Source organism: Halobacillus sp. B29, assembly GCF_052246755.1.
GTDB lineage: Bacteria > Bacillota > Bacilli > Bacillales > Halobacillaceae > Halobacillus > Halobacillus halophilus.
In genome coordinates this window covers 57672-115342 of sequence record NZ_JBQQCM010000015.1, presented here as the reverse complement: position 1 = coordinate 115342, position 57671 = coordinate 57672, and the positions used below count along the sequence as shown (strand labels likewise).

At 42.8% G+C, this 57671-nt stretch carries 44 protein-coding genes and 1 pseudogene (2 of these 45 cut by a window edge); 29 read left to right on the top strand and 16 right to left on the bottom strand.

Annotation, left to right across the window (positions count from 1 at the left end):
* From ACTWP7_RS17690 to ACTWP7_RS17660, 7 genes are all read left to right on the top strand, one after another.
* On the top strand, nucleotides 1-551 hold the final stretch of the coding sequence (locus tag ACTWP7_RS17690; protein ID WP_443124351.1) for a multicopper oxidase family protein. The gene continues 976 nt to the left of window position 1, outside the view; the window shows 551 of its 1527 coding nt (coding positions 977-1527); its start codon lies beyond the left edge, outside the window; it ends in the stop codon at nucleotides 549-551.
* 254 nt (nucleotides 552-805) lie between these two features.
* Entirely contained in the window at nucleotides 806-1009 is a 204-nt protein-coding gene (copZ, locus tag ACTWP7_RS17685) for a copper chaperone CopZ (RefSeq protein ID WP_443124350.1), read from the top strand.
* A 629-nt stretch (nucleotides 1010-1638) separates the two neighbouring features.
* Nucleotides 1639-2583 (top strand): F510_1955 family glycosylhydrolase, encoded by a 945-nt coding sequence (locus ACTWP7_RS17680; protein WP_443124349.1) that lies wholly within the window; start codon nucleotides 1639-1641, stop codon nucleotides 2581-2583.
* A 39-nt stretch (nucleotides 2584-2622) separates the two neighbouring features.
* Nucleotides 2623-3177 (top strand): thiol-disulfide oxidoreductase ResA, encoded by a 555-nt coding sequence (resA, locus tag ACTWP7_RS17675; protein WP_443124348.1) that lies wholly within the window; start codon nucleotides 2623-2625, stop codon nucleotides 3175-3177.
* Nucleotides 3170-3880 carry a cytochrome c biogenesis CcdA family protein gene (locus ACTWP7_RS17670; protein WP_443124347.1) on the top strand — a complete coding sequence of 237 codons (711 nt, stop codon included), beginning with the start codon at nucleotides 3170-3172 and terminating at the stop codon, nucleotides 3878-3880. Before resA ends, ACTWP7_RS17670 begins: the two co-directional genes overlap by 8 nt.
* 9 nt (nucleotides 3881-3889) lie before the next feature.
* Nucleotides 3890-5296: a sensor histidine kinase gene (locus ACTWP7_RS17665; protein ID WP_443124346.1), complete on the top strand. Its 1407-nt coding sequence runs from the start codon at nucleotides 3890-3892 to the stop codon at nucleotides 5294-5296.
* The gene (locus ACTWP7_RS17660; RefSeq protein ID WP_443124345.1) at nucleotides 5293-5961 is read left to right on the top strand and encodes a response regulator transcription factor; all 669 of its coding nucleotides are present in this window, start codon (nucleotides 5293-5295) and stop codon (nucleotides 5959-5961) included. Before ACTWP7_RS17665 ends, ACTWP7_RS17660 begins: the two co-directional genes overlap by 4 nt.
* Nucleotides 5962-6024: 63 nt before the next feature.
* Here ACTWP7_RS17660 and ACTWP7_RS17655 read toward each other — a convergent pair whose 3' ends face one another.
* A complete protein-coding gene (locus ACTWP7_RS17655) occupies nucleotides 6025-6585 on the bottom strand; it encodes a hypothetical protein (protein ID WP_443124344.1) in 561 nt (186 codons plus the stop codon).
* 268 nt (nucleotides 6586-6853) lie between these two features.
* On the opposite strand from ACTWP7_RS17655, the gene ACTWP7_RS17650 reads away from it, so the two are divergent.
* Nucleotides 6854-7291, top strand: coding sequence for a DUF6376 family protein (locus ACTWP7_RS17650; protein WP_443124359.1), 438 nt, complete (start codon nucleotides 6854-6856; stop codon nucleotides 7289-7291).
* A gap of 57 nt (nucleotides 7292-7348) precedes the next feature.
* On the top strand, nucleotides 7349-7642 hold the full coding sequence (locus ACTWP7_RS17645) for a hypothetical protein (protein WP_443124343.1): 294 nt from the start codon (nucleotides 7349-7351) through the stop codon (nucleotides 7640-7642).
* A 270-nt stretch (nucleotides 7643-7912) separates the two neighbouring features.
* On the opposite strand, the gene ACTWP7_RS17640 is transcribed toward ACTWP7_RS17645, so the two are convergent.
* The 3 genes from ACTWP7_RS17640 to ACTWP7_RS17630 form a co-directional block, all read right to left on the bottom strand.
* Nucleotides 7913-8521: a hypothetical protein gene (locus tag ACTWP7_RS17640; RefSeq protein WP_443124342.1), complete on the bottom strand. Its 609-nt coding sequence runs from the start codon at nucleotides 8519-8521 to the stop codon at nucleotides 7913-7915.
* A gap of 75 nt (nucleotides 8522-8596) precedes the next feature.
* The gene (locus tag ACTWP7_RS17635) at nucleotides 8597-9106 is read right to left on the bottom strand and encodes a DoxX family protein (RefSeq protein WP_443124341.1); all 510 of its coding nucleotides are present in this window, start codon (nucleotides 9104-9106) and stop codon (nucleotides 8597-8599) included.
* A 964-nt stretch (nucleotides 9107-10070) separates the two neighbouring features.
* Nucleotides 10071-11444, bottom strand: a complete 1374-nt coding sequence (locus ACTWP7_RS17630; RefSeq protein WP_443124340.1) for an LVIVD repeat-containing protein — start codon at nucleotides 11442-11444, stop codon at nucleotides 10071-10073.
* Between the two features lie 172 nt (nucleotides 11445-11616).
* On the opposite strand from ACTWP7_RS17630, the gene ACTWP7_RS17625 reads away from it, so the two are divergent.
* The 3 genes from ACTWP7_RS17625 (at nucleotide 11617) to ACTWP7_RS17615 (ending at nucleotide 14459) form a co-directional block, all read left to right on the top strand.
* Nucleotides 11617-11832 carry a hypothetical protein gene (locus ACTWP7_RS17625; protein WP_443124339.1) on the top strand — a complete coding sequence of 72 codons (216 nt, stop codon included), beginning with the start codon at nucleotides 11617-11619 and terminating at the stop codon, nucleotides 11830-11832.
* Nucleotides 11833-12197: 365 nt separating this feature from the next.
* Entirely contained in the window at nucleotides 12198-13496 is a 1299-nt protein-coding gene (locus ACTWP7_RS17620; RefSeq protein ID WP_443124338.1) for an APC family permease, read from the top strand.
* A gap of 351 nt (nucleotides 13497-13847) precedes the next feature.
* The gene (locus tag ACTWP7_RS17615) at nucleotides 13848-14459 is read left to right on the top strand and encodes a YdhK family protein (RefSeq protein WP_443124337.1); all 612 of its coding nucleotides are present in this window, start codon (nucleotides 13848-13850) and stop codon (nucleotides 14457-14459) included.
* 282 nt (nucleotides 14460-14741) lie between these two features.
* On the opposite strand, the gene ACTWP7_RS17610 is transcribed toward ACTWP7_RS17615, so the two are convergent.
* Nucleotides 14742-14981 carry a hypothetical protein gene (locus ACTWP7_RS17610; protein WP_443124336.1) on the bottom strand — a complete coding sequence of 80 codons (240 nt, stop codon included), beginning with the start codon at nucleotides 14979-14981 and terminating at the stop codon, nucleotides 14742-14744.
* Between the two features lie 192 nt (nucleotides 14982-15173).
* Between ACTWP7_RS17610 and ACTWP7_RS17605 the strand changes: the two genes are divergently transcribed.
* Nucleotides 15174-17015 (top strand): methyl-accepting chemotaxis protein, encoded by a 1842-nt coding sequence (locus tag ACTWP7_RS17605; RefSeq protein ID WP_443124335.1) that lies wholly within the window; start codon nucleotides 15174-15176, stop codon nucleotides 17013-17015.
* A 172-nt stretch (nucleotides 17016-17187) separates the two neighbouring features.
* Here ACTWP7_RS17605 and ACTWP7_RS17600 read toward each other — a convergent pair whose 3' ends face one another.
* The 6 genes from ACTWP7_RS17600 to ACTWP7_RS17575 all read right to left on the bottom strand — a co-directional run bounded on the left by ACTWP7_RS17600 (nucleotide 17188) and on the right by ACTWP7_RS17575 (nucleotide 25239).
* Nucleotides 17188-17331, bottom strand: a complete 144-nt coding sequence (locus tag ACTWP7_RS17600) for a hypothetical protein (protein ID WP_443124334.1) — start codon at nucleotides 17329-17331, stop codon at nucleotides 17188-17190.
* 320 nt (nucleotides 17332-17651) lie between these two features.
* Nucleotides 17652-18707, bottom strand: a complete 1056-nt coding sequence (csaB, locus tag ACTWP7_RS17595; RefSeq protein ID WP_443124333.1) for a polysaccharide pyruvyl transferase CsaB — start codon at nucleotides 18705-18707, stop codon at nucleotides 17652-17654.
* A 633-nt stretch (nucleotides 18708-19340) separates the two neighbouring features.
* Entirely contained in the window at nucleotides 19341-20921 is a 1581-nt protein-coding gene (locus ACTWP7_RS17590) for a DUF5693 family protein (protein ID WP_443124332.1), read from the bottom strand.
* Between the two features lie 16 nt (nucleotides 20922-20937).
* A complete protein-coding gene (locus ACTWP7_RS17585) occupies nucleotides 20938-22497 on the bottom strand; it encodes a putative polysaccharide biosynthesis protein (RefSeq protein ID WP_443124331.1) in 1560 nt (519 codons plus the stop codon).
* A complete protein-coding gene (locus ACTWP7_RS17580; protein WP_443124330.1) occupies nucleotides 22494-23255 on the bottom strand; it encodes a WecB/TagA/CpsF family glycosyltransferase in 762 nt (253 codons plus the stop codon). Before ACTWP7_RS17580 ends, ACTWP7_RS17585 begins: the two co-directional genes overlap by 4 nt.
* Before the next feature lie 70 nt (nucleotides 23256-23325).
* Nucleotides 23326-25239 (bottom strand): S-layer homology domain-containing protein, encoded by a 1914-nt coding sequence (locus ACTWP7_RS17575; RefSeq protein ID WP_443124329.1) that lies wholly within the window; start codon nucleotides 25237-25239, stop codon nucleotides 23326-23328.
* A 384-nt stretch (nucleotides 25240-25623) separates the two neighbouring features.
* Between ACTWP7_RS17575 and ACTWP7_RS17570 the strand changes: the two genes are divergently transcribed.
* From ACTWP7_RS17570 to ACTWP7_RS17560, 3 genes are all read left to right on the top strand, one after another.
* Nucleotides 25624-27423, top strand: coding sequence for an N-acetylmuramoyl-L-alanine amidase (locus ACTWP7_RS17570; RefSeq protein WP_443124328.1), 1800 nt, complete (start codon nucleotides 25624-25626; stop codon nucleotides 27421-27423).
* Between the two features lie 78 nt (nucleotides 27424-27501).
* Nucleotides 27502-29160, top strand: coding sequence for a S8 family peptidase (locus ACTWP7_RS17565; protein WP_443124327.1), 1659 nt, complete (start codon nucleotides 27502-27504; stop codon nucleotides 29158-29160).
* A gap of 901 nt (nucleotides 29161-30061) precedes the next feature.
* Complete coding sequence (locus ACTWP7_RS17560; protein ID WP_443124326.1) at nucleotides 30062-32272, top strand: 5'-nucleotidase C-terminal domain-containing protein; 2211 nt, start codon at nucleotides 30062-30064, stop codon at nucleotides 32270-32272.
* Between the two features lie 155 nt (nucleotides 32273-32427).
* Here the strand turns inward: ACTWP7_RS17560 and ACTWP7_RS17555 are convergent, their stop codons facing one another.
* On the bottom strand, nucleotides 32428-32673 hold the full coding sequence (locus ACTWP7_RS17555) for a DUF3006 domain-containing protein (RefSeq protein WP_443124325.1): 246 nt from the start codon (nucleotides 32671-32673) through the stop codon (nucleotides 32428-32430).
* Nucleotides 32674-32685: 12 nt separating this feature from the next.
* Nucleotides 32686-34302 (bottom strand): S-layer homology domain-containing protein, encoded by a 1617-nt coding sequence (locus ACTWP7_RS17550; RefSeq protein ID WP_443124324.1) that lies wholly within the window; start codon nucleotides 34300-34302, stop codon nucleotides 32686-32688.
* A 248-nt stretch (nucleotides 34303-34550) separates the two neighbouring features.
* Here ACTWP7_RS17550 and ACTWP7_RS17545 point away from each other — a divergent pair, with 248 nt between their 5' ends.
* On the top strand, nucleotides 34551-37169 hold the full coding sequence (locus ACTWP7_RS17545; protein WP_443124323.1) for a S8 family serine peptidase: 2619 nt from the start codon (nucleotides 34551-34553) through the stop codon (nucleotides 37167-37169).
* 154 nt (nucleotides 37170-37323) lie between these two features.
* Here ACTWP7_RS17545 and ACTWP7_RS17540 read toward each other — a convergent pair whose 3' ends face one another.
* Together ACTWP7_RS17540 and secA2 are read right to left on the bottom strand one after the other, a co-directional pair.
* Nucleotides 37324-38220 (bottom strand): accessory Sec system S-layer assembly protein, encoded by an 897-nt coding sequence (locus ACTWP7_RS17540; RefSeq protein ID WP_443124322.1) that lies wholly within the window; start codon nucleotides 38218-38220, stop codon nucleotides 37324-37326.
* Nucleotides 38213-40582, bottom strand: a complete 2370-nt coding sequence (gene secA2 / locus ACTWP7_RS17535) for an accessory Sec system translocase SecA2 (protein ID WP_443124321.1) — start codon at nucleotides 40580-40582, stop codon at nucleotides 38213-38215. The genes ACTWP7_RS17540 and secA2 overlap by 8 nt, the downstream gene beginning before the upstream one ends.
* 293 nt (nucleotides 40583-40875) lie before the next feature.
* Here secA2 and ACTWP7_RS17530 point away from each other — a divergent pair, with 293 nt between their 5' ends.
* Together ACTWP7_RS17530 and ACTWP7_RS17525 are read left to right on the top strand one after the other, a co-directional pair.
* The gene (locus ACTWP7_RS17530; protein WP_443124358.1) at nucleotides 40876-45231 is read left to right on the top strand and encodes a S8 family serine peptidase; all 4356 of its coding nucleotides are present in this window, start codon (nucleotides 40876-40878) and stop codon (nucleotides 45229-45231) included.
* A 950-nt stretch (nucleotides 45232-46181) separates the two neighbouring features.
* Nucleotides 46182-46409, top strand: a complete 228-nt coding sequence (locus tag ACTWP7_RS17525; RefSeq protein WP_443124320.1) for a hypothetical protein — start codon at nucleotides 46182-46184, stop codon at nucleotides 46407-46409.
* A gap of 179 nt (nucleotides 46410-46588) precedes the next feature.
* Here the strand turns inward: ACTWP7_RS17525 and ACTWP7_RS17520 are convergent, their stop codons facing one another.
* Entirely contained in the window at nucleotides 46589-47566 is a 978-nt protein-coding gene (locus tag ACTWP7_RS17520; RefSeq protein WP_443124319.1) for a C40 family peptidase, read from the bottom strand.
* A gap of 740 nt (nucleotides 47567-48306) precedes the next feature.
* Here ACTWP7_RS17520 and ACTWP7_RS17515 point away from each other — a divergent pair.
* From ACTWP7_RS17515 to ACTWP7_RS17470, 10 genes and pseudogenes are all read left to right on the top strand, one after another.
* Nucleotides 48307-49065, top strand: coding sequence for a YveK family protein (locus tag ACTWP7_RS17515; RefSeq protein ID WP_443124318.1), 759 nt, complete (start codon nucleotides 48307-48309; stop codon nucleotides 49063-49065).
* Nucleotides 49055-49753, top strand: coding sequence for a CpsD/CapB family tyrosine-protein kinase (locus ACTWP7_RS17510; RefSeq protein ID WP_443124317.1), 699 nt, complete (start codon nucleotides 49055-49057; stop codon nucleotides 49751-49753). The genes ACTWP7_RS17515 and ACTWP7_RS17510 overlap by 11 nt, the downstream gene beginning before the upstream one ends.
* Nucleotides 49754-49944: 191 nt before the next feature.
* Nucleotides 49945-50712, top strand: a complete 768-nt coding sequence (locus ACTWP7_RS17505) for a tyrosine-protein phosphatase (protein ID WP_443124316.1) — start codon at nucleotides 49945-49947, stop codon at nucleotides 50710-50712.
* Between the two features lie 323 nt (nucleotides 50713-51035).
* A complete protein-coding gene (locus ACTWP7_RS17500) occupies nucleotides 51036-52901 on the top strand; it encodes a polysaccharide biosynthesis protein (protein ID WP_443124315.1) in 1866 nt (621 codons plus the stop codon).
* 26 nt (nucleotides 52902-52927) lie between these two features.
* Nucleotides 52928-53672 (top strand): annotated as a pseudogene (locus tag ACTWP7_RS17495) (UTP--glucose-1-phosphate uridylyltransferase).
* A 145-nt stretch (nucleotides 53673-53817) separates the two neighbouring features.
* The gene (locus ACTWP7_RS17490) at nucleotides 53818-54408 is read left to right on the top strand and encodes a sugar transferase (RefSeq protein WP_443124314.1); all 591 of its coding nucleotides are present in this window, start codon (nucleotides 53818-53820) and stop codon (nucleotides 54406-54408) included.
* 30 nt (nucleotides 54409-54438) lie between these two features.
* Nucleotides 54439-55296, top strand: coding sequence for an NAD-dependent epimerase/dehydratase family protein (locus ACTWP7_RS17485; protein WP_443124313.1), 858 nt, complete (start codon nucleotides 54439-54441; stop codon nucleotides 55294-55296).
* Complete coding sequence (locus ACTWP7_RS17480) at nucleotides 55293-56057, top strand: glycosyltransferase family 2 protein (protein WP_443124312.1); 765 nt, start codon at nucleotides 55293-55295, stop codon at nucleotides 56055-56057. The genes ACTWP7_RS17485 and ACTWP7_RS17480 overlap by 4 nt, the downstream gene beginning before the upstream one ends.
* Nucleotides 56058-56120: 63 nt before the next feature.
* Nucleotides 56121-57029: a glycosyltransferase family 2 protein gene (locus ACTWP7_RS17475; RefSeq protein ID WP_443124311.1), complete on the top strand. Its 909-nt coding sequence runs from the start codon at nucleotides 56121-56123 to the stop codon at nucleotides 57027-57029.
* A gap of 26 nt (nucleotides 57030-57055) precedes the next feature.
* Nucleotides 57056-57671: the 5' portion of a glycosyltransferase family 4 protein gene (locus tag ACTWP7_RS17470; RefSeq protein WP_443124310.1), read on the top strand. It continues 404 nt past the right edge of the window; the window shows 616 of its 1020 coding nt (coding positions 1-616); its start codon is at nucleotides 57056-57058; the stop codon falls past the right edge of the window.

Here is a 57671-nt window from a genome sequence, read left to right as displayed (position 1 = left end):
AAATACCAGTGGTTTCAGAGGAAAAAGCGGATAGCTTCTCTTACGATCAATTATCGGTTTCTTCCGCTTCATCACAGGAAACTGGAACCTCAAATGGAAGTGAAGAGCTTCTATTTAAGCAGACCCCTGAAAGCGATGTTACCTATCATATGGATCTGAGTATGGGGATGGACATGGGAGAAGGAATGTCTTTCCAGATTAATAATAAAGTCTTTCCTGATACCCCTCTTATACCCGTAAGCGAAGGGGATGTGGTGAAGGTGAGAATTACGAATTCGGGAAGATTAAACCACCCCATGCATTTACATGGACACAGGTTTCAGGTAGCTTCGAAAGACGGTCAGGCCTATGAAAATCCTATTGTAAAAGATCTGATTCATGTAAAACCCGGTGAAGAATATACGGTATATTTTAAAGCCGATAATAAAGGCGAGTGGCTGTTCCATTGTCACGATAATAATCATGCAGATCGTGGAATGGTAACGATCGTAGATTATCAGGGCGTGTATTCCCCTTTTAAACTAGACGGGGAACACAACAATCAGCCGTAAATAGAAGCACTAGTCTGCTAAGCTTGCAGAGAAACTCCGGTTTTTTCTGCAAGCTATTTTTATGTCTTGCGGAGAGAATGAAGGCGTCGTTTTCCCGTGGTAACTGCACATAGAGGTCATTAATAAACGCCAATGGTTGACTGTTAATACCTTAGGTGGGTATATTAAGAGGTGAGAGGGCAATATCCCTACTACAAAAACTGTACCAATCAGCCGGATGGAAAATAAAAAACTCTATGAAAGGATGGATCATAATGCAAACTACGATTAAAGTAGAGGGCATGACCTGTGAACATTGTGAGAAAGCCGTAACAGGAGCTTTGAAGGAGCTGGATGGCGTTCAGGATGTTCAAGTCGATTTGAATACGGGAAAAGTTGACGTTTCTACGGATAAAGAAGTAAGTAAAGAAGCGATGGCAGATGCTATTGAAGACCAGGGATATGATGTTGTTTCATAAAGGATAGAAGGTAAAAGCCTAAAGATGAGTATCTTTAGGCTTTTTTACAAGCTTCTATTCCATAATAGGGTCGGATTGTTGAAGACTCAGTTTCGAGGTAAATCGGGGTCCGTTAATTAATAGGTATAGGGCTGGTGGGGAAATAACTCGCTTTCCTATGGGGGAACGGTGAGCTTCCTCGCTCGTTTCACTCCCTGTGGGATCTCACCTAGTTCCTTCTCCCATGGGAGTCTCGTCATTTCCCCACCGGCCCAACTTTATTAGGGCGAACGAACCCTTCAGAAAGGGATTATACTATGCTCCTTAACCCGCCTGAAATGGTTATACAACGGGCTATCCCGCATAGTCCCAGCCTGAAAAAAGGATATATGCCCATAGGGTTATTTCTTCTCAAGCGGGTGAAAGTTGAACGCATTTCGAGTCTCTGATTTGGTCAGGGCCGGAAAGCGAAATCGTCCCCCGGAGGACCTTTCCTCTCTTCAAATGTCTCAAAACTGAGTCTTCTAGTATCGGTAGCTTATGGGGAAATCAATACGGAAATTAACAGTACTTAAAAAAACATATTTCTTCACAATTTCTCGATATATTTTTGCTAGAGTAAGAGGAGACTTTATTAAGGAGTGTATTCAATGAAGAAACAAATAGGAATGATTTTGTTTATCTCAATGCTTGTCCTGGCTGCATGCAGCAGCGAATCGAATGAGGGTGAAGGCTCTGGAGAAGGTTCAACTCAGGAAGAATCTCTTCAAGAGAGTACGGAATCCTTCGATGGAAGTTTAGAGCACGTTCATGGGATCGGCTATATGGATGAGGATACCCTCGCGTACGCCGCTCATTCTGGAATCAAATTACATAAAGGCGGGGAGTGGCTCGAATCCATTCATCACAAAAATGATTATATGGGCTTTAATGTAGTCGATGATGGATTTTATACCTCTGGTCACCCGGGAGAAGGAAGTGATCTTCCGAATCCAATTGGTCTTCAGAAAGGTAAAGTGACGGAAAAAGGTTTATCGTCTCTAGCATTTGAAGGCGAAAGTGATTTCCATGTGATGGGGGTAGGAGCCAGAAATCATGCCGTGTATGTATTGAATGAACATGCGAACTCAGAAATGGAGCAGGGGCTGTATAGAAGCCTTGATGATGGAGAGAGCTGGGAGAAGATAGCTGCCGAGAATTCAGGCGAGAAGATCTTTCAAATTGCCGTTCATCCTGATGATGAGAACATCGTAGCGCTGGCCACTGCTTCCGGTATTTATTTAAGCGAAGATGGAGGGGAAAGCTTCAACGTGATTTCAGAGGAAGGACAGGGCAGCGGCATGCACTTTACCAAGGATCGCTTATATTACGGTCTTTATACCGGCACACCTTCTTTGTCCGTCTATAAATGGGACGATCAATCCAAAGAGGAAATAGGACTCCCTGAAATGAATGAGGATGCCGTCATGTATCTCGCTAAAAACCCTGAAAAGAAAGACACATTTGCTATTTTTACGATTAAAGGAAACAGTTATACGACTTTTGACAATGGGGAATCCTGGGAGCAGATTATTGACCAGGGACAAACGAAATAATGTATTCGGCAGGTCGAAGATAAAGAAAGGTAGGGTACTTTGAATCCTAAAAAAAAGAAACGGCTCATCATGAGAACAGTGGTACTCAGCTTTTTTCTCTTTCTCGTCGCCTTTGTTATTTATCAGAGCTTTACCCGGGAGTCGGACGTCATTAATGCAGGAGACCAGGCACCGGACTTTACGCTGCAGACATTAGAGGGAGAAACGGTCCAGCTGAGCGATTACAGGGGACAGGGTGTGTTTCTCAATTTCTGGGCGACTTATTGCAAGCCCTGTGAAGAAGAAATGCCCTATATTGAAAGTCAGTATCAAAAATTTAAAGAGCAGGGCGTGAAGGTTCTGGCGGTGGATGTGGGAGAAAATGATGTGACCGTCGAATCATTTGTAGAACGGAAAGATATGACGTTTCCTGTCCTGATGGACAGGGGAGAGCAGTTGATTGATGCTTATGGTATCGGTCCGATTCCTGTAACCTTCTTAGTAGATGAAAATGGAAAGGTTGTCGACCGGATTACGGCGGGGATGACGGAGGCTCAGGTGCGAGAGTACATGAAACGAATCCAGCCGGAGAAATGGAGGAAGTCGAATGGCTGATGTGAATATTTTCTTAGCCTTTGGAGCAGGTTTCCTGTCGTTTATATCTCCTTGTTGTCTGCCTTTATATCCAGCATTTTTGTCGTACATTACCGGGATGACGGTCGAAGATCTACAGACAAAGAAAAAGTTAATTCAGAAACAGCCGATGCTTCACACGATTTTTTTCCTGCTTGGGTTTTCGATTATATTTATTGCGATCGGCTTTTCAACCTCCTGGATCGGAGGGTGGTTCATCCGGTATGATGATTTGATCCGGCAACTGGGGGCAATTCTTATTATATTCCTCGGATTTGTCGTCATCGGATTCTACAAGCCCCAATTTTTTATGAAGGAATATAAAGTGTCGTTAAAGAACCGGCCTCCAGGATATCTGGGTTCCAGTGCCGTCGGGATGGCTTTTGCTGCCGGATGGACGCCATGTACAGGACCTATACTTGCAGCGGTGATCGCTTTAGGCGTGTCTTCACCCGATGAAGCTGTTACGTATATGATCAGTTATGTACTCGGTTTTTCCATTCCCTTTTTCTTAATGGCCATGTTTATTGGCCGTATGAAATGGATCAAGAAGAATAACCGCAAGATTGTGAAGTTCGGAGGCTACACCATGATTGTGATGGGTGTATTTCTATTCTTCGGATGGATGACTCAGTTGACCTCGTTTATTACGAATCAATTCTTCGGGGGCTGGACAGGTTTTTAGGAAATTCGATTGAATGAACGAAAAAACAGAGGAGCCATTATGAGAAGACGAATATCGTTAAAGTTAGGAATGCTATTTTTTATACTCATGATCCTAATCGAGCTTTCTTTATTCTTTGTGTTATATACGAATATATCGAACCATCAGATCGATGAAGTGCTGGATGGACTGTTAGCACGCGGGGGAAGTCATAGGAATGTGCTGGAAAAGAATTTTGATGAGGGGACTTTAAACCACGTAGTTTTAATGGAATCAGAAGCTGAGACCGATGTGGTCATTACAGATGAGAAGGGCCAGATTCTATCCAGTTCTTCCATTCTTGAGGATCATCAAAGAGAATTGATTGAATCCCAGGAGAAAGTCCAGCCTGATCAAGGGCGGATTATTGAGAGTAAATGGAAGACAGAACCGTACGTGGCGACGTTATCCCCTATCGAGAGGAACGGGAAGATCGAAGGGTACGTCTATATGTTCTCCCCCTCTACGATTATTCGCAATCTTACGTCCCATTTGTCTCAGCAATTTATCTTTGTGATGATTCTTACGCTTCTGATTACGTTAATTGTCGTCTTCACCCTTTCTAAGCTGATTACGAAGCCTTTGATCCGGATGAAAGAGGAAACGGAGAAGTTGAGCAGAGGGGAAACCACTGTCGAGTTAGATGACCATTATAAGGATGAACTCGGAATACTGGCACGATCGATTAATCGACTGGCAGAAGATCTAGAAAGAATGAAGCAGGAGCGGAATGACTTTTTATCTTCGATTGCTCATGAACTTCGTACCCCTTTAACGTATTTAAAAGGGTATGCGGATATTGCCTCCAGAGAACAGACGAACGAGTCGGACCGTCAGCATTATTTAAAGATTATTAAAGAAGAGTCGGAAAACCTGACCACGATGATCAAGCAGCTTTTTCATTTAGCCCAGATGGACGAAAATACGTTTGCGATTCATCCGGAACGATGTGAATTGAAACCATTGCTTGCGCAGGCCGAAGAGAGCATCTACCCCTTCGTAAACAAGTCCGAGGCGGAAATATCGATTAACTGCCCTTCTAACTTGTATGTTTACGCCGATCCGGTCCGCTTTAAACAGGTTATCGTAAACATTTTGGACAATGCGATAAGGTATAGTGCGGAATGTCCAGTTATTTCGATCGAAGTGATTGATAAGCCGGATGCGTGTGAAATCAGGTTGAAGGATCAGGGTCCTGGGGTGCCTGAGGAGGCACTGCCTTATCTGTTTGAACGTCTATACCGGACAGATAAATCAAGGTCCAGAGACTATGGAGGTACGGGTTTAGGTCTTGCCATTGTAAAAGAAATCGTGGATATGCACCACGGTAAAGTAGAAGCAAGAAATGAACAAGGTTTGCTGATTGTAGTGAACTGGCCAAAGGAAGGACGCATATGAATAGAGTTTTACTTGTAGATGATGAACAGCGTATGCTGGATCTGCTCGAATTGTATTTGGAGCCTCATGGCTTTCCTTGTGACCAGGCAAGAAGCGGATTAGAGGCGTTGAATAAGCTTGACCATACATCCTATGACTTAATTCTTTTAGATGTCATGATGAAAGAAATGGACGGGTTTGAGACGTGCCGGCATATAAGAGAAAAGTCCAATGTTCCCATCATGATGATCACAGCCAAAGATCAAAAGCATGACATTCTAAAGGGACTGAACCTAGGCGCGGACGATTATATAACCAAGCCATTCGACGAAGATATTTTAATCGCACGCATTAAAGTCCTTTTGCGTCGTGGACCTGAACAGAATAAAATTGTCATGAACGATCTGGTATGGAATGAGGAAGCCCACCAGCTTCATTACGATCATAAAGAAATCCACCTCACGCCTAAAGAGTTCAAGCTGCTGGGGTTGCTGTTAAACCGTCCCAACCAGGTTTACGATCGCAATTATCTGTTGGAACGGGTATGGGGATTTGATTCCAATACCGAAGGAAGAACCATTGATTCTCATGTGCGAAATGTGCGGGAGAAGATTCGGAAGCATGGATACCCCATCGACCGCCACTTAAAAACCATATGGGGCGTAGGGTATAAATGGGAAAATTAATAGAAGAAAAGCTGGTAAATCTCATGGGAAACCCATGCACAAAATTAGATGTGCATGGGTTTTTTAGTGAGCTTGATGAATGGGAGGCTCACTTGCAGGAGCTGAATCTAATAAGCTTCCTCCAAGTAGAATAAACAGGGCCGCTAAGAAAACAAGGAAAGGCTTGATCAGCCACCTTTTTGTTGGAATCGAATTTTCCCGAAAAGATGCATGAAAGAATGCCGGGTATAACAGCAGGGAGCTGATGGAAAGGGTAATCAAAAGCTGAAGAAAAATAACGGCTTCCGTATAGGAAACCATTTCTCCTAACATAGCGCCCATCATTCCTCCCATCATTCCAGCGGTGAGACCTTCCATCATGGAGACGGTCCCTAATTTCCCGGCACTTAAAGCTGCCAAAGCAGCACCGCCAAAAAATCCTAAGAGATTAGAGGAATAGAAACTGCCTGGAAAAATAGAGCTTGCCATTAACCCAACCGTGAGACCAATTGTGGTCCCTGAGAACATGGATACGACCATGCGCTGACTGTGAGATAGAAAATCGCACCATTTTCTCGTTAATAGGAATGAACTGGTAACGGTTAACAGTAAGGCGCCTAGAACAAACAGGTGAAAGTCACTCATTTATATTCTCCTCTTCCCTATGTCTTGTCCCTATCTAATGTATGAATGAATGGACATAATTATTTAGGTTCCATGGCGTTCATGGTGTAAGGAGTTATGATCAAGAAGCGGGGATTGCTTTCATCCTCAATGTTCTTAAGCTTTGGATAATTTATTTACATATGGTTCCCGTTTATTGAAACCCGGAGACGTATCTGCTCGTATAGTTTAGCAATTGTATATCTATTTTGGGCATACAATGGAACGAGGAGGGGTCAAGTTGAAAAAAGTGTATGGATATTTTTTCATTGTGGTGATGTTGTTTCTGAGCGGGTGTTCGTTCCTTGAAGGAGTGAATAACTCCTTGAATTATGTGAATGAAGCTACTGAGTACGCGAATGAAGTCAGCACGTTTACCAGCGAAGTTCCTGCACTTGCGGAGCAAGCGGTGACCGATCAGCAGGCGGCAGACGAATTGGAAACGCGTATGGAAGAGATGAAAGCAAATATTGAAGAATTTAATGAGCTTGACGCCCCGCAGGCAGGAGCGGATTTGCACCAGCAAGTGGTGGAACGAAACAATCAGGCGCTCGAGGGTATTCAAATGTATCTAGACAATATAGAAAATGGTAAGCTGGACGCCTCGGTAATTGAGAATACGGAAGTTTTCCAGTCATTGAGAGAAATTACAGAAGTTATTGATCAGATTAAGCAATTGGGAGAATAACCAGGCAGGAAACCCGTCTTCTTTTGTTGAATAGTGGGGGAGAGGGGGACACTCTGGATGAAAAATGTGATAGTGAAAAAGGTATTCTATAATGAAGATCACAATGAAGTGGCGTTTTCTAAAGGTTTATTACTGATTGATGATGTTGGACCACTTATGAACTGGACCGTCAGTTTAAACAAAGTACAGGATGTCAGTTTTTTTGCGGATCTCCAAAAAGAAGGAAAACATCTTCAGATTAGCATTGTCGGGCCAGAAGGAAAGGCGTATAAAGGAACCGCGGCTGTTGATTTGATTCCAGATGAGCGCACGGTGCTCATGGTTGCAAGAGGCGAGTTGACGCAAGGGTGATGATCATAATATATCGTGGGAAACGCTAATCTGAGCGTTTCTCTTTTTATTTTTGACTCTGTTAATCATTGTAAGCTTCTTATGGGGCATTCCATGTTGCAAAAAACATATATTTCTTTCCATTCATTAGATCACCTGATCCGTCTTTTTCTCCTCGAACAAAAAAGACGCCCGTTTTATTATTGGGACAATATTATTTGAACCTTTACAGGGAGTTACGCAAATTAAGACTGCCAAAGAAAGTAATAGAATATATAACATCGTCACCTCTTATACTTTCTTTTCACGTGAAAAAATACGTATTGACAATTTAGTTTCTAGTAAATAAATAAATTTCCCCAACATAAAGATGATTTTGGTTGACCCTCTGATAGCGACCTCCTTGCACAAAGCTTTTCCACCAACCGTTAAACCGGCCACAATACTCGTAAATATAATGGCTATAATTGAATAATAAATGGAGTCATCGTTTTGACCAGCCATTAAGGACAATTGTAATACGACTGCTGCGGACGCTGACCCACTGACAATCCCGCATATATCTCCAACCACATCATTGAAAAAACTTGAAAATACTTCCGCGTTTTTACAAATTTGAACAGATTCCTTTGCTCCGTTAATTCTTTTTGAGGCCATTGCATGGAATGGATATTCCTTTGCGGCAGCCGCAGACAATCCAATGGTATCGGAAATTACTCCAATTGAGATAAAGAAGAAAACAGTAATTATTCCTAGCACTATAGAAGTGTTAGATAATATAAAAGTTGAAATAGATGAAAATATAGAAGCAAGAAGTATAGTGAATACAGTAATTCTCGTACTCCATCCTAATGACCTAGCAAAAAAACCTTTCATTAAATCACCACCTTGTACTTTCATTAACTTTATAACACCTTTATGCAACTAATCTTTCACTCTCTAATAAGCGAAAGATTAGTAATATTAGATATCTTTTTAAGTTTGGCTTGCATTTTGTGTTTTTCTTATATTGTTAGTCCTTTTTTCAAGGAAAGGCTGTAGATAAAAATCTACCCCAAAACGACCAGCATTCGTTCCACTAGCGATAATGATAAATTCCATTATGATGAGATTAGGATTAACACTAATCGTACCGGCGAATAAGAAGCTGAAATTTAGAAATGCACCCACCAAGCTAGAAAATCTTGTGAATAACCCAATGATCAATCCAATTCCAACGAGAACTTCTCCTAGAGGTACTAGAAAGTTGAAAAGTTCAACATTTGGTATGGCGAAACTTTCTAGAAAGTTTGCGTACCACTGTTGTACTGAAGGGTGTTCTCCACTTGATTTACTAACAGCTTCTTTTAAGAAACCAGTAGCATCAAAAGGTACTGGTCCGAACATTTTCCCCCATCCTGCTGATAGAAATTTCCATCCGACATACACACGTATTACAGTTAATAAAGTAGCTGCTATTTTACTTGATCGAACCCATGAAGACATATCATCATCCTTTTCATTCAGATTGTTTATTAATACTTGTTTTCACCACACAACAAAAAGTTTACCTGAGGAAACTTTTTGTTGTGTGGTCAATTCTATGATGAAACGGGAGACATGTCAAATTAAATGATACTTATCTAAGAAACCCAAGATATATCTCGAACTCAAGTCTTCAAGGAACGGGGGGCTTTAGTTAAATAAGTAATATAAAGAAGCAGCCGTTGTTGCTTGTTCTTTATATTTTTAAATGCGTCAAAGATCAATTAATGAAATGGTTAATTATGTTAAACTCACTATTTGCGGTGAAAGTGGTAGAAAAGTGTTTCCATGAAAGTGTGTGGTGTTAAAGGTCCACAAGGCTAATCCTCCTCCAGTCCTTCGAGTAAGGGTCACTTCATAAATACCTGAGGGGAGTACATTTCATGTTGCCCTGGCTGTTCTCCGTACACGTGAAGAATACATGGACATGTTTTTACTAGAAGAAGAAGATTTGAAAGGGAAAAAGTATTAGGATGCCAGTCTGAGGCATGTTCTTTTACGGCAGTAGGTCAATTAAGAGGCTTAAATATTACCGCATCTGATATTGCTTACCACCAATCTGTAGAGCAGCTAAAAGCCAAAGGTAAAGAAGATAAGGCTAAAAGTAATTATGTATGGGATTATTTTGAGGATATAATTCGGTTAAAAAAATCGTGAGAAAGCTTTACTTGATTGCACTCAAGATATGGAAAAAATAGTGGGCGAGAATTTTTAAACAAGAGGTTTCCGTTGAAACGGCTGAATACATAGAAGCCAGAACATGAAAAAGATTGCCCTTCACCTAGCGAGCACCAGATAGGTGAAGGGGAGTGTTTTTCATAAAAAAACTTATAAATTATCCTCAAAAACATATAAGGAAAATAAGCACAATAAAAGTCTCCTGTTATAAACAGAAGACTTTTATTGTGCTTATTTTTCTTAATAGTTATTTACTGCTATTGTTCTTCTGTAGGACTTTCAATCCTTGGTTCATATCGGAGCCAAGAATATAGTTTCGATCTACGAATGTCCCCCAGAAATAACCGCCTTCAGGATTGTAATTTCCAATTTGGACAGGATTACTAGGATCGGTAATATCTACAGCACGAATTCCACCGGCATAGTGAGATAAGTAGAGTGTATTGCCATGAACTTTTGGATCATGGACAGTATTAGCGAATGTTACGCCATCTTCCACATTATCTACAAGCTCTGTTTTGAATGTGCTTAGCAGTTTGGGATTCTTTTTATCTTTAATATCAAAAATTCTTGTGTAGCCATATGATTCTTCGTATCCAGGTCTCGTAGGGTTGTAAACCTCTCGTGTTTCTATAAGAACATTGCCACCTTTTGCAAGTGCAGCCGAGTGAGCAGACCCTTGTACATCCGGTGCATAATCTGTCCGTCCTTCAAATTTCACGTTATATGGATCTGATATATCGAGAATAATTGTACCTAGGTCCCAGAAGGATAGAAGAGCGGTGTCTCCATTATTGTCGGTCATCGTACTATGATTAAAAACAGGCCGTGTTTTGCCATCTGGGGCGTTCCAGTGGTAACCATTGAAGTCTTCATCTACTTCAGCTAATACACGTGGATCAAACTCATAAATCGTTTCAGGAGAAGTCGGGTCACTTACATCAACGAGGGCGAAGTCTTTTTCTTCTCCATGGGTGTAGTAATCTGCATAAGGGTTCGCTGCTAAAACAAATGGTTTCCCTTCTTTGACCGTCAAATAAAGCTCATGCGTACCTGGGACACGTTTGTCCACTTCCCAAAATCCAAGTTTTTCCGGAGACTCTGGATTAGTAACATCATATAAAAGAAATCCGCCTTTAGAGTCAGGGTTGTTGCGGTTTAATTGTTGCACACTGACAACTGCCAATTCCCCTTTGAATTCATTTGTGTTCACTTTTTTAACGATGACTTTTTCTTGCCATGTGCCTGGAATATCATCGGCAAACTTGGCCACTTCGACAGGATCGGATGGATCTTTCATATCAAAGACACGAACCCCACCTTCCCCGCCATTGCTAGTATGTGTACCTACATAGGCGTATCCTTTATGTGCATAAACGTCAGCCGTATTGTTTTGTACTCCGTCGTATTTTTTCAATTGTACAGATCCAACTTCTCTCCAGTTTCCAACATTCTTGGAACCTTCAAGGACTGGAATCTGATTCAGTGACTGAGAGCCTTCTTGTCCTTTTTCAACCAAAGCATCGTCAAGCATATCGTGGGCAAAAGTAGTTGGGGTTACAGAAAAGACCATCAAACCAGCTACTGCGGAGCTTAGCAATAAGTGTTTTTTATTCAACATAATTCCCCCTCTAAATTAATACATCTACCAAAATATAACATATAAAGAAAAATATTTCACTAATATTCCGAATAATGAATCAAAGGAACAACTTGTTTACGTTCTACGGTAAAATGTTGACTACCCCTAAAACGTTCGGATTTACCAGCAGAAGAAAGTAAAGAGTTAAAGGTTGAAAGGACAAAATTATGGTCAGTTCTTTTCTTTAAATATTAATAAAGGAATGTCAGATACTCGAATGAAATTCTTCAGCCGTGAATTACAGGTCTATGATGTAACTAGAAAGTTAGGGTTTATATCACCCCCTACTTTAACCATATGTGGTAGGCACGATGTCCAGTGTCCACTGGCTTACTCAATTGAAATGAATGAAGGTATTCGTAATTAGTCATTAGTCATCTTTGAGAAAAGTAACCATTATCCATTCTTAGAGGAAGCAAAGCGTTTTAATGAAGTGGTTGACTTATTCTTAAAGGAAAATCAAACCTTTATTAAATAATGGGGGCGCTCTTAATGTCTCGATTTCGAGTCTTCACTTACCGGGAGCTTTAGTTGAAGAAGCTTAATTTAAAAAAGAGGAACTTCCATAAATTTGGGAGTTCCTCTTTTGTTTGTAATATCAACACTAAACTTTAACAGAACCTTAAATTTAAAAAATATTGGAATTATTAATATTAGAAATGGAAAATGCATAGATTCTGCAGATGATATGGGTAGACACGGTAAGTAAACTGTGTAAAAGGAGTGAGATCTATGGGAGGTTATAAAAAAAATAGTCTTTCGCTCATAGGGGCGATAGGTCTTGGAACAGGCGTCATGATAAGTGCAGGAATTTTTGCATTGCTCGGTCAGATTGCAGAATTAGCAGGCACATGGTTTCCACTCATGTTTATTGTAGGTGGGATAGTAACAGGCTTTAGTGCTTACTCTTACGTCAAAATGAGTAATGAATATCCTTCTGCTGGTGGAATAGGAATGTTCCTGGTAAAAGCTTATGGAAAGGGTACATTGACTGCATCAGCTGCTATGCTGATGGCCGTCTCGATGGTCATCAATCAAAGTTTAGTGGCCCGTACTTTTGGTACTTATACATTGCAAATATTTAATATTGGTGAAGGAAGCTTCCTTGTTCCTGTTCTTGGTGTAGGATTGCTTTTTTTCGCCTTTCTAGTGAATATTTCGGGCAATAACTTTATCCAAACGTTTACGTCTATTGTTTCCCTCCTGAAAATTATAGGTTTAGTCGTTTTTGCTATGGGAGGATTATGGATGGTCGGCTTTTCTGTTGTTCCTGCTGGGGAAGGAAGTGGCCCGCCTGATTCCACGTTGGCTAGTATGATTGCTGCTGTAGCCTTAACCATTCTTTCATTTAAAGGCTTCACAACAATTACGAATAGTGGCTCAGAGATTGTGAAGCCAAAGAAAAATGTGGGAAGAGCCATTATAGCAACCATCTTAATTAGCCTGATTGTTTATTTACTTGTAGCATGGGCTGTTTCAAGCAATCTACCACTTACCAAGATTATTGAGGCAAAGAACTATTCACTTGCTGAAGCAGCTAGACCTGCCTTTGGGGACTTCGGGGTTTGGTTTACTGTTGCTATTGCTATCATAGCAACAATCTCTGGTATTATTGCAAGTGTATTTGCTGTTTCACGTATGTTGGCTATGCTTACGGATATGAAGTTAATTCCTCACAAGCATTTTGGAATGCCCGGACGAATTCAAAAACACACACTTGTATACACAGTCGTGTTGGCGATGTTTCTAGCGGTTGTCTTTGATTTAACTCGGATTGCATCTGTAGGGGCTATCCTGTATCTTGTAATGGATATGATTGTCCACTGGGGTGTTTTCAAACATTTACGCAAGAAAGTTAATGCTAATTCCGGAATTGTATTAACCGCATTAGTTTTAGACGCCATTGTATTATTAGCTTTCACATGGGTGAAATTGAACACCGACTGGTTGATCGTAGCTGTCTCTATAATATTTATTGCATCAATCTTTATTAGTGAACATTTGTTTTTAAAAAATAGATCAGCGGAGTAAGTCAATCCATTAATAAAACAGAGCACAACTGGAAACACCATTCTTAAAATATAGAATGGTGTTTCTCAATGATGGAGGTCACAAAATAGATCTTTTAAAGGGTTCGTGGTATAGGTATAAAAGGTAAAGGAGATATTGCTTGTGAATGGGGATATTGGTTATATGAAAGATAAAGGGTATTCTTATGACGCAGATCTCTTTCATGAATGATCGCACGAAAATCAGGCGACTTTTGTTTTAATAGATACCTAGGCTTCAGAAATCTATCCTTCTGCAAAGAAAATGCAAAATTGATATGTAAAATCCAATAGAACGCAGTTAAGGTAAAATTTAGAATAGGAGGAAATAAAAATGAAAAAGACCAAGTATTATCTGAGCACATTGTTCTTCATTTTACTACTGGCTTTAGCGGCTTGCTCTGGAGGTAATGAAGAAGGAGAAAATGGAGAGTCTAATCAAAACGAAAACCAAAGTAAAGAAACAACTTCTGAAGAAAACAACGGGATGGAATCGGACAGTCATGAGGGTATGGATCATTCCGGCTCAAGTGAAGTTCCGAAAGGTTTAAAAGAAGCAGAAAACCCGACTTATGAAGTAGGCAGCCAAGCCATAATCAAGGCGGAACATATGAGTGGAATGGAAGGGGCTGAAGCTACCATTGTAGGAGCCTATGATACTGTAGCCTACGTCGTTTCCTACGATCCAACAAATGGCGGTGAGAGAGTAGAAAATCATAAATGGGTGATTCATGAAGAAATTGAAGAAGCTGGTGAAGAACCTTTCAAACCAAGAGCAGAAGTGACACTAATTGCTTCCCACATGAAAGGGATGGAAGGAGCTTCAGCTATTATTGAATCCGCTGAAGAAACGACAGTTTATATGGTTGACTACACTCCAACAGATGGAGGAGGAGAAGTTACGAATCATAAGTGGATCACAGAGAGTGAGCTCACAGCTGATTAGGGAAACGACGTGATTTTTCAAAAAAGTGCTTCTGAAACATTGTTAGGTTAAGAGTAAATGCCCCCAGTATTTCTGGGGGTATTTTTTAAAGGCATTTTTAATTGTTTAGTTTCCTGATGGGAGGGGCCGGTAAGAGATATGAAATACGAACGCCCAAACGTATTCCTTAATTTATCTTGCATTTCAAGTCTTTCGTCATGGGGGATTGTTCAATAAGAGCAATATTCAACATGAACCTTTAACATAGGTGCTCAAAAAAAGTCCTCAGACTCTCCTTTTGAATTATTTCCTGTTCGCGTGCACCCTTAGTTCCCAGACAAATAAACTGATACCGGCCAACAAAGCCGCGCTCCCTCCTATGAGAAGGCCGCTCGGGGTATAGACAAACATATACCTGAGAAATTCCTCTCTGCCCCATGTATCTGCCCCGATTCCGCCGATCGCTGCGCAAATAAACAGAGTGGCAAATAAGAAGGCCGCTAAAAATAGAAACGAAATACCAGTGTAAATTCGATTGATCACGTTCTTTTTCTCCCTTATTTTGAAAAGTATTATTTATTATCATTAAATTCTTCGTCACCCTACTATTTTCCTTTTTTTAGAAAACCATTCATTCAATTACATAAGAGGTATAATCTGCTGATGAATGATAAAAGGTCTAGTCAAAAAAGCCGATATATAGAAAAGAGGAAACGTACATAGGGGGAAAATGAGATGAAGAAATTTAAGTACAAAATGCTGTTGGCCTTTGGAGTTGTCCTGTTCCTGGCTTTTGCAGGGATGGGATCTTACAATCTGTACACTAACTACCAGCATAATCAGCAACAGGTGGAGAGTTACCGGACGAATCAATTAGAAGCTTTTGATTTACGGATTAAAAATGAAGTGGATACGGCTATATCTTTGCTCCAATCCGCCTATAGCCAGTATAAACTGGGAGAAATGTCAGAGCCGGAAGCCAAGGAATTAGGCAGGAAGCTCGTGAAGGAGCTTCGCTACGGGAGTGATGGCTATTTCTGGATTGACGGTATTGATGGAGAGCTGATCGCGCACCCGATGTTACCGGAGAAGGAAGGCAGCAACCGTATCGACATTAAGGATCCGGAAGGCACCTATTTGGTTCAGAATATTGTTTCGGCTGCTACAGAGGGCGAGAGTGGCGGCTATTCAGAGTACATGTGGGAGAAGCCGGGAGAAGAGGATCTGGTGGCTAAGCGTGCCTATTCTGAGTTATTTGAGCCATGGGACTATATTGTCAGTACCGGCAATTATACAGATGAGATTGATGCCCTGACCGCTCAAAAAGCAGACGAGTATAATCAGAAAATGGTGCGTGACATGCTGGTCGGCGGGGGCATTGTGGCTGTCCTGCTTCTCCTTTCCGCGATACTTGCCCTTCTGTTCAGCAATCGCATCTCGAGAAAGTTAACGGAAATGACGGCGCATGTGAATCAGGTAGCTAATAAAAATCTTGAAGTAGAGGATTTATCGACTCGCAGTCGGGATGAATTTGGCGAGCTCAGCCACGCCATTAATCAAATGACGATGAACCTGCGCCTTATGATCGGTAATGTCTCAGATGCTTCCAAACACTTGTCCCAGCAGAGCGAAGAGCTTACGCATTCGACTGATGAAGTACAGCAGGGCAGCAACCAGATTGTGCAAACCATGGAGGAATTATCGACAGGCGTGGAGTCCCAGGCTGATTACTCGACGAGTCTGGCTGAATCAACGGATAAATTAGTACAGCGTATTCAGCAGGCCCAGGAAATGGGAGACTCCGTCTATACTCATTCCACACAGGCGATGCAAATGTCGCAGGAAGGACGGACAATGATGAAGCAATCCGTCGAGCAGATGAACGCGATTGATGAGATTGTGAAAAGCTCGGTTACGAAGGTAAAAGGACTGGATGCCCAAACGAAGGAAATCACTAAAATAGGCAGCGTGATTAAAGATATTGCTGACCAGACCAATCTGTTGTCCTTGAATGCGGCCATTGAAGCAGCAAGAGCAGGAGAAAGCGGAAGAGGATTTGCTGTAGTGGCCGAAGAAGTAAGGAAGCTCGCGGACCAGGTAGCAAATTCAGTCGTCGACATTAACCAGATCGTCGCGAACATTCGAGAAGAATCTACGTACGTATCCGACTCTTTAACAACGGGCTATGAAGAAGTGAATAAAGGTACACAGCAGATTAATGCAACGGAGGAGAGGTTTGAAAGTATTCATACGTCGGTATCCGGAATGGTGGACCAGATTCAGCAGATCTCTGCCAATCTTACCGAAATTACAGAGGAAAGCAGCGAAATGAATCAGTCCATCGCCGGCATCGCCGCTTTATCGGAAGAATCAGCTGCCGGGGTGCAGCAGGTTACAGCCTCCGCTCAGCAGTCCAACAGTGCGATGGAGGAAATAACGTCAAGCACGAAGAAGCTTTCGCAGCTCTCCGAAGATTTGAACAGTCAGGTGAATGAATTCCAATGGAAGGAAGACGCCGAGCCAGAACCAGAGGAAGAGACCACCGATGAGCATCCTCCGATTGATAAGGCTGGGTAAAAATTGAAGGGTATAACATCAGCAAGACTTTAAAAAACTACAAAATGAAACCGCAGGCAGGTTCGAGTTTTTGATAAAGTGACTCGAGCTGCCTGCGGTTTTTGAATCACGAAAGCTCAACCAAAAAAATCACCCCGTCTACTAACGTAGGGAGTGGAGTTCAAAACTATATCTAGTCTGCCTGATTCTTAAGTTCTTCCGCCTGTTTTTCAGCTATCCAGTATAGGAGCTCTTGTTCCTCAGGCTTTAGCTGTCGATTGAGTTTTTGTTCAAATTCTTGAAGAAGCTGGGTGTAAATCTGTTGATGCTGACTCATTTGCTAAAACTCCCCTCGAACTTGTTGTATCTGGCTGGTGCAGAAAGTAAATTTAATATTTTTGTAATATAATTCGACTGTTTGCGTTGAATATATCATAGTCTGCAATCCGGCTCAATCCATTTAGTGACAAATTATGACTTTTTTTAATAGCTGGACTGGAAGATCACCCGGTTTAGTACAATTGTGGAAATCCAGCTTCTACTAAAAGTACTGCCAATGCGGGATAAGGAAAATGAAACGAACAGGTGAATAAAATAAAGTTTATCGTAAAAAAAGCGGTTCAGAAGAAGATGATTGCTTCTCCTGAATCGCTTGTATTATTTTTGCAGAACCTGCAGGGCCTGTTTCGTCGTGGAAAGAGCCTCCTCGTGAAATCTTGCTGTAGTGGCAGCAATCTTCTTTCCAATTCTTCTCCTTTGATCCAGCAATCGCTTCGCTTCCTTAAACAAAAGATGTCCGTCCCAATTTTCCGATTCGACATGCCATCCGTTATCCAGCTCATACATCGCGGAGAAGGAATCAATTTTTGGATCATACGAGAGCGGGAGGAACGGCGTATGACTTACGGCTGCAAATATGAGCGCATGCAGACGCATTCCGATCAGAAGCTCTGATTCTGCGATCCGCTCGAGCTTGTTCTCTATCGAGTCATCCCCCGGGGCGACGACGGCCGGTTCGGTCATTTGCAGTTCTACGAGTTTTGCGAAGCGTTCATCCTCCTGCCCGTGCATCGGGACAAATAGAATGGAGAAACCTTGCTGGGCCATCTGGTCACACGCAAAAGCAAGCTTTGGAATATAGGATTCGGAACCATCCCATGATCGAACACTGACGGCGATCTGATGCTTTTTCTGTATAGACGGGGCTTCATAGCCAAAGACCGCATCGGGTACGACGGAGCATTCCTGCTTCACTCCAAGCGATTCAAGCCGCTGTTTAGAGTCCTGGTCGCGGACAGTAAGTCCGTCGACACGATTCAGGGTGTACCTGGTTAGTTGTTTTCCAACCAGCTGGTCAAACGGCCCCATTCCCTGGGCATAGATGAATACGGGTTTGCCGAGCCATTTTGCCATGTTGATAATCGTAGTATAATAGACGATCGACTTCGGGCCGGTAGCATCCTGCAGCAGACTGCCGCCACCTGATATCAGCCCATCACTTGCTTGCAGTACGCGACGAATGTCACGGAAATTCCAGCGGCTGACGGTTTCTACTCCATAGGTGGTAGTGGTATGGATCAGATCATCCGAAAGAACCGTAATGCGAATATCAGGTTGGAGGGTGCGAAGCTGTTTAATCATGGAGGAGAGAATAGCTTCATCTCCTGTATTGTGAAAGCCGTAATAGCCGGATAACACGACGTGCATCATCATCACTTCCTTTTCTTTTTTATGAAAAATTTCTATATTGATAGTAAAGATAAGCTCCCGTTTGTTGAAGACTCCGTTTCGGGATAGTTGGGGTCCGTTACAATATGTGGAGAAGGGCTGGTTGGGAAATAACTCGCTTTCCTATGGGGGAACGGTGAGCTTCCTCGCTCGTTTCACTCCCTGCGGGATCTAACCTAGTCCCTTCTCCCATGGGAGTCTCGCCATTTCCCCACCACCCCATCGATATACTTCGAACGGACCCTTCTATAGGAGACAGGAGACAAGATGAAGCTGCCACAAATGCTTCAATAACAGGGTTCCTACATGTAAGCAAACATTAAAACTCAAGGTGGATTATAGATGATCCTTGTTCATTGTAAAGTGTTTATTCAGAGATTTTCGATCGCTCCATGATCGCAAAGGGGCGGAAGGGAACGGCGAAGACTCCTGCGGGATGAACATGATCGGTGAGATCCCGCAGGGCTGTTAAGCCCGAGGAAGCTCAGCACATGCCCGCGGAAAGCGAGCCGTTCCCTGGAGCCCCTTTCTCCGCCCCATATCTCGAAACCGTGTCCTACAGTAACCGGATCTATAGCTTAGTAATCTATCAATGAAAATACCCCGCATTGTTTTCAGCTACTTTTTAAAAATCAGCTTATAAATTCCAATCGCGAGCAGACCGATCAGATAGCCGAACACGATGCTGTAGCTTGTCCGGAGCAGGGAAATGTGAAGCGGGATGTGCAGATGGGAGAACGTATTAACGATTGACATAAACCCGATCACACCAGGGACAAGCATTATTTTCCCTATGCGCTTAAACCGGGGGATAACGGCCAGAGCTAACAGGTAAGCCGGAAAGCCCAGGAGAAACTCCTTCGATCGCGGTCGCGCGTAAAGCCACTCTTCAAGCTTCGTCCGGAACCACAACTCAACCTCACTCACAGCCTGGCTATTCCCACTTCGCAGCACATAATACACCGCCGCAGCCCCAGCGAGTGCAATAAGGATGACGTGCCAGCCCTTCAGAGACTGCTTCACTTCTTTAAAAGTCAGCCCCCACAGAGCATAAACCCCAAAGAAAAGCAGAGGAACGACGTAAAGCAATTTGACTCCCCGGAACAGGGCAATTCCTGTTAAGAACACCGTCCCGTTAAGCAAAGCGATAATGATCACGATTCCGGCCAGGCTGATCCCCAGCGCTTTCATATAGGAAAAGGTTATATCCTTAATGCGGGTGCTGCCACGAGAAGTTGCTTGGACCGCATAAATCGGAGTGACCAGTCCCACTCCCAGGGCGAATCCCTGCAGGAATAGAAGAGAATCCGTTATCAGGTACGCGATCATAAGCCCAACTGATGCGAAGGCGGCAAGCCATCCGAATAAGCGGTACTGGAAAATGGAGACGAGCGCCTGATAGATAAATAGAATCCCGGCTAGAAACGCTGCGATCTTCGCCCATAGCGGGGGCGAGAAGTCTTTCCACCCGTCTGCTTCCTTCAATTCAAACGCAGACGGCATGGCCTCTGTTATTTCTTCTAAGTAGGTAACCGTATGATTCAGTGGATCGGCTTCCATAGAAGACAGCAGGATCGAGCGCTGGTTGCGTTCTTTTACGGCCCGCAGCGTGCGGTCCACTTTTTCTTCTACGGTCTGGTGACCGTGCAATAGATCCAGATCATGCATCCGAATCACGTTGTAGTTCAGATCATCGGTAAATTCCTTGAATCCTTCAAGCCGTTGAAACTCTGTAAAATAAACGCCTTCTGCTCCTTCTGAAAGAATGCCGGCTAATTCGTCCATAGCGGCTGCATCAGGGTAGCCGGGAGCCTTATCCCCGCTGATATGTACATAATCCGATTCATCCTCATAGTAGTGAACCGCCGCCTTCAACTGACGCTTCCAATCCTCCGGGCTGTCAGCTGCCACAGAAGTAATCACGTCCAGATTAGCATCTGTAATTTCAGAAACGGCTTCTTCCGGGAGGGAGGCTTCCTTCATATCTACGAGAACCGATGTGAGACCGGCTGCCTGAAGCTGCCGAAGCACAGAGGGAAGAGAGGCATCCGGTTCTGCCATTTCTTTTATATGTTTATAAGGAAGGACGAGCTCGTAGTCATCCTGTGCCCTTTCGATAGAGGAGCGGTCATATAAACTGGGAATCGTTGCGGTGAGTAAAAGAATAAGGATGATCCAAAGGACACGCGATTTGTTCATGGGTCTGCCTCCTTTATTAACTGAAATATTTTCCGAACATCGGCATGCGCTTCATGGTCTCACGATCGATGGCTTTCAGAACATACAGGCACCCGATATACGCGATACCGCCGCCCACAATGGCAAGAATGGAGTAAGTAAAGGCTTCCCATCTTCCCCAGTCTGCTATGGAGTAATACAGAGCCGGCAAGCCGACCAGGATCCCCATCACAAGCGCCGATCCGATGATTTTCAAGTCGCTTTTGGACACGATCGTAAAGGAAATGTACCGGACGATGAAAAAGCTGTTCACGATGACGAGAAGCACGTAGACAATCAAGGTAGAGAGGCCGGCGCCTTCAAGACCCAGCGACTCAACCAGCCACAGGTTGAGAAAGACTTTACTGATCACTCCGGCGATAATAATGATCGCCGCTTTTCGAGCAAAATCAAGACCCTGCAGAATACCGGTGCCCACAATCGTAAGCGAAGTGAAGACAGAGCTTACGCCGAGAATCGCGATGACGAGGCTGCCTTCCGCATTTGTGAACAGGGCGACGTTTAACGGAATGGCGAGAGCGGCAAGTCCTATTGCTGCCGGCCACGAAATCAAGTTCGTAAGCCGGTGGGTCACTTCAATGGTGGAACGCATATCGGTTTGGTCGCCTTCCTTTTTCTTCGCCGTCAGTAACGGTACGAGCGGAAGGATAATAGATGTCGCAAATACAGTGGCAATCTGGACGAGAGACAGGCCGCGCCCATAAATTCCGTACAGGTACGTAATAGAAGGGGAGGCTTCTCCGTGATGACGGTCCAGACTGAACGGGATCGTAAACGAATCGACAAAATTAAGCAAAGCCATCGTCACGGTACCAATGGCGATGGGAATAGAGATCCGGAGAATGGTGCGGCTCCACGTTTTAAAATCGCGAAACGAATAGGAGGTGCTTTTTTGAACCCGTTGCGGTGATCTGACATAGGTGAAGCGTAAGTAGATAAACGACGCGATCACCCCGAACAGGGAGCCCGCCATGATGCCTCCTGCAATCCATTCATTGGAGAAGGACAGGCGAGTCAATACGTAGGCGATAAGCAATACAAGCGCTGCACGGAAAAACTGTTCGAGCACCTGGGAAATAGCGGTCGGATTCATATGATCGAAGCCTTGGAAATAGCCGCGGTACACAGCCATGTACGGAGCGATTAACAGTCCTGTCGCTACAAGCAGCAGGGCTGGTTCGGTTTCCGGGCCCCCAAGTAATTGACTGATCGGGGAAGAGAATACAGCGATCAAGGTAAAACTGACCAAACCAAATAAAAGACCGAGAATACTTGCGGTCACGTAAATGCGTCGAATATGTAAATGGTTTTCTTCCGTACGGGCTTCTGCGATCAATTTGGAGATGGCAAGGGGAATCCCGGCGACGGATAAAATGAGCGTGACCATATAAACGGGATAGACCAGGGTGAAGATTCCAAGCACTTCGTCCCCGGCAATATTTTGGAGTGGAATACGGAATAAGCTGCCCAGTATTTTAGAGAACAGGGCAGCCAGAGTTAAGATGAAGGTGCTTTTTAAAAAGGTTGAGTGACTCATAAGGAACGCTTCACTTTTTGACGAATGACGTGGTATGAAAACTGGGGAAGAGCAAGCATTCTTTTCCAGCGTGTCGGCTGCTGCAGAAGTCGGTAAAACCATTCGAGGTTTTTGTTCTGCCAGCTGAGCGGTGCTCGTTTCACTTTACCAGCGATGACGTCAAAGCTGCCGCCAACACATAGAAAGACACCTTTATTGAACTGGTCAATATGCTCTGCGATCCAGTTCTCCTGCTTAGGAGCCCCTAGAGCAACAAAGACGAGATCTGGTGAAGATTGCATTATTTCCTCGGAAATAGTGTTATGCTGCCAGTCGAAATATCCATCATGAGAGCCTACGACTTGTATGTGAGGATAGAACTGCTGGATATGTTTCTTCACTTCCTCCAGGGTATCCCTTTGGGCTCCCAGCAGATAAATCCGGTAATGGTTCAAGTCGGCTAACTTGAGCATCTCGATCATCACATCATACCCCGTCACTCGTTCAGGGAGGGTCTGACCTAATAGACGGGAGGCTTTCACAATACCAATACCATCTGCGGTTATGTATGTAGCACGGTGAAGACTGTTCATATAAGCTTCTTCTTGGTTCGCGCGCATGACAATTTCGGGATTCGCGGTTATGACGAAAGATTTTTCGTGTTTTTGTATATGCTGATTCAGCTGTTCGACAAGTGTCGAATGGTTCGTTATTGAGAATGGAACACCCAAAATGTTAACGTGCTTCATGGTATGATGAGACTCCTTTAATTTACACATTCCTACCCCCTTAATATAACATAAAAAAGGAGCAACCATATAGCGGTTGCCCCTTTGTAATAGGAATGAATTATTCACTAAGCGGTAATTTTCTGAGACTATTTCCGTAGGCGGAGTAGCCGTGACTGTAAACAAAAGCATTCTCATAGGTATTGGATTCGATAGGTTTCGGCGAAATTTGATACCACGTACCCAGACCATTTGTTTCGTTTAAAATTTGTACCGTCTCGGCTGCTTTTGGAAGTGTGTAAAGTTTTTCAGCTCCCGCATCAGCTTCGGCACGAACATTCACGTAAGTGGTGACGGTTTCAGCAAGGTCATAAGCTGCGTTTTCTTTAGGCGTCCCGTACTTACTGCTTAAATACGTATCTGCACGGTACATATGGCCGGCAATTTTCTGGCCCCAGTACACATCCGAAGCATAATACACGTTCATCCCTGAGCTCTTATTCCCGAGATGAGCGCCTCTTGCTTTCCACGAACTGGAGTCAAAGTAGCCAGGGACGATGAATTCAGAAGCTGCATCCAGGATTCCTTTTTCATAACTATCATACGTCCACGCGTCTTGGTAAGGGTTGCCGTCATTGGCTCCAATTCCGAAGAGGTTATTCTTATCGCGGGCGATTTTACTTTTGCCCCAGTTACTTTCGTGAATCGCATGGGCCAGCAGGTAAAGAGCATTCGTTCCATGCAGTTCTTCTGCTTTTTTGAAAGCATCTCCTGTGCCAATCAGAGGACTGTCCGGCACTTCAGAAGCGATAAATTCATCGAGCTGCTCTCCTGTATACGAGGTGTTGGTATAGAGAGGCATGCGGTTGAAGTATTGATGAGCTTCGCCTGCTTGGCTGCCATCTTCAGAATAGAAGGTGCTGCCATTAAAGCTGTAATACTTTTCGCCTGTCTTCATGAAGGACGGAGCTGCCCCGTATTTGTAAGCAGCCGAACCTTCCGTAAGAGAGTTATAGATTCGGTGATACAAATCTCCATTTTTCTCGTAGTAATAGGAACGGTCTTTCACCATATGCTGCGGCGTCAGGTTAATCTTACCGGCCTTCACATAGGCTGTTGTATCCGCAAGCTTAATCTTCAAGGTATCTTCATTAATCTCCAGTAATTCCACTTCAACACCTGAAGTCATATATGTAAGCGAACGACTTAAATCACTAGAATCATAGAGAACGGTGTACGCATTGGATACCGCGCTTCCTTCATTCATCCACACAATATTATTTCCTTTCAGAACCACTTGATCATCATCAGCTTGGCTGACGGCTTCTTCATAGGTTTCATAATCATCCTGAACGACCGGATCCTGATTGAGAGACAAGCTGACGACTTTATAATCCAGCTCTTTCGGAGGGTCCAATACGTTCATTAACCGGTTAATAACAGCTGCCGTTTCTCCACGTGACGTTTCGTCTTTTGGAGCAAAGAACAGGGAGCCGTCTGCATGCTGTTTTCCACTGATAATTTCCAGGTACGTTAATCTTTCCACTGATTCGACCGCGTAATTTGAAATCTCTTCATTATCGGCAAAAGCTAAAGGTTTCCGTTCTGATACGACGTTTTTCGCCTTGGCCGCATTAATCATCATCATCGCCATGTCCTGTCTCGTGATGACCTTGTTCGGTTGGAAGTCTCCACCCGGATAACCATTAACCAGCCCGTTATTATAGGCGATCATGATCGACTCAAAATACCAGTCATCAGGTTCCACATCTGTGAAATATTCCTCCGGTAATTCTCCATCACCCATCTGTAGGTCCAATGCCCCGTTAAGGAACACCGTGAACTCTGCTCGCGTGACTGAGTCACTAGGTCTATAGGTACCGTCGTCATATCCACTCATGATCCCGGCGTCAATCAGAGCACGCAGGTCATCTTCGAATGGTGTTCCTGTAATATCATCTTCCGCAAAAGCTGTCGAGACTACTGAGGTTAAAGTTAAAAATACGACAAAAATCGACATGATTACCTTCTTCATTGATCACCCTCCTAAATTCATTCTTTATAAATCTATCAGAATAAATTGGAAATGAATAGGTTTAAAAGAAAGTTTTAGAAGTTTTGGAAAGGTTGAAAAGGCTTAGAATCAGGGTTTCCTACCCCATGTAAATTTATATTAAACTTTTTTTAAGATACTTTTTAGATAAATGAGACTAATTTACTATAAACTATTATCTGACAGGTTTCGATATTAATAAAGACGTGCCAGTAACAATCAATCCAATTTTTGACATAGCAATCACTCAACCAGTTCGAACATCGAAAAAGGAGGAAATGCAATAACCGATAGATTCTAGCAATCGTCTCTCTGTCCCTATCTGACAATGGTTTAATAAATTATTTAAGAAGGAGCATGTTGAATATGTTGAGAAAAGTCTGCAGTCTGCTGTTTGCCCTGATCGTGATGACATTCGCTACCATTCAATCCACAGATAAGGTGTACGCTGCCTTAACGGATATCCCGGCCAAATATGCCAGTGAGATCAATTACTTAATCGAGCAGGAAATTATTTTTGGTTACCCCGATGATACATTTAAACCGAAAAATGCGGTTACCCGTCAGGAAGCCGCTACGATGATTGGAAGATCTCTGGATTTAGAGAACAATCGCCAAAACACTAAATTTCCAGATGTGACAGAGGAACATTATGCTTCCGGATACATAGCGTCAGCTGCTGAGAAAGGGATTATCAGCGGATATGCTGACGGAACATTTCATCCCAATGAAAAAGTAACACGCGCTCAAATGGCCACGTTGCTTGCCCGTGCATTTGATTTAAACGAAACAAGCAGCCACTCGTTCACAGACGTAGCAAAGAGCGCCTGGTATTACACACCGATTAATAAAGTAGCCACAGCAGAGATTACCGTTGGTTATCCAGATGGTACGTTCAAGCCAAGTAAGGATATTACAAGAGAAGAATTTTCTGTCTTAATGGCGCGTGCCATGGACGGTAATGTTGACTCGGTAAGCCAGGATCCAAAGCCAGAGCCAGAGCCGGACCTTACGGAAACAGTTATCGGAGAGCAAATGGTAACGACGGATGGCTTAAATGTACGTAAAGGACCGGGGACCAGCTATGATGTAGTTGGAAACTTCTCAGATGGTCAGGAAGTAAAAGTACATGAAGAAGATGGAAGCTGGAGATACGTTTCCGGCAATGGCGTCGAAGGGTATGTACACAGTGCTTACTTAGCCGATATTCCGAAACCAGTTATTGCTGAAAAAATTGTTACGACGGATAACTTAAATGTAAGAAAAGGACCAGGAATCAGCTACGATGTCGTCGGAAAGTACTCCGATAATCAGGAAGTTGACGTTCATGAAGTGGATGGAGACTGGAGACTGGTTTCAGGAAATGGCGTAGAAGGATATGTACACAGTGCTTACTTAGCCGACATTCCAAAGCCTGTAATTGCTGAAAAAATTGTAACGACCGATACCTTAAATGTACGTAAAGGGCCAGGAACCAGCTACGACGTGGTTGGTCAGTTTACTACCGGAGAAGCGGTTGATGTTCATAAAGAAGAAGGAAGCTGGAGACTGGTTTCCTCAGGCAGTGTGGAAGGTTACGTGCACGAAGCTTATTTAACGGACAAACCAAATGTGAATCGTACCGTGGCAATTGATCCGGGGCACGGCGGAAAAGATCCAGGTGCTGTAGCTAACGGATTGGTAGAGAAAGAAGTCGTTTTAGATGTTTCTCTTAAAGTTCGTGAGTATTTAAGAGACTCAGGAATCAACGTAGTCATGACCCGCTCAAGCGACTGGTATCCAACACTGGATGGCCGAGTAAACATCGCGAATCAAAACAATGCGGATTCTTTCGTCAGTGTTCACGCGAATGCCTTCTTAAGTAGTGCAAATGGAGTAGAAACGTTCTATTATGCTAAGGGAATGACCGACCGCGAGTATAAAAGCTATAAACTTGCCGGTTATATTAATGAGCGTCTCCACAAATCCATGGACATGACCGACCGCGGAGTTAAAAATGCCGGGTATCGAGTCATCAAAGCTACTAATCTTCCAGCTGTGCTCACAGAAATTGGCTTTTTAACAAATGATGAGGATGCTGCTAAATTAAAAACGCAAAAATATCGTGATGAGGCAGCTAAAGCTATTGCAATGGGGATCATAGACTATTACAATTGGAGAGAATAATAATGTAAGAGCGACCATTTTTTGGTTCGCTCTTTCAATTATTTGTCAGCAGTGAGCACTTTGGAGGAGGAAGATCTATTGAAAAAGTTAATGGTTGTCATGGTGTTACTGGTTTCAGGGGCTTTGGGTACGCCTTCTGCTTCTCTGGCAGCTTCTGATCAAGGTTCAGAAGGGGAGAAAACGGAGCGTGTGGTGATTCAGTATAAGGAAGAAATTAATTTAAATATACTGAAGGATATCCCGCACACCATTCATTATCGCTATGAATCTCTTGATTCTGTAGCGGTAACGATACCAGGCAATAAGATTTCTGAGTTGAAGGGTGAAACTGCAGTCAAATCAATTGAAGAAGATGGCCAAGTTCAAGTAAGTGTCCAGGAATCTTCCTGGGGCACCGATTCAGTAGAAATGAACAAATCAAGATCCATGGGGCTGTCGGGCGAGGGAGTTAAAATTGCTATCCTGGATACCGGGATTGCAAGCGAACACCCCGATTTGAATGTAACTAAAGGGATCAGCTTTGTGCAAGGTACCGATGGTTATGAAGATGATAATGGTCACGGAACACACGTTGCAGGAATCATAGCCGCCCAGGATAACGAAATTGGCACCATAGGCATTGCTCCAGATGCCCAGATTTATGCGGTGAAAGTGCTCGACGAAAAAGGAAACGGATTGAATTCAGAAGTGGTGGCCGGTATTGATTGGGCCATTGAGCAAGATGTAGACATTATTAATCTAAGTCTCACATCCTGTAAACCTTCTGATCTCACAAAAAATGCAATCAAAAAAGCTAGAAATGCTGGAGTCCAAGTGGTAGCCGCCGCAGGCAATAAAGATGTATGTGTATCTGAAAATATCGATGACATTCTTTATCCAGCCCGCTTTCCAGAAGTAGTTAGTGTAGGCGCTGTTACGCAGAAGCTGAATGGTTCAGATTACACGTATAGTGGACCATCCCTCGACTTCACAGCACCTGGCGCAAGAATTGAAAGCACTTATATTACAAACGATGATTTCCCAACCGGCTATGCAACCATGAGTGGATCTTCAATGGCTGCGCCGCATGTAACAGGAATCCTTGCTTTATATGAGCAGCTGTTTCCTGAAATGTCAGACTCTGAACGAAAAGAGCTGCTGATCTCCAACTCACTGGATAAAGGTGACGGAGGCAAAGATAATACTTACGGATACGGGGTTGCGCAAGCGCCAACCACACCTTTTAAAGATTTTAACAGAAGCTACTGGTACAGCAGTGCCGTTGAAAATCTTTCCCAAGGAAACTTAATCAGTGGTTATGACGATGGTATGTTTAAAGCGAAACGATCCATTACGCGAGAAGAAGCGGCCGCCATGGTAGGTCGTGCTTTGCAACTGAACGGAGAAGAAAGAGCAACGGATTTCTCTGATGTAAGTCCGAGTTCATTTGGTTCCGGTTACATTTCGGCAGGAACTTCTTCTGGTTTCATTTCTGGTTATACAGATGGAACCTTCCGTCCGAATCAGGCGATCAACCGTGCGGATGTAGCGATGATTATTGATCGTGCGTTTAAGATTGAAGGATCTTCTTCTGAAAGATTCAGTGATGTGAATGAAGATGCTTACTATTATGAAAGTGTTCATGATTTGAAGGCTGCTGGATTCATTTCAGGATATCCAGATGGAACATTCCTTCCTTCAAATGAGATTACACGAGCTGAGTTTTCTCTGATTCTTTCGAATGTATTGAATCAATAGTTTGCTAGATTAATAGTAATAAAGTTAAAAACCCTGAAACCTTCCTATAGGTTTCAGGGTTTTTTGCTGTGTTAAAGATAAGCTCCCTTTTCTGTAAAACTCAGTTTCGAGGTAACTCTGGCCCCTTGCCAAAAAACGGTGAGGGCGGCTACGGAAACAACTCGCTTTCCTACGGGGGAACTGGCAAGCCTCCTCAGTCGTTTTCACTCCTTGTGGGGTCTCGCCTAGCTCCTTCTCCCGTGGGAGTCTCGTCGTTTCCTCCGCCATCCCAACGATATCTAGTGAACGGATCCTTCCAGAAGAGGAAAGTTCTTCTCCTTAATCTGCATTAAATGCTTTTATAACAGGCTATCGTGCATCGTTACATCCTGAAAACAGGTGTAAAACCATACGTCTTAATTCCACATCAAGCAGGTATGTTTGATGTGATTTCGAGCATCTGATTTGGCCAGGTCCGGAGGGGGATGATGAAGACTCCTGCGGGATGAACATGATCGGTGAGACCCCGGAGAGCTTTAGCTCGAGGAGGCTCAGCACATGCCCGCGGAAAGCGAATCATCCCCCGCAGGACCTTTAAACTAATCCAATATCTCGAAACTGAGTCTTCAACAATCTGGCCCTATTGCGTAATAAGCCTATTATGAAAAATTCGCAGCTCCACTTCCCTAATAATCTTGGAGAGATAATATTTATAATCTTAAAAAATAACAATCTTTCTTGAGTTCCGGTAAAAAAATTGTAAAATTTTAAGATTTTAGAGGAATTTTATGGACAATCGTGTAAGATTTATAGTGTAGGCTTTTTATAAGATGGAGGAGGAAAGTAGAGTACATACATCCTATTTGCCACGGTCGTAAAATAGAAAGCCAGATTCATAAATTGAAGGAGGAATTTTATAAAAATGAAAAAGCTACATAGCAAGTTTGTTGTATCTTCCATGGGAGCCGCTCTCGTGGCGTCCGCTCTAACTCCAGCTGTCAGCATATCCGCAGAAGAAACATTCCCGGATGTTCAGGAAGACCACCCTTATTACGAAGTCATTCACCAGCTGGCAGAGGCCGGTGTTGTAAAGGGATATGAAGATGGAACATTCCGTTTAGGCAACTCCGTTACACGTGCAGAAGCTTCTCTTATGCTGGCCAAAATTCTTGATCTGAATCTGGATGCCGATCCTGCTCCTTATCCAGACGTAGATCAGGACCACTGGTATGCAGACGCCGTCAATGCCCTTCACGAATCTGGTATTATTCACGGCATGGACGATGGTACCTTTGCTCCGCAAGCAAAAATGTCCCGTGCTGAATTCGCTCAAATTATTATGGAAGCCTATGAAATCGACCCTGTAGACGCCGGCCATCCATTTGAGGATGTGGAGGAAGGCGATTGGTACGAAACAGCGATTGAAACGCTTTATGCCAATGGTTTAATCGTAGGACAGGATGAAAATCATTTCGGTCCCGATGCTGATGTGAAGCGCGGAGATTTTGCCTGGCTTCTAGCGAATACAGACTATGAATTCGGTTCTAAACTGCCGAAGCCATCGGATTTCGACCTTTCGCTTATGCACACCAACGACACGCATGGTCATTTAGATAATGTAGCGAAACGCGTTACTGCTGTTGAAGAAGTACGCGCTGAAAATCCGGATGCACTGCTGCTGGATGCAGGAGACGTGTTCTCTGGTACGCTGTATTTTAATGAATTTAAAGGCCAGGCGGATCTGGAATTTATGAACATGATGGACTATGATGCGATGACATTCGGCAACCACGAGTTCGATCTTGGTTCCTCCGCGGAAGGCCACCAGGCCCTTGCTGAGTTTGTAGAAGGAGCTGAATTCCCGTTTGTCAGCTCGAATGTTAATTTTTCTCAAGATGAGAATATGAAAGGGCTGTATAACAGCTACATCAGTAAGTATCCACGAAATGGTGAGATCTACAACAGCCTTGTGAAGGAAATTGACGGGGAAGAGGTCGGGATCTTCGGTTTAACCACTGCGGAAACAGCGGACATTTCAAGCCCTGAAGATATTACATTTGATAACTACATTCAAACGGCGGAAGAGCGTGTAAGAGCTCTGGAAGCTTTAGGTGTAGACAAAGTAATTGCGCTTACGCACCTTGGTTTCAATGACAATCCTGCTTATGATAATGATCAGCTGCTGGCTGAAGTGGAAGGCATCGATATTATTGTCGGCGGACACAGCCACACCAGCTTAGATGAAGCCGTAGAAGTAACGACGGATGAAAACGGCGATCCGAAAGATCCGACGATTATCGTACAAGCTGGTCAGTACGGAGGAAACCTGGGGACGCTGGATGTTGAATTTGATGAAGACGGTGTGGTAACGGATTACTCTAGCGAGCTGATTGATGTTTCTGAGAAAGAAGCAGATCCAGAAGCGGCTAAAGAACTGAAAAAATACTCGGATGACATAGAAGCCCTTAAGAACGAACCAAGCGGCGGAGTAGCAGCGGAAGCATTCCCGAATCCGCGCCTGGGTGATGGAGGCACGGTAAGTGTCCGTAACAGCGAGACAGCGCTTGGCAACCTGATTGCTGATGGGATGCTTGATAAAGCGAAGGAATACAACGAAGATGTTGTAGCGGCCTTCCAAAACAGCGGCGGAATCCGTACGTCGATTGACGAAGGAACCATTACGCTGGGTGAAATTCTAACGGTTATGCCATTTGGTAATACGCTTGCGACGATGGAATTAACAGGAGCAGAAATTAAGACCGCTCTTGAGCGCAGTGTAGGCCAGGTACCAGAAGAAAACGGTGGATTCCTGCAAGTATCCGGATTGAACTTCACGTACGACAGCTCCAAAGATGCTGGCAATCGCGTACAGGAAGTGAACGTAAATCAGGACGGTTCATGGGAGACATTGAACGACGGTGATATGTACACGATCGCAACCAACGCCTTCACAGCTAAAGGCGGCGATGGCTACGACGTATTTGCTCAAGCGTACGATGATGGCGACGTAACCGATCTCGGTCTTTCTGATTGGGAAGTATTCAGAGACTACGTAGCTGAACAAGGTACGGTCACACCTACTACTGAAAATCGTATCGTAGATGAGAACAACGACGATAACGACAGTGACTGATCATAAGGAATTAGAATAAACCAAAAACCCGTAACGATCACATAATCGATCGTTACGGGTTTTTCTTGTTGGGGATTGTTGTTATAATCTTCCACCTCAGGTCATCCAGAATCTGGATGACCTGAGGTGGAAGGATTTGTATTCAGTGGTCGCTTTTATTTCTTTTTGGGTTTTTTCTTTAGTTTTTCTAGTTTTTCTTTGGCTTGTTTTCGGCGTTCGGCTGTTTCCTGTTCAAGCACTTGATAGTCCTTGCCATGCCCGAGATCGGCGGGTTCTACCAGATCTCCTTCTTTGGCGTGGGAAGGCATTCGTTCGATAGGAATCAGTTTCTCGTTAAATTCGTTTCCTTTTTCTAAGAGAACGGCTTTCCCGTTTTCAAAACGATCGATGGTATAACGCAAGGATCATTCACCTCAAAGTGTAATTTGCGGCTTGATTTCTTCAAGCGTGGCTTCTCCGATATAACTCACATTGAGCAGCTCTTCGTAGGTTTGGAAAGCACCGTACGTTTCACGATACTCGATGATATTCCCGGCAATGGTCGTACCGATGCCGCTAACCTCCTGAAGCTCCTCATAGCTTGCTGTATTCACGATAATTAATTCAGGACTTTCCCCACCATTATCGCCATTATCCTGTTCGGCTATACAAGGATCGCTGCCATCGAAGATCGAAGCACTTACGTCATAGCTGTTACCAGTGGAGGTGATCGTAATGTCCCCTTCGTCACACGTGGAGTAAAGTTCAACGTCAGCCTGCCACAAGCGATCCACCACTTCAGAGTCCGGGTGTCCGTAAGAGTTCTCTCCATAAGATAAGATCCCCACTTCAGGCTGTACTTCATCCACAAATTCATCCGAAGTGGACGTTGAAGCACCATGGTGACCCACTTTTAATATTTCAGCTTCTACATTGTAAGCCGGGAGCATTTCTTCCTCATTCTCAACGGTAGCGTCGCCGGTTAATAAGAAGTCCACTTCTCCGTGAGTGACCTTTAACACAATCGAGGATTCGTTGTTATCACTGGAAGACTCTTTGCTGTTCATCACTTTCATACTCATGTCTTCATAAGATAGGACTTCGCCTTCGTAAGCTGTATCAAATGGAATATCTTTCTCGTCGATCAACTCCAGGTAGTCCATGTAGGTATCCGTTGTATGCTCCTTGCCGCTGTCGAGCACCTGCTTCACGTTCACGGTTTCCAGCACATCGATTAAACCGCCGATGTGATCGGCATCCGGGTGAGTCGCAACCATTAAATCAATCGTGTCGATTCCGGCAGATGCTAAGTAATCCACCACTTCTTCTCCCGCTGATTTACGTCCGCCATCGATCAGAATCGTTTGGCCGGAAGGCGTTTCAAGAAGGGTGCTGTCCCCCTGGCCGACATCGATGAAGTGAGCGGTCATATCATCGAGAGGACGAAGGTTTTTGTTCACGGTATAGGATAGAACCACCGAAAATTCAGCACGGTTTATGGATTGATCAGGGCGGAACGTGCCGTCTGTATAACCATTAATGATGCCCTGAGACGCCAGGTCTTTAATAGCACCGGTCGACCAGTTATCACCAAGATCTGAGAAAAAGACATTTTCCCCGTAATTCCGTTTTACATTATAAGCACGATCTATTAAAAAGGCAGCTTCATTCCGCTTAATATAAGCGTCTGGTTTGTACGTTCCATCCGGGTAGCCGGACACTAAACCTTTTTGGGCAGCTACGGCGATCGCATTATAGTAAATACTGTCGCTGCTTAAGTCATGAAAGCCAGGATCTTCCTGAGCTTCGGCATTCGGGTACAAATCGTTGACGAGCATCATCGCGGCCTGTGCACGAGTGATTGGATCCCGGGGACCGAAGTATCCGTTCCCATACCCATTAATAATCCCTTCATTACTTAAATACGTAATTTCTTCTTTCGCCCACGGCGTTTGATCCAGGTCGCGGAAAGCATCTTCCGCCTGTGCGGGCTGCGTCGTTAAAGCTGTAACCAAAAGGAAAGCAGCTAAAAACGTCATCCAACTTCTCATTATGCGTACCTCCTAGTTGTTTAGTCTTACCATACTAGGAATCTAGTCTATTGAAAAGGGTTCGTAACAAAACTGCCAAATATACCCACCTCAGGTCTCCCAGTAACTGGGAGACCTGAGGTGGAAGGAGGTGGAAATTGACAGGGTCGGGGTATTTCGTTGTGGTTTCCCCTGGGACTATATTCTTTATTATCCATTTAATGTTACAATCAGATTACGAATATTGATAGATTAGTAGGGGGAATTATATGAAGAAACGCACCAGGTATTCGATTACATCGGTGATAATCAGCTTGACCCTTTTGGCCCCGGCGCTCACAGGTATTGCTCCATCATCGTCGGTACAGGCAGAAGAAAGAATGAAAGAGATTCCTTTAGAGGAGATCACGAAAAAAGAAACACAGACTTCCAAACCGGAAGAGAAAGCTGCTTTCATAAAGGACGACAGACCCATCAAACAAGTCCATAAGAAAGAGAGCTCCAAAAGATCCAAGCAAGTCGAAGAGGTTGATCTGAAAGATGTACATAACCGCGGTATTCTAATCGAAGTGAAAGAATCTTCATCTTTTTCAGCGGACGCGTTTGAAGTAAATGAACGTCCTTTGTCTGAAGTACTCTCGCAGAATAATTTTCACCTGCTGGAAGTAAAGGAAAATCAGGATTATCATCACGTGCTGCAGCAAGTAAAGGAAGACCCGGCGGTACTTACGGCTGACCCGGACTACATCAGTGAATCATCCTACGTTCCTTCCGACCCCAGATATCCCGGGCAGTACCAGTACGACAGCATGAATATGGAAAAGGCCTGGAACGTCACGCGTGGGTCTTCCGATACGACGGTTGCGGTACTGGACACGGGTGTTTACAAATATCATGAAGACCTGCAAGGAGTCGTCCTGCCGGGTTATGACTTTGTGAATAATGACGCGAACCCGGATGACAATCATGGCCACGGCACGCACATTGCCGGGTTAATCGCGGCCGGTTTTAATGACCTCGGGATTGCGGGTATAGCCCCAGATACCAAAATCCTGCCGGTTAAAGTAGGGGACGATGAAGGTGAATTCAGCGATTCCGACGTATTATCCGGTATCTACTACGCCATAAACAAAGGCGCCGATGTGATTAACATGAGCTTTGGAGCTTATCATCAGTCAGCTGCTGAAGAACGGGCCCTCTGGAAAGCTTATAACGAAGGAATCGTTCTCGTTGGCGCGGCATCCAATGAAGGGATTAGCGGTGCCTCCTATCCGGCTTCCTATTATCCCGTCATTAGTGTGGCAGCCACAGACCGAGCTAATGAGCCGGCTGTTTTCTCCAACTACGGGACCTGGATTGATTTAGCAGCTCCCGGCGTCTTTATGACCAGCACGTCTTATCTGGGCGGCTACACCAGTATGAGCGGGACGTCCTTTTCAGCTCCGCTTATCTCCGGGCTTGCCGCTATGATGAAAGGGGAGAACCCTGACTGGAATCCGGATGAAATCCAGTGGGCCATGGAAAAGCATGGACAAATCCCTGATGGAAGCCGGTGGGACGAGTCGTATGGGTACGGCATTCCCGATGCCTATGAAGCGATCACCTCAGCCCCTGTTAATCTAACGAACGATGTCAGTAATAAACAAGAAAGCTCCTTTCACTTGGAAAAAGGCCAGCCGAAGCAGGAAAATCTCGACACGCCGAACGACTCTGACTGGTATGATTTCCGCGTGGATCACCCCACCACGGTCAGCGTCGATATAGACAGCCGATCGGATAATGAAGACCTCGTGGTCGTCATCTATAACCGCTACGGCGAACGTCAGGTGTTTGACAGTGGATGGAAAGGAAACGGCGAATCCTTCACGTTTGAAGCAAGTCCCGGCAAGTACACCATGGAGATTTATGAGTACTACAATCACTGGTCCGATCAATCGTACGAAGTGGAAGTCAATTGGCCGGAGCATCCGTCCAAAGACGAAATCGTTTATGAACAGGAGCCGAATGAGAAGGCCTCGTCCGCCACCCAACTCTCCTATGATCAGGCAGCGGTCGGCACCTTTGACCTGAACGATCTGGATTACTATCAAGTGGATTTCCCTTATTCAGGGAGCGTCGATGTGACCCTTGCTTCTGGCGCGGACGCCTCTCACATCGATCCGGAGTTGACAGTCACAGCTTATGATCAAGCAGGAAATAGACAGACGTTAGAAGCGGCGGCGATTCAGCAATTCGAGCAGGACGGCGTAACCTATCATACCGCCACCATCGAAGGGATCACGCGCGGCCCTCATTATCTGATGGTTGAGAACGGAACAGGCGAAGCCGACCGCAACGAAAACTATGTTTTAAGTATGGAATATAACGAAAAAACGTTCCCGGATGTCACCGGTACGTGGGCCGAACCTTATGTCAGCTATCTGTCCAAGGAAAACCTGATGACGGGGTATCCGGACGGCACGTTTGGTTTCCACGATGCGATTACCCGTGCGGGAGCGGCTACGATGATTGCCCGCGAACTGGACCTTCCTCTCAAGGAAGCGGACTTTCCTGATGTGCCCAGCCGTCACTGGGGCTCGGAATACATCGGAGCGCTTGCCGAGGCTGGAATACTGTCGGGTTATGAAGACGGCACGTTCCACCCGAACGGCACATTGACGCGAGCGGAGATGGCAACACTTGTTGTGCGCGCCTACGAATTAACCGGGGAGAGTACCAGCAGCTTCCCGGATGTAAAAGCGGGTTCCTGGGCCGCCTCTTATATTGATACACTCACAGCAAATGACGTGATCACAGGCTTTCCGGACGGTACCTATCGTCCTAATCAAGCGATTAAGCGTTCCGAGTTTGCCGTCATCATGGCAAAACTCCTGAGTGATGAATTATAAAACCATAGCCAAAAGACCCGGTCCGCCATAGACCGGGTCTTTCTTATGCTTTCTATTCCAGAAAATCCTCCGTCATTATCATCCCTCGGCCAGTGCTGTTAGTCATCATACATAGCAGAAGCCCTGTCATCCCAAAGGACAACAGGGCTTATTATTAGTGAATCGGATAAGCTTTCCACCGGGACAAATCAATTGTTTCGCTCAGAATCATCGACTCCGGAAAAACAAATGTCCACGGCTTACTCGTATTGCCTTTCACTTCCACGTGCTGCAGCTTGAACGCTCCCTGCGCCACGACGTCACCTGTTGCATCTTTAACCTGAAGCGGCAGGTGGGGGAGGTTGATCGAACGATCGCTGCCGTTTCGAATCAATAGCGCAACATGAAGAGCGTCTTCTTTCTGCTCGGCTTTCAAACCGACAAAATTAATCTCCCCGGGCTTTGGCGGCTCCAGACCCTCCACATATCGTTCCAAACGCTCCGCATCACCAGACGGAAGGGACTGCTCAAGACTTTCTTCTAAATCAAGCGTGTGCTTGCGGTGCTTCTGGTTCGGTTCAATGACCAGCTTCCAGCCGTGCACCGGCGGATTAGCATCGGACGTGACCCGGTGCTGCTGTTCAAACGTAAACGTCCATGGACGGCTGGATCTTGCCGGAATCGTGCCGACCTTCTTCAGATCAAACCATTTTCTCGCAACGGGAAATCCCTGCTGATTAAGCAGGAGGATCGTCATCGTCTTTAAGGTAATGCTTCGCGATAAGGAATTTCTCACAAACGCTTCAACCACAAGCGTCCCGTTCGTCTGCTTCAAGTCAACGCCGTGAATACTGAACTGGTTCGGTTTAAGCGGCGGCAAATCCTGGTTCCAGAAGCGGTACACGTACTCATCTTCCTGCTCAAGCTGCCAATCCGGATGATAGGAAAGCTCCGGATACACAGCTTCCTCTTCTGACGCGTCCCCGGACAGCCCAAGTTCCTGAGCATGGACCGCATGTTCGTCATAGGCCGCATCGCTATCTTGCTTTTTATGATTTCGAAAATTAAACATGGGGGGATTCCTCCTTGGATTTCTCTAACGGCTCCAGCACCTCAGCCATCCAGAGGACCATGTCCTGCCGCATGGCCGCAAACGACTGGGTGAACAGCTCATATCCGTCCTGTTGATAGAGCCGGACCGGATCTTCCTGCTGGTACTGCCGGATGCCGACGCCTTCTTTCAGGCGGTTCATCCTGTCCAGGTGACGGATCCAGTGCCGGTCGAGAACGCCGAGCGCACCCTGGGCAACCTTGTGCTGCACAGCCGGCCGGCCTTTCCATTTCTGAATCTGCCCCTGATAACGCTCGACCAGCGCATGAAGATCGGAGATAACCTCCTCCTGATCTTCATAATCGGTCTGAGCAAGTTGACTATCTATTCCCGGTACAGCACGTTTTAAATCCTTCTCGAGTTTCTCTACGTCCCATTCTTCAGACGCTTCTGCTTCCGGACAGTGCGTTTGCGCGAGTTCGTGAACGTAATCCAGGACCATAGGCGCGAGGATTCCAATTGGATCTTCGTTTTGAAGGATCTGGTTGCGCAGCCTGTACACGACAGTGCGCTGATCGTGGATTACATCATCCAGCTTCAGAATAGATGCCCGGATGTTCGCCTGGCTGCCTTCGCTGATTTTTTGCACCGTATCCATAAAAGAATCAATCTGTTTGTGCAAAATTAATCCGTCTTCGTTCGTTTTCGGGTGTTTCCATTTACGATCCCGCTCGGTCTGTCCGAAGCGCTCGACGATCTCATCTTCTAAGGAAATCAGGAAGCGGGAAGAGCCAGGATCACCCTGCCGTCCGGCACGTCCCTTCAACTGGTTATCAATGCGGCGTGATTCATGGCGTTCCGTTCCGATCACATGCAGACCGCCGCATGCGGCCGCACCTTCGCCAAGAACAATATCCGTTCCGCGTCCGGCCATGTTGGTCGCAATCGTCACCTGACCGACCTGTCCGGCGAGCGAAATCAAGCGCGCTTCCTGCTCCACACTTTTCGCATTTAGAAGCTCATGCGTAATCCCGGCTTCCTGAAGCAAGTTGGATAGGTATTCCGACTGCAAAATAGAAGAGGTGCCGATCAGGACCGGCTGTCCAGACGCGTGTACCGTTTCCACCTCGCTGACAATCGCGCGGTACTTATCCGCCTGGGTCAGGTACACCTGGTCTGGATGATCTTCACGGAGGACAGGTTCATTCGTCGGAACCGGCCAGACCTTCATGCCGTACACACTTTGAAATTCAGCTTCTTCGGTTTTCGCCGTACCGGTCATGCCTGCAAGCCTCGGGTACATCCGGAAGAAGTTCTGTACGGTAATCGACGCCTGGGGCTTATTCTCTTCCGTGATCGCAAGACCTTCCTTCGCTTCCAGGGCCTGATGAAGGCCGTCGGATAGCGTGCGTCCTTCCATCAGCCGCCCGGTGAAGGTGTCAATCAGCTTAATCTGCTGCTCATCGACCACATAATCCTGATCTCTATGAAAAAGAACCCGGGCCCGGACCGCCTGCATCATGTAGTGATAGAGCGTCTGATGCTCGAGGTCAAACAGATTCTCAATATCAAAGGCGCGTTCGATTTTATGTATCCCCTGATCGGTAAAATGGACTGCCTTCGTTTCCGGATCCAGCTCATAATCCGTATCCTTTTGAAACGTACGCATCACAAGAGCCCCCAGCTTATGAAGATTCGCGTGGGCTTCCATTTTGCGGGCAATGAGCATCGGGGTCTTCGCTTCGTCGATCAGCACGCTGTCAATCTCATCAATCATCGCGACATGATAGGGGCGCTGCACCTGGTTCTTTTGATCCCGTGTCAGATGATCCCGAAGATAGTCGAACCCGAAGGCGGTTCCTGTCCCGTAGGTCAAATCGGCCTGATAGGCTGCCAGTTTCTCAGTTTGGGATATTTGATTCAAATTTAACCCAGTAGATATCCAGAGAAAATCATACAAAGGACTCATCAGTGCATAATCACGCTGTGCTAAATACTCATTGGCCGTAATCAAATGGACACCCTTTTCCTCTAAGGCAAATAGATAGCCGGAAAGGGCTGCGACAAGCGTCTTTCCTTCGCCGGTCGCCATCTCTGCAATGTGACCGTCCGACATGATCAGTCCTCCGAGCAGCTGGAGGTCATAGGGCCGGAGTCCAAGCACGCGGCGGGCCGCTTCCCGCACGACAGCAAAGGCTTCCGCGCGGATGTCATAAATAGTCCGACCCTCGCTCAAAGCTGTCTTGAATTCGCTCGTTTTCGCCCGCAGCTCATCGTCCGAAAGCGCAGACATCGGGGATTCCAATTGATTGATAGCACGGAGATCGTGCTCATAGGTCTTCCATTCACGTCCCCGTTTGTCAGGGAAGAGTTTCTTCATCATGGTGGATGCTCCTTGGTTAGGTAGTTATCCTTTACTTTACCATGGTAAGTCCTGTCATTTCTAGACGAATTACGTTAAGTTTTGGAAACAATCTGTCGGCGTGTGTACCTAGTATGATCAGACTATGAATCTTCCTTCATTACATGATTTTTCCACTGGATAAGGACAACGTCCTACATGTTACAATTTGTAATTTTATGAATATTTGAATATACTTAAGGTTGTAAAAAAGTAGAAAGGAGGGTAATTTTAGGTTTTTTGATAGAAATAATAAGGAGGACAACCATTTGAACATGAAGAAGAGTTTGATTCTATTCTTTATTTTCCTGCTCGCTTTTTCAAACTCGGTGTTTGCGGCCAGTGGAATAACCGATAAAACGGATGTACAGCAGCCGGAACCCGAGGCGAAACCAAAGGTACAAAAGGAAATTAAGAAAACGGATGCAGAGAAAGAATATTCACCGAACGATGATGTCCGCGTCATTGTCGAACTGAAGAACGAACCAGCAATTGAACAAGCGAAATCAACAGGTACGACCTATCAGGAATTACCTAAAGAAAAGAAAGAACAATTACAACAGCAAGCTCTACAAGAGCAGGAGAAAGTAAAACAATCCATCTCCGCTGAATCGGTGCCAATGGATTATAAGGAAAGCTTCACCACCGTCGTGAACGGGTTTAGTGGAGTGGTCAACTACAAAGCGATTAAAGTACTAGAATCTCTTCCGAATGTGGGCAAAGTACATATCAGTCATGAATATGAGCGTCCGGAAGTAATCGATCCAGAAATGTTATATAGTAAGGAGCTTGTAAACGCTCAGAAAACATGGCAGGAATACGGATATAAAGGAGAAGGGATGACTGTCGGTGTTATTGACACAGGCATTGACCCGTCTCATAAGGATATGGTGTTAAGCGAAGACACCGAAACCGAACTTAGTCAAGATGACATATCCGGATATAAAGATTCCGGAGAACTGAAAGGGGAATATTTCACGGAGAAAGTTCCTTACGGCTACAACTATGCGGACGAAAATGATACCATACTTGACCTTGGACCTAATGCCAGTGAACACGGCATGCACGTATCCGGTACAGTAGGTGCCAATGGCGATGAAGATAATGGCGGAATTAAAGGGGTAGCTCCAGAAGCCCAGATTCTCGGATTGAAAGTGTTTGGTAACGATCCGGAAATGCCGTCCACGTATAGTGATATCTATGTTAAAGCGATTGATGATGCGATTATGCTTGGAGCAGACGTGATCAATATGAGTCTTGGCTCCACGGCAAGCTTCGTATTACCAGAAGATCCTGAGCAGAAAGCAGTCGAAAGAGCCGTGAATAACGGCGTAATGATGGCGATTTCAGCCGGAAACTCCGATCGTTTCGGCGGCGGATTCAACAATCCGTTTGCTTCGAACCCGGATACCGGTCTTGTAGGAGCTCCAGGACTATCAACAGACTCCCTGCAAGTCGCTGCTTTTGAAAATGAATACTTAATGCTGAGTGCTTTCAATACTCAAGTAGATGGGGAGCAGAAAGATCCAGTATCCTTCCTGTCTGCAAGTGAAGTAGATCCTGAAACACTTGGAGAAAATTATTACGAAGTCGTAGATGCCGGTCTTGGACGTAAGCCTGATGATTCGGATTCAAACCCGAATGCAAATGACTTTGAAGGCATTGACCTTGAAGGCAAAATTGCCCTCATCAGCCGGGGTGAATCTACATTTGTCAGCAAAACCTTAAATGCACAAGAAGAAGGAGCAGTTGCTGCCATTATCTACAATAATGTAGATGGTTATATCAGCATGGCTTCCAGTTCCGAAATCAACATTCCACAGCTTGGTATCCTGGAAGCCACAGGACAAGAGATGAAAGGATATTTGGATAACGGACAAAATCTTGAGATTGCCTTTAAAGGCGAAGAAGTAAAATCGAAAAACCCACAAGCAGGAAGTATGGCAGGGTTCTCTTCCTGGGGTGTAACACCGAACCTTGATTTCAAACCTGAAATCACGGCACCAGGAGCAAGCATTCTTTCAACCATGCAAGATAATGATTACGGGTTGATGAGTGGAACATCCATGGCTGCGCCGCATGTAGCAGGTGGATCTGCCCTTGTGATGCAGCGAGTGGACAAAGAATTTAATTTAGACAATGCTAACCGTGTGGAAATGACGAAAAATCTTCTGATGAATACGTCAGCTCCGCAAATTGATAAAGGTCTATACAATGATGCGCTAAACCTTGGCTTCTATTATTCCCCTCGTCACCAGGGAGCGGGACTAATGGATTTACATGCCGCCATGAAGACGCCAGTCGTTGCGACTGAAAAAGACTCCGGTCTTGGTAAGGTTTCTCTGAAAGAAATGGACACGAAAGAAACGTTCACGGTGGAACTTGAGAACGTAAGTGACGAGAATGCGGTCTATAATGTAGACGGTACCGTACAGACGGATCTTGTGGTCCAGAATTCAGATACCAATAACTTTGAAATTCGTGAAGAAACACAAGGAATTTTCAAAGAAGGAACGACCAGTGATGAGCAGCCATTCAAAGGGGAATACCCAATTGATATGAGTTCATCGAATGGCGCCCAGGGAGAAGATGGGTATCAGGTCGTTGTTCCAGCTAATTCTTCTGTTGAAGTAGACGTCACGGTCGATCTTGAAAACACAGTCGATTGGAACTATAACGTCGCGCTTGATGAACTATTTGAAAATGGCTACTTCGTAGAAGGATTCGTTAGTTTCACGGATCCGAATGATACAAATCCAGAAATTAACGTACCTTATGTCGGTTACCACGGAGAATGGGATGAAGCGCCAGTAGTAGATGATACGATTTATGAAGGCAATTCCTTCTACAACGCTACCGGTCTATTAACTCCATCTGAGCTTGGTTACGAGTACCTGGGTGTCAGCCCTCTACTAGAAGAGGATGCAGCCTTAACAGGTGATGAGAAGAACGTCGGTTTCTCTCCAAATGGAGACGGAGCACGTGAAGAAGCTGTACCATACCTTTCTTTCTTAAGAAATGCGAAGGATGTCGAGTTCAATATCTTAGATGAAGATAAGAACGAACTGCGCACCATCCGTACCCGTGATGAATTGAGAAAGAATTACTTTGACGCAGGTGCTGCACCTGTTGCCAACATCTATGCACCGGCTGCCTGGGATGGCAAGGTAAAAGGTGAAGTCGTAGAAGACGGTCAGTACTACTATGAAGTGAAGACTAAAGTAGACTATCCAGATGCCGAATGGCAGTCCTTTATGATTCCAGTCAAAGTGGACACAGATGCGCCTTCTCTTGAAGTGACCTACGATCAGGAGAGCGGTCAAATCAACTGGGACGCTTTTGATGAAGACACAGGACTTTCTCACTTTGATGTCCTTGTAAATGGCGAACTTGTTTCGGAAGATTCTCTTGGTGCGGACGCTGATTCGTACACCGTTGAGAATCCTGACGAAGCGGACAACGTAAAAGTCGTTGCGCATGACTATGCAGGCAACACCACGTCTGACAATGTTATGGAAGAAGCGGATGATACGATTCCAGGTGTCATTGCCCTTACTCCAGAAGCCTTAAGTGTTACTAATAACAAAGAAGTCGCCGTAACAGGCTACGTGGAAGATGACTCTCAAGTAGAGAGCCTGACCATTAATGGCAAAGAAGCGAAATTGAACTGGGATAAAGAAAACCAGCGCTACAACTTCAACGAAACCATCAGCTTCAAGAAAGATGGATTCAAAGAAATTGAATTTAAAGCTGTAGATGATAGTGGCAATGACATTTCCTTCATCAGAAGGTTTATGTTAGATTCCACTAACCCTGTTCTATCTATCGATGGACCGCACACCACCGATCAAGGGGAAGCGGAACTTGATATGAATGTAAAAGATAACTTTGACGAGCTTCGTCTCTATGTAGATGGCAGCGAAGTTTACAAGAACATCTTTAAAGAACCATATGAAATGAGATCCATTGAAGAAACGATCAGCGAAGCGGTAAATCTGGAAGAAGGTAAAAACACCTTTGAGATTGAACTCGTGGACTTGGCCGGAAATACAACGACCAAGCAAATCACAATCTATCAATCTGATAAAGAAGCTAAATCCTTCAACGATATTCCAGAAGATTACTGGGCAGAAGAAGTGATTCAGAAGCTGAACGTGGGCGGAGTCATCCTCGGTTATCCAAATGGTGATTTTGGAACCAATGACGACATCTCCCGTGTGAATGCCGCGAAAATGATCGTTCGTATCCTTGACCTGGACACAGACAATGTCGAAAATCCAGAATTCAATGAGGTGAACGAAGGCGATTACGGCTATGCCGATATCGCAGCGATTGCAGAAAGCGGAATTATGGTTGGTTCCCCGGACGGCAACTTTAATCCGAAAGCCAGCCTGAAGCGTTCTGAAATGGCGAAAATCCTTGTCGATGCTTATGACCTGAAAGGCAGCACCGACGACGGATTCAGTGACGTGCCTCTTGATCACTGGGCGTATGATTACATCAATACGCTGGCAGCTAACAAGATTTCCATCGGTTACCCGGATGGAACGTTCAAGCTGGACCGTGACACGACTCGTGCTGAATTTGCGATGTTCCTTGCAAAAGCTGAGGATGATCGTTTCATTAAGTAAGTAGGAAAACAAGAAGCAGCTGAGGCTTAGATGAGCCTCAGCTGTTTTTATTTTTGAATCAATTGAACTTTTTAAGTGTATTAAATCAAGTTATCTGGAAGGCTTGATTCTGTTATTTTTTGAGGTGGAGAAAGGGCTCCAGGGAACAGCTTGCTTTCCGCGGGCTCAACACAGTGGATGTTCGACTAAGACCGCCACATCGTGTGGCAACATCGAACGACCCTGCGTCCTGCAGCGGCTCACCTGTTATGTTCATGAGGCCACTGAAAAACCCCTTTCTACCCAGGGGAGTTGGGGCAGTTTGTTGTTGCTTCTCACGAATCGCTTGTCGGTGGATGCTTGCCGCGGGCACGACCTCAGCTAACTTGGTCAAGAAGACCACTTGACCAAGTGGATCTTCGGCTCGCGCTGTTCCCGCAGGCGTCACCACCGAACGCTCATCGTGGAAGCAACGGAGATCCATCATAAAAGAGTGCTTTTCTTGAACTTACAACAGCCAACCAGTCGTAAACGATCTGGGAAACGAATGAAGAGGTAGAGGGGATAAGTTCGCTTTTGTGTAGCCCGTCATAAATCTTCAGTTTTTCAGCGGCTTTATGTCTATCCCACAGGAGTCTCGCTGTTACCCTCCAGACCTAACAATATATGGATTAATAAATTATTTAAGAGATCGGGGGAAGTACTCTCTATACAGTTATATGAATATTTAAGCCACTCAGATTAACGTTGTAGAAGGTAACGTTAATCTATCATCCCCCCGCACCAGGAATCCTTCAGGATTAGGAGGTTTCACATGTGAAATGAATTTGGAGGTATAAAGTAGTCTTGTATTTTTGAAGTATTTCTTCTTATATATAAGCGAGTCTTAAAGAAGTAATAGATAATTCTCAAAATCCTTAAAAAGGCGTTCCCTGCGATGTACAGGAGAATAGTACTCAGGAGGTAAGTATATGAAGAAAAGAGAAGAGGGAAATATGCCGCTGATTAGGGCATTATTCTTGTTTGTTGTTCTTTTAAGCTGGATGATGCTTGATAACCAAATTACGGGTTTTATCCATAAATATATTACCTCTAATCACTTTCTTACGGGAGTGATTTATTCGCTGGGTGGAGGAGCAGCAGCATGGATAGCCCTTCTTATTCTAGGGAAGGTAATGTCATTAATTAATAGAGAGTAGCCTTAAAGATTTGGCTCACGGAAGGTAATGCAAAGAAGGAAAGAAAAACAGGAAGTAAAGCAACTATATATAATAGAAGAAACTAGGTGTTAAATTGAGAGAAGAAAGAGAAGAACTAGAGAATATAAAAAAGCCATTTTTCCTATTTTAGGAAAAATGGCTTTTTTAGGTTTAAAAACTTACAAAGCGCGGTATAGGAATACTGCGAACTCACTACGAGTAGCTTCGTTGTTTACTCGGAATGTTCCATCTTCATAACCCTCTGTAATATCATTCGCACTTAGGGCTTTAATGTGGTCATACGCCCAGTGACTACTGCTAATATCAGAGAATTTGTTGCTTCCAGAAGAGTTTAAATCAAAAGCTCTAGCGAAGATTGATGCAATTTCCGCACGAGTGATCGATTGGTCAGGTTTGAAGTCACCATTTTCATAGCCTGAGATATAGCCTTCATCAGCAGCGGCTTCAATATAATCAGAAGCCCAGTGAGAAGAAGAAACATCATCAAAGCTTGAACCGTGTCCATTGTCTAAATCAAGCGCATCAGCAAGCATTTTAGCAGCTTCCGCACGAGTTACATCATTTTTAGGCTTGAATAGATCGCCGTCATAACCATCAATAATACCCTGTTTACTTAGTGAACTTACTGCATCTGCAGACCAGTGATCGCTATCAAGGTCGTGGTAGCTTCCAGTTGGAAGAGAACTACTGGATACTCCGACATCAGCTACACGCTTAGCGCCGCGGTAGTTACGGTCCCAGTAACCAGTAAGAGAAGCAACTTCTATGTCGTCACTCGGATTTTCAGCAGAAATCATTTTGTTATTTCCTATGTATATCCCTACGTGCCAGATCGGATCACCGAAGAATACGAGATCACCAGGCTGCAAGTTTGAACGACTTACATAATCCCCTTCGCCATACTGTGATCTTGATGTACGAGGTAGATCAATGCCTGCCTTATCATATACATACTGTGTATATCCTGAACAATCAAATCCGTGAGTAGATGTACCGCCCCAAACATAAGGTGCATAGTCATACTTGAATGCTAGATCTACTATTTGGTTCCCAATTCTTGAGCCAGCTAAAGAGTTAGGTACGAACAGTAGAAAAACCATAGAAAATGCGAGTAACGACATAAGAGCTTTCTTCATAAATTTTTAATCCCCCTGAAATTTTTTTCGTCTCTCTTAATCCTTTTCTAATGTATCACAACATTTTCCGCTATGAATTTACAGTTGTGTAACAATTAAATGACAAGGGGTTTGCGAGAGTTAGAAAATGGGTAAAGGGCGCGGGTTTACTGGACTCTAACCTCTATGAAATTTTCGCATTGGTTACAAAAGTGTGGAATTTTTATAGAATTAGTCACTGCACTAACTTACATATTATGGAAATTTATTTCATCTATAATTGGTTTTCCTCTTATGTAAAAACTGAAATGAATGTAGTAGATAGAGAGAATAAACTCGCAAGTTAGAAATAAATTAAGAATGAATAAAGATAGCAGAGATATCACGAAGATCATCTACGACAGTGGTACTTACTTATACCATCCATATTGTATTTCAATACATATAGAGATCGTATTATTTACGACTTCACTTTAATATTGCATGATTACTTATGATCTGTATTACAATAGATACATGATGAAATAATAGATCAAAAGACAGGATATTATTGGAATATAATCCTGTCTTTTGATCTATTTAATGATGGGTGTATTGTGTCGATATAAACTATGTTATGGATTTTTGTGCATTAGGTCTTCAGACTTTAGTCTGTGATTGTAAACTATTTGAAAAATTAACAAGTGTGCACTCATTCCCATATTTATCTATGATATAATGACTCTATGTTTTGAAATTCGACAATATCTGGAGGTTTAGTAATGGAAGAAACAATATCCCTTAAGGAAATATTTGAGGTTCTGAAAAAACGCTTATTACTTATTATTGGTCTTGCTGCCGGAGCGGCCATTATTAGTGCTTTAGTCACCTTCTTTGTATTAACACCGTCTTATGAAGCTTCATCTCAATTCATCGTTAATCAGTCGCAGGCAGATACAGCTGAAAACCCATATAACGTAGATGATATTAGAACTAACGTGGAACTAATCAATACATATAACGTCATTATTAAAAGTCCACGCATATTAGATCAGGTTGTGGAAGAGTTAGGCTTAGACGTAACTTCGGGTACTCTATCCGATAAGATTCAAGTATCCAACGCCGAACAATCGCAGGTGGTAAACGTTGTTGCTACAGATGAGGACCCACAGCAAGCAGCAGCTATAGCCAACACAACTGTGCAGGTATTTAAAGAAGATATTCCTCAATTAATGAACGTAGATAACGTTAATGTCCTGTCCGAAGCAGCTGTTGGTTCCACACCGACTCAAGTAAGTCCTAAACTCTCATTGAACATTGCGATTGCTTTAGTTGTTGGGTTAATGATAGGAGTTGGACTAGCCTTCTTACTGGAGTACTTGGATAATACGCTTAAATCTGAAGGAGATATAGAAAGCCATTTAGAGCTTCCAGTTATGGGTGTTGTCTCGACCATTACGGAAGAAGATTTGCCGGAGCGTCGTCCTACCAGAAAAAAGACGGAAGACACAAAGGTGAGGAGTGAATCAATTGGCGCTTAACAAGAAGAAAAAGAATCAACAAACGTCAGTGCGAAGCATTATTGCGAACGACAATCCTAAATCACCGATTGCCGAGCAATACCGGACGATCCGTACGAATTTACAATTTGCCTCTGTCGACAAAGAACTAGAAACGATGATTGTTACATCTGCTGGACCTTCGGAAGGTAAGTCCTTAACAACGGCTAATGTAGCAGTAGTATTTGCACAGCAAGGTAAGAAAGTGCTGCTGGTCGATGCAGACCTTCGTAAGCCTACTGTACATTATACTTTTCGTGCGGATAATACTTCGGGATTGAGTAATTATTTAGTAAGGAATCGTTCTCTGAAAGAATTGGCAAAAGAAAGCCGTGTAGAGAACCTGGATCTTCTTCCATCCGGTCCGATTCCTCCGAACCCTTCTGAATTACTAGGTTCAACAATGATGGAAAAGTTAATAGAAGAAGCTAAAGAACACTATGATATGATCATTTTCGATACGCCGCCAGTTTTAGCAGTTGCCGATTCGCAGGTGTTATCTAAGTTTGTAGATGGCGCGTTACTCGTTGTTCGCAGCAAGCAGACTGAACAGGAAGCAGCCGGAAAAGCGAAAGAACAATTGGAACAATCAAGAGCCAATATTCTTGGCGTGGTGCTGAATGATATGGATGTTAAAGACAGTAACTATTATTATTATTACGGAAACTAGAGAGAGGAACTTTCCTCTCTCTTTTTTATAATAAATTATTAGAAATATTCAAAAATGTTGGAATTTGTAATATAAAAAACAAAATGATTCTACTAAAATATCTTCAATTCGAGACCTTAAACTGATATACTCTATAATAGACTTTATAAGACTAATAACCTAAGAATATGACATAGAGAGGAGTCCGGCATATGATCGATATTCATAGTCACATTCTTCCGGGAGTAGACGACGGAGCTCAGACCATGGAAGAAAGTATGGATATGGCTAAAGCAGCTGTAGAGGATGGTATTGATACCATCATTGCGACGCCGCACCATATGAATGGAACCTATAATAACTATAAAAACGATATCCTAATTCAAGTAGCTGAATTAAACCGGCAGTTAAGCGAACGAGGAATTGAATTAAAAGTTCTGCCTGGGCAGGAAACAAGAATCCATGGAGAGATGCTGGAAGGTATACAAAGTGAAGAGGTGCTATCACTTAATGTAGATACTAAATTTGTATTCGTAGAGTTTCCACCTGACAGTGTCCCACGTTACACAAGTAAGTTGCTATTTGATTTACAGGTTGAAGGATATCATCCGATCATCGTTCACCCGGAACGGAATAAACACATTATGGAGCATCCACATACACTTTACACACTAGTTAAAAATGGAGCGTTCGTTCAACTTACAGCTGGAAGTGTATGCGGTCATTTTGGAAAGAAGATAAAAAAATTCTCGAATCAATTGATAGGAGCAAATTTAGCTCACCTAATCGCTTCCGATGCTCACAATACGTCAAGTCGTGGTTTCTGTATGACTGAGGCCTATAGCGAAGTTAGGAAAGAATTCGGACTGGATATGGTCTATCTTCTTTCGGAGAATGCTGAAGAATTGTTGGAGAACGGGATCTTAGCCTCAGACCCGCCGCAGCACGTGAAAAAGAAAAAGACTTTTGGCCTATTCTAAAAGCTGAATAAACTAAAAATACTAACAACTTCTAGTCCATTTATATGACAGAGGTTGTTTTTTATTATTAATGAAAACGCATTATTAAAAAGCGATCGGGATCATATGACATAATCTATTAATATTGTGTAAAATATTGCCTTGTTCCCCTTCATACGGAAATCTAAACCTGCTATAATGATTAATGTTATGAACTTATATAAATTAAACGAAATTAGTAAATTCATACTACCTATAAAAATCTCGGTGTAGTTCTATAAGCTTTGAAGAATAATTTATTAGACTCACCCATTAATTAATATTGAAAGGAGAGGGTAATTGAAATGTTTGCTTCTTTAAGGAAAAGACTTATTTTATTAATACTTATTGATTCGATCATCGTTTCCTTTTCCATTTACATGTCTCATTTCTTTTTAAATCCCTATGTAGCAGCTTTTGATCGCATTATGTTAGTTTCAGCTATTGTCTTGTTACTAACGCACCATTTATTTTCAGGTGTTTTAGGGATGTACAGAAAGAAATGGCGCTATGCGAGTATGGAAGAGTTAATTGGTATTATAGTAGTTGTTAGTTTATCAATCTTGAGTGCAGCTGTTGTTCAATTTATGGCTTTTGGAATGGTTTACGAACGAGCTTTAGCTATTACATGGATGTTACATGTTTTACTCATCGGCGGGGTGAGATTTGCGTGGCGTTATTTTAAAACCTACGGGTTAACTTTTAATCCAAAAGGTAAAAAGGCGCGATTGGTGAAAAACAACCCTAATTTGAAACAGACCCTGATCGTAGGTGCTGGTTCAGCGGGACGTATGTTAGCCAGGCAAATGAAAGGCTCAAGTGACATTAACACGAATATAGTGGGATTCATCGATGATGATTTTACCATGCATCACTTAAGTATATCCGGTCTCCCGGTGTTAGGTAGTAGCAGACATCTAAAAGAAGTGGTTAATAAGCATAAAGTTAACCATATAGTTATAGCTATGCCTTCTATTGAGCAAGCAAGGATTAAAGAAATCATTAAAGAGGCGAAAAGTGTAGTATCCAATGTACAAACCCTCCCGATGATTGAAGATATCGCCCTAGGCAATGTATCGGTCAACCAGATCCGTGACGTACAAATTGAAGATTTATTAGGTCGTGAACCCGTTGAACTTGATATTAACTCCATCCAATCCGAAATAAAGGGAAGAACGGTTATGGTAACGGGGGCTGGAGGAAGCATCGGCTCAGAAATTTGTCGTCAGCTTGTGAAATTTGGACCGAAACAGATAATTTTGTTAGGTCATGGGGAAAACAGTATCTATACAATACATATGGAACTCAAACAACTAGACTTTGATACTGAACTTATAACTGTCATAGCTGATGTTCAAGACCGTGACCGTATATTTCAAGTGGTTCGAGACTACGCTCCCTCCTATATTTATCATGCCGCTGCGCACAAACATGTGCCTCTGATGGAAGCAAATCCGAAAGAAGCAGTTAAGAATAATGTTATTGGCACAAAAAATGTCGCCGAAGCTGCTCATCATGTAGGTGTAAAAGCGTTTGTGCTCGTTTCTACCGATAAAGCTGTCAATCCTCCGAATGTGATGGGGGCGACGAAGCGTATTGCCGAAATGGTCGTTCAGAACATCAGTAAGCAAAGTAATACGAAATTTGTTGCGGTACGCTTTGGAAACGTACTTGGCAGTCGTGGTAGTGTCATTCCATTATTTAAAAAACAAATTGCTTCTGGTGGCCCCGTTACCGTTACTCACCCTGATATGACTCGTTATTTTATGACTATCCCAGAAGCTTCACGATTAGTTCTTCAAGCAGGAGCGTTGGCTCGAGGTGGAGAGGTGTTTGTTCTTGATATGGGTGAACCTGTTAAGATTGTGGATCTTGCGAAGAATTTGATTCATCTCTCTGGGTTTACAGAAGAACAGATTCCTATTCAATTCAATGGTATTCGCCCAGGTGAGAAGATGTACGAAGAGTTGTTGAGTGATAAAGAAGTAAATAAGAAGCCGGTGTTCCCGAAGATCTTTATTGGGAAAACCGTTGAGTTTGATTTTCAAATAGTTCAATATTTAGTTGATCATTATTCCGAGAACGATGTGGATGATTTAAAAGAATATGTCATTGATTTAGCGAACAACCGCTTGCCGAATAAAGTACCGGTGATTGAACATGTGAATTAGAGAGAATACAAGGGGAGAACTTGCTTATGAAAAATGTGAAAAAGGCAATTACTGCGGCTGCGGGGCTAGGACACGCTTCCTACCAGCAATAAAAGCAATGACGAAAGAAATGTTACTGATTGTGGGTAAACCAACGGTTCAGTAGAAGAAGCTATTGAGTCAGGGATAGAAGATATTACTATTGTGATAGGTAAAAGTCAGCGTTTTATTGAAGATCATTTTGCCAAATACTTAGTATATGCAGCATGAAGTGCTCGTAAGTTTATTGGTAATGAACCGTTTGCATAGCTGCGAGCTGAAAATCCCTGTCTTCGTCAGTTATTGGATCAGTATGAAGATACACGTTCTTCTGTCTTTGGTGTTCAAAGTGTTGATGAAGGTTAAACACACCGCTATGGCATTATATTGACCCTAAGCTTCAAGATGGCAGGCGCTATCAGGTTAATACTTTTGCAGCGTAGGCAAAGCAAGGGTCAACTACTTCAAACTTAGCCATTTTGGGCGCTACATTATGAACTCGGAAGTCTTCATGTTTTTTGATAAGCAGGAAAAAGGGGTAGGTGGAGAAGTGAAGTTGACGGATGCGATTCAGATGTGAATAAGATTCAACGTGTGCTTGCCTATGATTTGGAGGTGAACGTTATGACGTTGGAGAAGCTTGGGCTGGTAAAATAGACGTTAGAATTTGCACTTGAAAGTGAATATTTAAAGGAAGAAATTTTGAAATATATGGGAGACCTTTTAAATGAAACTAAGGTTACTTTGAATTAAGCATACAATATAAAAGGGTTGCTCTTTAGGAGCACCCTTTTAAATATATAATTGATGTTCTAAATTACGGAGTTAATAAACTTTATAATAAAATATTTCTTCCTTAAATAATGGAATATTTTGAATTAAAGGAGAATGGATTGTTTTGTATTTAAAAGTTAAAAGACTTATTGATATTATTTTTTCTATAGTGTGCTTTGTGGTGTTATCTCCAGCTTTTATATTAATAGTAATTCTTATAAAAATTGAATCTAGGGGTCCCGTCTTTTTTAAACAAAAGAGAGTAGGTGTAAATAAGTCCTATTTTTCAATGTTAAAATTTAGAACAATGCGGACTGAAACACCTAAAGATACACCTACTCATTTGTTGGAAAATCCAAGTATGTATATTACTAAAACAGGGAGAATATTACGTAAAACTAGCCTTGATGAATTACCGCAAATATTGAATATTTTTAAAGGTAATATGAGTTTTATAGGTCCTAGACCAGCCCTTTGGAACCAAGATGATCTTATTTATGAAAGGGAAAAGTATGGAGCAAACTCTGTATATCCAGGGCTAACTGGTTGGGCACAAGTAAATGGAAGAGATGAACTGGCAATTGAGGTAAAGGCAAAATTAGATGGGGATTATGTTAATAACTTTGGTCTAGTCATGGACATAAAATGTTTTCTTTTGACAGTTATAAACGTATTAAATAGTAAAGGTGTAGTAGAAGGTGGTAAAAAACGTTGAATTATACCGCACTGAGGAGTCTGAATAATAATGAAAAGGATATTAATAACGGGCCGCAATAGTTATATAGGTACGAGATTGGAGAGGTGGTTAGCAGAATATCCAGAAGAATATTCTGTGGATTTTCTGAGTGTAAGAGATAATAGATGGCAAAGTGAGGATTTTAGCAGGTATGATGTTATTTATCATGTAGCAGGGATTGCTCACTTAAAAGAAGCAAAAAAGAATAAAGCTCTTTATTATAAAGTGAATAGGGATTTAGCTTATAATATTGCAAAAAAAGCTAAAGAAGAAAATGTTACACAATTTATATTTGTAAGTTCAATGAGTATTTATGGTGCTCATAAAGGCTTATTAAATAAAGGCTCAATTCCTAAGCCAAAAAGCCATTACGGGAAATCTAAATTTCAGGCTGAAGAATTACTTAAAAATCTAGATGATGAAGGATTTCGCGTAGCAATCATACGACCTCCAATGATATATGGAAAGAATTGCAAGGGCAATTATCAAAAATTAGCTAAGTTAGCAGTAAAGAGTCCAATATTCCCGAAAGTGAATAATAAACGTAGTATGATTTTTATAGACAACTACTCCGAATTTATAAAACAAATTATTGATGATGTTAGCAAAGGAATATTCCTTCCGCAAAATGAAAAATACATTAACGTTAGCGAGTTAGTATGTTTAATTTCAAAAATAAATGGAAAAAAAATTCGAACAACCACCCTATTTAACCCTTTGATTTTTCTTGTTAAGAGTAATGTAGTTAATAAGATTTTTGGAAATTTGATATATGAAAAAAAAGATTCAAACCATGAAAAAAATTATTGTTTATATAACTTGGAAGAATCTATTAGATTAACTGAGAGAGATGAGGACATTTTATGAAAAACAGCTATAATAGTCAACTTGTAAGTATAATTATGCCTGCCTATAATAGTGAAAAGTATATTAACGAGGCTATTACCTCAGTAGCAAAACAAACTTATCAAAATTGGGAGCTTCTTATTATTGATGATTGCTCGCATGATAAAACAATAAAAACTATTAAAAACTATAATGATAATAGAATTAAGTTAATTACTTTGAAAGACAATAGTGGTGTAGCCAATGCAAGGAACGTTGGTATAAGTACTGCAAAAGGACGTTACCTCGCATTTTTAGACAGTGATGACAAATGGGATTCTAACAAATTATCTAAGCAACTTGATTTCATGAAGCGTCACAAATACTCTTTTACATTTACCAGTTATGAATGGATTGATGAGTATGGTAATAGATTAAATAAAAAAATTAACGCGCCTAAGGAAGTTGATTACAAAAATCTTTTATATGGTAATCCAATAGGTTGCTTAACGGTATTAATAGATCGATTTCACATAAACGATATTAAGATGCCAAACATAAAACATGAAGACTACGCCACATGGTTGAACGTCCTAAAAATGGAGAAAATAAACGCTTATGGTATGCAAGAAAGCTTGGCCTATTATCGCAAGACGAGTTCTTCTTTAAGCTCAAACAAGCTAAAAACAATATTTTGGACATGGAATATATACAGAAGTAGCCAGTGTCTCAGTGTATCTAAGTCTATTAAATGTCTTTATATGTATATCTATAAAACAAGCAAAAAAAATTTGGGTTTGTAATTAATTAGAGTAACAAATATTATAAATTTTTTTGTTAATAATTAAAAGGAGTAGCCATACCTTATGTTTGACTTAAGTATAATTATACCCCATTACAATTCTCCACAATCATTAAAAAGATTGTTAAATAGTATTCCAAATGAACCAAATATTGAAGTAATAGTTGTAGATGATAACTCTAGTTATGAATCCCAATACAATAATCTTAAAAAGAAATATGAAAAATATGAGAATGTTTTATTTGTAGAGCGAAAAAATATCCTCCCTAAAGGGGCAGGAAAATGCAGAAATATAGGCTTAAGTAAAGCTAAAGGGAAATATGTTTTATTTGCTGATGCAGATGATTATTTTGTTAATGACTTTTTTAGCACTATTACTCCGTACTTTAAACAGAAGTATGATATTATTTTTTTTACTCCAGATAGTTTCGACGAAAATAAAAAATGTGCGAGTAATCGGCATACTCCTTACAAAAACCTAATTCGCCAATATCTCTCTAACCCCGATTTAATTAATGAACTTGAACTAAGGTACAAATTCCATGTTCCTTGGTCAAAGATGGTATCTAGAGAATTCTTATTAAAGAACAATATTGCCTTTGATGAAGTTAGTGCCTCAAATGATGTAATGTTCTCTACATATGTTGGATATTTTATGAGAAGCTTCAAAGTTTCTAAAGAAGTAATTTATGTAGCTACCAAAAATGAATCCAGTTTAACAACTAGAAAAGAAAATACACTTTTTGATATTAGAGTTAAGGTTTTCATCAGATATTATAAATTCTTAAAAGCAAATTTAGATCAAAAAGAATTTAAATTGTTTGGGCTAAGTGGTGCTAGAGTTCTATTCTCAGTTTTATATGAAAGAAGGGGTTTAAAACAATTTTTCTCGGTATTGTTAACTTTTTTAAAAAATAATATAAAGTTATTTAGATTTAGAGACTTAAAATATATAAATAGAATATTAAGATAACAGACTATTTAGTTGAGGGTGATGATATGAGAATTTGTGTTATAGGACCAACTTATAATAAAAAGTCCTTTGGTGGTGTAGCAACATTTAATGAAGGGTTAAAAGAGTCATTTAAATCTTTGGGCCATGAAACATTAGTAATTACTAATGATTATAGTTCTCATGATGAGACATTATATTTTGATAAATTCACGTTTTTGTTTAACCAAAAAAAAATCATTAATGTAATTGAAAGATTTAAACCTGATTTAATCATTACTTCTATGTGGTATGTAATTTTGAATAAGAATATAAAAAAAGCTCTCAATAAAAGTAAAGTTGTTCATTTCTTGCATGGTTTTCCTACTTTTAGGTATTCTCTCTTAAAAAGGACTTTATTAAATAAGCTATTTCAATCTAAGAGAAAGTATACAGATTATTATATAAGTAACAGTAATATTACTTCATTTGTAAATAACGAGATATTTGGGATAAAAAGTGATGGTGTAATCCATTTGGGATTGAATGAATCTTATGAAGATTTGGAGAAAAACTCAGATGGTAAAATTCGTTTTTTATTTGCTGGTAGGATAGATCAGACAAAAAATGTTGAAGTAGCATGTGAACTATTTAATACCATTAGTGATTACAAGGAAGAAATAG

Excerpts from the sequence above, each read along its gene's own strand:
- copZ (WP_443124350.1), top strand. The coding sequence starts at position 806 with ATGCAAACTACGATTAAAGTAGAGGGCATGACCTGTGAACATTGTGAG.
- ACTWP7_RS17680 (WP_443124349.1), top strand. The coding sequence starts at position 1,639 with ATGAAGAAACAAATAGGAATGATTTTGTTTATCTCAATGCTTGTCCTG.
- ACTWP7_RS17670 (WP_443124347.1), top strand. The coding sequence starts at position 3,170 with ATGGCTGATGTGAATATTTTCTTAGCCTTTGGAGCAGGTTTCCTGTCG.
- ACTWP7_RS17660 (WP_443124345.1), top strand. The coding sequence starts at position 5,293 with ATGAATAGAGTTTTACTTGTAGATGATGAACAGCGTATGCTGGATCTG.
- ACTWP7_RS17655 (WP_443124344.1), bottom strand. The coding sequence starts at position 6,585 with ATGAGTGACTTTCACCTGTTTGTTCTAGGCGCCTTACTGTTAACCGTT.
- ACTWP7_RS17645 (WP_443124343.1), top strand. The coding sequence starts at position 7,349 with ATGAAAAATGTGATAGTGAAAAAGGTATTCTATAATGAAGATCACAAT.
- ACTWP7_RS17640 (WP_443124342.1), bottom strand. The coding sequence starts at position 8,521 with ATGAAAGTACAAGGTGGTGATTTAATGAAAGGTTTTTTTGCTAGGTCA.
- ACTWP7_RS17635 (WP_443124341.1), bottom strand. The coding sequence starts at position 9,106 with ATGTCTTCATGGGTTCGATCAAGTAAAATAGCAGCTACTTTATTAACT.
- ACTWP7_RS17630 (WP_443124340.1), bottom strand. The coding sequence starts at position 11,444 with ATGTTGAATAAAAAACACTTATTGCTAAGCTCCGCAGTAGCTGGTTTG.
- ACTWP7_RS17620 (WP_443124338.1), top strand. The coding sequence starts at position 12,198 with ATGGGAGGTTATAAAAAAAATAGTCTTTCGCTCATAGGGGCGATAGGT.
- ACTWP7_RS17615 (WP_443124337.1), top strand. The coding sequence starts at position 13,848 with ATGAAAAAGACCAAGTATTATCTGAGCACATTGTTCTTCATTTTACTA.
- ACTWP7_RS17605 (WP_443124335.1), top strand. The coding sequence starts at position 15,174 with ATGAAGAAATTTAAGTACAAAATGCTGTTGGCCTTTGGAGTTGTCCTG.
- ACTWP7_RS17600 (WP_443124334.1), bottom strand. The coding sequence starts at position 17,331 with ATGAGTCAGCATCAACAGATTTACACCCAGCTTCTTCAAGAATTTGAA.
- csaB (WP_443124333.1), bottom strand. The coding sequence starts at position 18,707 with ATGATGATGCACGTCGTGTTATCCGGCTATTACGGCTTTCACAATACA.
- ACTWP7_RS17590 (WP_443124332.1), bottom strand. The coding sequence starts at position 20,921 with ATGAACAAATCGCGTGTCCTTTGGATCATCCTTATTCTTTTACTCACC.
- ACTWP7_RS17585 (WP_443124331.1), bottom strand. The coding sequence starts at position 22,497 with ATGAGTCACTCAACCTTTTTAAAAAGCACCTTCATCTTAACTCTGGCT.
- ACTWP7_RS17580 (WP_443124330.1), bottom strand. The coding sequence starts at position 23,255 with ATGTGTAAATTAAAGGAGTCTCATCATACCATGAAGCACGTTAACATT.
- ACTWP7_RS17575 (WP_443124329.1), bottom strand. The coding sequence starts at position 25,239 with ATGAAGAAGGTAATCATGTCGATTTTTGTCGTATTTTTAACTTTAACC.
- ACTWP7_RS17570 (WP_443124328.1), top strand. The coding sequence starts at position 25,624 with ATGTTGAGAAAAGTCTGCAGTCTGCTGTTTGCCCTGATCGTGATGACA.
- ACTWP7_RS17560 (WP_443124326.1), top strand. The coding sequence starts at position 30,062 with ATGAAAAAGCTACATAGCAAGTTTGTTGTATCTTCCATGGGAGCCGCT.
- ACTWP7_RS17550 (WP_443124324.1), bottom strand. The coding sequence starts at position 34,302 with ATGAGAAGTTGGATGACGTTTTTAGCTGCTTTCCTTTTGGTTACAGCT.
- ACTWP7_RS17545 (WP_443124323.1), top strand. The coding sequence starts at position 34,551 with ATGAAGAAACGCACCAGGTATTCGATTACATCGGTGATAATCAGCTTG.
- ACTWP7_RS17540 (WP_443124322.1), bottom strand. The coding sequence starts at position 38,220 with ATGTTTAATTTTCGAAATCATAAAAAGCAAGATAGCGATGCGGCCTAT.
- secA2 (WP_443124321.1), bottom strand. The coding sequence starts at position 40,582 with ATGATGAAGAAACTCTTCCCTGACAAACGGGGACGTGAATGGAAGACC.
- ACTWP7_RS17530 (WP_443124358.1), top strand. The coding sequence starts at position 40,876 with ATGAAGAAGAGTTTGATTCTATTCTTTATTTTCCTGCTCGCTTTTTCA.
- ACTWP7_RS17525 (WP_443124320.1), top strand. The coding sequence starts at position 46,182 with ATGAAGAAAAGAGAAGAGGGAAATATGCCGCTGATTAGGGCATTATTC.
- ACTWP7_RS17520 (WP_443124319.1), bottom strand. The coding sequence starts at position 47,566 with ATGAAGAAAGCTCTTATGTCGTTACTCGCATTTTCTATGGTTTTTCTA.
- ACTWP7_RS17515 (WP_443124318.1), top strand. The coding sequence starts at position 48,307 with ATGGAAGAAACAATATCCCTTAAGGAAATATTTGAGGTTCTGAAAAAA.
- ACTWP7_RS17505 (WP_443124316.1), top strand. The coding sequence starts at position 49,945 with ATGATCGATATTCATAGTCACATTCTTCCGGGAGTAGACGACGGAGCT.
- ACTWP7_RS17500 (WP_443124315.1), top strand. The coding sequence starts at position 51,036 with ATGTTTGCTTCTTTAAGGAAAAGACTTATTTTATTAATACTTATTGAT.
- ACTWP7_RS17485 (WP_443124313.1), top strand. The coding sequence starts at position 54,439 with ATGAAAAGGATATTAATAACGGGCCGCAATAGTTATATAGGTACGAGA.
- ACTWP7_RS17480 (WP_443124312.1), top strand. The coding sequence starts at position 55,293 with ATGAAAAACAGCTATAATAGTCAACTTGTAAGTATAATTATGCCTGCC.
- ACTWP7_RS17475 (WP_443124311.1), top strand. The coding sequence starts at position 56,121 with ATGTTTGACTTAAGTATAATTATACCCCATTACAATTCTCCACAATCA.